Source organism: Methanothermobacter sp. KEPCO 2 (assembly GCF_041228365.1).
GTDB classification, from domain to species: domain Archaea; phylum Methanobacteriota; class Methanobacteria; order Methanobacteriales; family Methanothermobacteraceae; genus Methanothermobacter; species Methanothermobacter marburgensis.
In genome coordinates this window covers 251302-307652 of record NZ_CP166185.1, presented here as the reverse complement: position 1 = coordinate 307652, position 56351 = coordinate 251302, and the positions used below count along the sequence as shown (strand labels likewise).

Here is a 56351-nt window from a genome sequence, read left to right as displayed (position 1 = left end):
GGCTGTGAGGAAGGAGTTCATCCTCCTGGGGCTTGTCTCACTGGTTGGAACAGATATTGGGGCTGCACTTACAGCACCCCAGATCCTTGTACTCACCCTCGTGGGTATGCTCTACTTCCCCTGCCTTTCAACGATAGCAGTACTTGCACGGGAATTCGGGTGGAAATCCACCTCCATAATAACCATTGCAAACCTTGGAACCGCCCTCTTCCTAGGGGGAATCTTTGCAAGGATACTGCCCTTTATCATGTGATGATCAATACTTAAGGTGCTGAGGACAGAAATAACCCTGTGGTACCATGGCAGAACTCAAGATAATATCCTGGAACGTTAACGGTTTGAGGGCCGTATACCGTAAGGGCTTCCTTGACTGGTTCATGGACGAGAAACCTGATATCCTATGTCTTCAGGAGACCAAGGCGAGTCCTGAACAGCTCCCCAGAAGGCTAAGGCATGTCGAGGGTTACAGGAGTTTCTTCACCCCCGCAGAAAGGAAGGGATACAGTGGAGTCGCCATGTACACAAGGATACCCCCAAAATCCCTCAGGGAGGGCTTTGGTGTGGAGAGATTCGACATTGAGGGCCGCATACAGGTTGCAGATTTTGATGACTTCCTGCTCTACAACATATACTTCCCCAACGGGAAGATGTCAGATGATAGGTTGAAGTACAAACTTGAATTCTATGACGCATTCCTCGAGGACGTCAACAGGGAACGGGACGCTGGCAGGAACACGGTGATATGCGGGGACTTCAACACAGCCCACAGGGAGATAGACCTGGCAAGGCCAAAGGAGAACAGCAACGTATCAGGGTTTTTACCGGTTGAAAGGGCCTGGATAGACAAATTCCTTGAAAACGGGTACGTTGACACATTCAGGATGTTCAACAAGGAGCCGGGGCAGTACACATGGTGGAGTTACAGGACTAGGGCCCGTGAGAGAAACGTGGGATGGAGGCTCGACTACTTCTTTGTGAATGAGGAGTTCGCAAAGAACGTTAAAAGGTCATGGATACTCTCAGAGGTGATGGGTTCAGACCACTGCCCAATAGGACTTGAGATAGAGGTTTAATGATCCTTCAGGTGCTACCCTCCCCGTTTCCAGGCTGAAACAGCTGATATAACCTTATCGAGGTACCTCAGGGAGTCACTGTGACTGCTCAGACCATGGGCGAATTTACTGATAATGTTATCATCCTTTATTTCAATATACATGAGAATATCCTCGAGGATCTCATCCTCAGAGTAACTCTCAGGTGGCTCCATCCCCCATATATTCACGAGGGCCCACTCCCTGCTATGGTCCCTCAGGTTTTCAAGGTCAAGTTCCTCCCTTCTGAAGACCCTCTCCTGTACATACCTGAGGATGTCCCTGTTCTTCAGTGCCCATATCCTGAAATCAGAATACCTATCCCTCAGAGCAGGTAACAGGTCCTTCTTATGATTTCTGATCCTTATGAACTCCTCCTCTTCAGGGCTGGAATAAAGACCACCCCCTGATTTAAGATTCATGTTATTGGAGTTCTGGATCATCTCCCTTCCAGCCTCAAGGTGGAGGATTTCATCGTCACTGAGCCCCCTCCTCTCCATACGTTCCTTCTGGGATTCAACCTCCCTCTTCCATTCCTCATACTTCAGGGACTCAAGTTCCCTGATCTTAATCCTGAAGAGTTCCCCTATAACCTCAAGGGCCAGGAAGACCTGCCATGGCCTTCCCCTTCTGAGGAGGTTGAGGTACTGGGATATCTCAACTGCACTGGATGGGAGTGGCCTGATGCGTGCTGCAAGCCTTCCCACCTCCCTGGGAAACAATGAGGGTAGGAGCTCAAGTACCGTCCAGACACCAAGGGATACAGCTGCAGCCACCAGCACAACAACGAGGAGTGCCTCCATAAATATCATCCACTGTATTCAAGTATGGCCTTCTTGATTTCACGTTTGGTTTCAGCCACCACCTCAACCCTTCCCACAGAAATCCCCTCATCCTGCAGATGGGCCAGAAGCTGAGATGGGCTTATTGAGTCCTCAAAGTCTGCTAGAACACCCCCATCCTCCAGTGCAACCGTGAGGGCGCCGTAGAGTTTAAGCACCCTCTCGGCACTCTCAGGTTCAGGGGTCACAACACGGAATGTCCTTACACTGTGATGCACCTGACTGATATCGATATCCATCCTCTGGAGTGCTATGAGGACATGTTTATCAAGGGCCCTTTCAATGACCTCAAGGTCGATCCTATCCTTTTCCATGTTTATCCTCACTGCCTGGGCAATCTGTGCAAGGTCACGTGCATGTGCATAGCTTGGCTGCAGGCCCTCGCCGCCATCGGCAACTGGAGTGTAAACCATCTTAATCCTTTCAAGGACCTCTTCATCGTAATCCTCGCCTGTGGCATCAAGGTTGCGCCTGAATACCTCTACAACATTCTCAACAGGGGGGTTTCTGAGGAATATGTGAAGAGGTGCTCTCCTGAGGTGCGCCTCATCCATTATGCTCACATCAAGGTTGGTTGAGAATGCAGGTATGAAGTGGGTATGGAATATAACAGGGACCCCCCTTATGTATATGACGTCCTTCTTGTTCTCAAGGGGCACTATGAGGCGGTTGAGGATCACCTCATGGTCATCCCTCTGCCTTCCAAGGTCGTCAATGAGAAGCACTCCACCGTTGGCCTTTATAAGTGGAGAGGTCTCATATACACCCTTATTCATATTGTAGGTGGTCTCAAGTTCATTGAGGCTCAGTTCAGAACCTGTAAAAACGAATGGGGCGTGTATCTTTATCCACCGGGGATCATCCGGTTCTTCGGGACAGGGCTTGTGGAAGTCAGGGTCATATATCTGTATAACCCTCCCGCTGAACTCTATAAAGCGGGGAATCACCATGGGGGGTAGAAGGTCCGATGCCTTGCTTATAATGAAGGTTTTACCGGTTCCCGGAGCACCATAAACAAAAAGCCCCTTACCGATGGTGCATGACTCAACAAGACATTCCTTTGCATATGATAGTCCGACAACGTCCCTGAAGGCTCTTTCAATAACCTCTGGGGGTATCTTTATTGGGAAACGGTTCCTGAGCTGTTTATCCATCAGCTCAAAGTATCTCTCGTAGGGCACAGGGGCCATTCCAATATAAGGGTTTTCCTCCATTACAAGGCGGGCCTTCTCAACCCCCCTCTTTGTCAGTGTATACTCAACACTGGAGAAGAGGAAGCTTCCGCCCACCTGGGCGCAGAAACCGTCCTTCTCCATCTGGCCAAGGACATCCTCAAGTATATCCAGGTGTATACCTGTAATATCAGTTATTCTCTGGGTTTTAACAGTCCCATATGTTAAAAGAATCTTCAGGACAAGGTCCCTCACAAAAAAATAGGATAAACCCAGTTCCTCAAGTGTCTTTGGCTGTTTCAGCTCCTCAAAGAGTTCAACCATGTTTTCGTCGTGGTAGTAGTCATCACAGTTCATCACTCATCCCCCTATCAATGAAATCATGTCCATCCCCCCAGAAAAATGTGGAGATCCTAACTAGAGAATCTCCTTAAGTTCGCTGATGTCATCGATGACCGTAACATCAAGGCCCCTCTTTTCAATGAGATCCCGTTCTTCATCTGTAAGCTCTGAGTTGACGAGTATGGCTGACATTCCCGCGTTGGTTGCCCCCAGTATGTCCTCATTGAACTTGTTGCCAACCATGATGGACCTTTCAGGTTTGCAGCCCATCCTTCTGAGGGCCTCCTCAAAGATCCTAATGTTTGGTTTCTCAAAGCCAACCTCATCTGAGGTGACGACCTCATCGAAGAAGTGGTGTATCCCGAGCCTTATCAGTTTCTCCCACTGCTTTATTGTTATACCGTTGGATATTACCCCCAGCCTGTATCCCCTGCTCTTTAGGTGTATGAGGGTTGATGTTGTATTGGGAAATGGCCGGAGAAGTGCGAACTTGACGTTGTGGTATGTTATCATTCCAAGGGCAATGAGAAGGGGTTTTTCCTCACCAAAAACCGTCTTTGTAAGCACATTGAAATGTTTATCATAGTTGGAGCCCTTCTCAGCGATTATCTCCCTCAGCAGTTTGTATGCCTCATCCTGTGTCAGGGGTAAACCCGCATCTATCATCACATTCAGGGCAGCCTTTCTTGCAAGTCTGGCAAATCCTGATGTGTCATAGAGGGTGTCATCAATATCAAAGAAAACCGCCTTCAGCATCTTCCCACCTTACTCTCTGTAATGAAACTCTATAGTTAATCAATTATAACAGTGTTGGTTTCTCTGTGGATAATATTATGATGTAAAATAATATGTAAAACTATTCTGCCTATAACCTCTGAGCGGAGGTCCAGAACATGCAATAGAAATCTCAGATGAAAAAATAAAGTTCCTGTTTTCTAGAAAAAGGCATCGAGGCTGCTCTGCCTTTCGCCACATGAGAGAGAATTTATATCCTCTGTGGAGTAGCCAAGGGATGACATTATTCTTGATACCGCGGCCATAACCTGGTTTTCAATGTAATAGTCCGGGTCGTACTCCAGACCCTCAGCATCCTCAAGCGGGAAGGCCCTCTGACTTATGGGGCCCCTTCCCTTAACTATGATGTACCTGACTATGGATCCCCGCTCAATGCGCCGCCCCTTCTCAAGGGATCGTTTTGCGGCGATAACATGTGGGCCTATCTGTTTGTACTCAGAGAGGTCCCTTGTTATCTGGGTGTGGATTGCAAGGTCATCCAGTTCCACCTCGCCGCCCCTTATGCACCTTACAACATCCCTTATTATCTTTCTAGCCTTCTCAGGGGATCCGTCTCTTAGAATGGCCATTAAAACTTTTTGCTGGGTCTTTTTAGCTATCGGTGCCCAGTCACGCCTCACAAGTTCAAGGCCCTTTGCAACAATCGTGTCATCCTCTATTAGGGCGTATCTCTTTTTTGTTACGAAGAAGCCCCTCCTGTAAAAGCCCTCAAATTCCAGCTCCATGCCCTCAGGCAGGTTGCTGTTTATGTGTTTGAGGAACCTTTCCACCTGGGATAGTATCTCGGCCTCAAGGTTATCTGACATATGACACCCCATGGGTCCGGTTGAGGGGCTTTGGTGGGAAATCTATTCCTTTATAAGTACGCCGTTTATTACGCCGTCCTGCCCGGGCCTTGATGTGACCCTCACGTTTCCAAGGCTGGTTTCAACAACAGCACCCTTTGTTATGATGTTCCTCCTCACAAAGTGGGGGTTTGCTGTGTTCTCAACAACATTCCTTATCTCTGCAACCTCAACCTTACCTGTTTCAGGGTCAACAACGTTTATCTTGGTATCTGCAGCGAGCCTGACCTTTGTGTTGCCCCCACGTGTCCTTATCATCCTGACACGCCTGTCACCGATCTTTGTCTCGGCGGGTTCCCTTCCAAGTTCGTATTTCCTCTTTCCGCGGTTCATCTTGGCTCTTCCACCGCTTGGTTTCTTCATTGATTTACCTTGCCAGATTGCCATTATTTCACCTCAATCTAAGTCTCTATCAGAATCAGTAATGCTGAGTTTAAGAAACTCAGTGACTCGGTATAGATAAATTTATCTATAGTATAGGATCCCCCATTTAAAAAGATTGTGCTTCCAGGGTATGCTATGGATCACTGAATCCATCTATCCTAACTCCTTTAAATAAAATATTGTCCTGATGGAGACCTCTGCCCTGAATCAATATGTGATTACACCAATGAAAGGTTTTATACCATCAGCAAGATACCCTATAAGCAAGAGATTGTACAGGTGAATCTATGAAGATCGGCATGTCCCATGGTGCAGGCGGAGAAGTGATGCAGGACCTCATATCAAACATAATACTATCCAATATCCATAATACGAGGGTTAACGGCGGAGTTGGCCTCGAGGACCTTGACGACGGTGCAAGCATACCCCTCGGCGACTATGAGATAGTTATGAGTACCGATGGCCACACAGTCGACCCCCTCTTCTTCCCCGGCGGTGACATAGGTAAGATATCGGTTGCAGGTACAGTCAACGACATATCGGTTATGGGTGCAAGGCCCCTTGCAATTGCAAGTGCAATGATCCTCAGCGAGGGGTTCCCTGGCGAGGATCTTGAGAGGATCGTGCAGTCAATGGACGCTGTCTCCAGGGAGACCGGGGTGTCAATCGTAACCGGGGACACCAAGGTCATGGAGAGGGGTAAACTGGACAGGATGGTCATAACAACCACCGGTATAGGTGTTGTGAAGCGTGGTGAGATAATAAGGGACTCAGGACTGAGACCCGGTGATAAGATCCTACTCACAGGAAGCGTGGGGGACCATGGTATGGCACTCATGGCCTTCCGTGAGGGCTTTGGATTCGACACCGACCTTGAATCGGATGTTGCCCCGGTATGGGGCATGGTTGAGGCTGCCCTTGAGGTTGGTGGTGTTACCGCAATGAAAGACCCAACGAGAGGCGGTATAGCAAATGCACTCAACGAACTCGCAGATAAATCAGGGGTCGGGATGGTTGTTGATGAGGACATGATCCCTGTGAGGGAAGAGGTGAGGGCTGTCTCTGAGATGCTGGGCATCGACCCATATGAGGTTGCCAATGAGGGTAAGGTCATCATGGGTGTCGACCCTGAATACGCTGAGGATGTCCTCAGAGCCGTGAGGAAGGCACCATACGGTGAAAACGCAATGATAATAGGTGAAGCGAATCAGGACAGTCATGTGATCCTTGAAACAAGCCTTGGAGGCAGGAGGATACTTGAGGCCCCTGTTGCTGATCCTGTTCCAAGGGTGTGCTGATCTGATACAGGAGGAGTGTTATGGAACTTAAGAAGAAAAGGCTCTGTGCATTTGCATTGGACTTCCTTGTGGTTACAGGGGTAATGTACCTCTTAACAGTCCTTGTTTATCCATTAGCACTTCTCCTGAACCTTTTCTCAATCTACAGATACTGGCTCCCCCTCCTTGGCATCATAACCATTCTGTATTTCAGCTACCTTGAGTACCATGGAGGAACACCAGGTAAGAGGATGATGGGTCTCGCTGTAATATCAGAGGAGGGTGAACTCAGGTGGCAGCAGATTGTCATGAGGAACCTTTCAAGGATACTCTGGTTCCCCCTCATCCTGGACGTCATCCTAGGACGCCTCAGGAATCGTCTGAGGATACTCGACGACATTGCAGGTACAAGGGTTGTCACTGCAGAGAAGAATGTTGACGAAGATGCTGAACAGGATCTATGATCCATTTGAATCTGTCTGCAGAGAAAAATGATGACGGATAAGGACGTGATCAGGGAGAGGATCTGGAAACTCCTGAAGGATAGGGGTGTAAGCAGCCGCCCCCATGGCCGCATACCAGACTTTCAGGGGTCAGTTGCAGCCGCAGAGAGGCTCTCAAGGACCATCGAGTGGGAAAGAGCAGGTGTTGTATTCTCATCCCCCGATTCTGCCCAGCGCCCAGTGCGAAAACTGGCCCTTGATGATGGAAAGGACCTTGTAATGCCCACACCGAAGATAAAGGATGGTTACCTTTTAATCTCAGGGGATGTTCCGGATGCTGATGCTGCATCAACCATAAGGGGCGCCTACAGGTATGGCTCATTCATCAGCAGATTCCCTGAGGTTGACCTTGTTGTTGAGGGATCCGTGGCCGTTGACCTGGAGGGAAACCGCCTCGGTAAGGGGGGAGGATACGGTGACAGGGAGATATCTGAACTCAGGGATCAGGGGGCCATAGGAGAGGATACCCCCATAGCCACAACGGTACATGAGCTGCAGATCATTGAAAGTGTCCCTGTTGAGGACCACGATGAAAGGATAAACATGATAGTGACACCCATGCGTGTGATAAGACTATTTCTCAATGAAAAAATCCCGCGAGTCATCTGAAACCAGATTACAGATCCTTATAATGAACTAAATCCTGAAAATTAATTCTCACCAAAACCATTAGTTTAAATAGTGTGGAGTTCAACATGGATATGTGCTGATTTTTAATTATCATGTGCCTGGCAGAAATTTTGGGGCTATCATGTTTCAGATCTGCCGGCTGGCAGCTGATAATTGAATAATCGATTTTTAAGAATTGAGGAAAAGATAAAAATGAAAGAATTGAAATTCAGTGAATTTGATATCTCAGGGGAGATTAACAGGGCCCTTGATGATATGGGATTTGAGGGTACAACCCCAATCCAGGCACTTACATTACCTGTTACACTTGATGGTATGGACGTTGTTGGCGAGGCCCAGACCGGGACCGGGAAAACCGCGGCCTTTGCCATACCACTGCTTGAGAACCTTGAACCAGAGAGGGTCCCCCAGGCACTTGTGATCTGCCCGACCCGTGAACTCTGTCTGCAGGTCACCGATGAGATAAGGAGGATAGGCAAGTACCTTAATGTGAGGGTGCTTGCGGTCTATGGTGGCCAGGGTATTGGAGGTCAGATAGCCGAACTCAGGAGGGGCGTCCATGTTATCGTCGCAACACCAGGAAGGCTCATAGACCATATTGAGAGGGGTACTGTGGACCTTGGAGGCATATCCACGGTTGTGCTTGATGAGGCCGATGAAATGCTCAACATGGGCTTCATAGAGGACATAGAGAGGATACTATCCCACGTCCCTGAAAGGAGACAGACCATGCTGTTCTCTGCAACCATCTCAAAGCCGGTGCTAAGGATCGCAGAGAGGTATATGAGGAGCCCCCAGATTCTCCGTGTTGAGAAAAAGCACAGTCCCAGGATAGATGAATTCTATTTCAAAACCAGGGAGGAGGACAAGGTTGAGCTCCTTGACTGGATACTGACATCCAATGACATCAGAATGGGCCTCATATTCTGCAACACCAAAAGGAGGGTTCAGAGGCTCAGAAAGCAGCTTGGACGTATGGGTTACTCTGTGGATGAAATTCACGGGGATCTATCACAGTCAAAGCGTGAGCGTGTCATGGAACGCTTCAGGAAGGGAAGGTTCAACCTCCTCATTGCAACTGATGTTGCTGCACGGGGTATACATGTGCCCGATGTGGAGGTCGTTGTCAACTATGATCTTCCATTCGAGAACGAGTACTATGTTCACAGGATAGGGCGTACCGGGCGTGCCGGTTCAAGTGGAAAATCCTTTACACTGGTTGTTGGAAGGGAGGTCCACAGGTTAAGGCGAATCCAGTCCTTTACAGGTAAAAGGATAAAGAAGAGCAACATGCCATCCCCGCAGGAGATAAGGAGGGGTTACGAGGAGGAACTTGTGGAGGTGCTCCGTAGAAACCTTAAATCCAAGAGTTACGGTGACTCCGAGCTCCTGGGAAACCTTGTGAGTGAGGGTTACAGTTTCAGGGATATCTCACATGCCCTTCTGGATGTTCTGGAGTCCTCAAAATAGAAGAGGCTTATTTTTATTTTATGGATAGAGGCTGATCTATCAGCCCACTTAGATCCTCTTAATTTTCTAAATCACAGAGAGCATTTACCTTTGATTTCATAGATCTCCTCATCAAGGAGTTCCGCGACCATCTCCATTCTGGTATTACTTTTAGATTCCTATCAGTATCTTCAGTAATAAAAGATTTTATATATTGAAGATGTTTTAACTAATCTGTGGTGATACAATGAGAAGGTTCCTTATCATTTTAGCGACTGTTACACTGATTGCGGGTCTCTCGCATCATGCATGGGCCCACCCGGGCCATGGTTACTACATTGAGGAGCCATCGGATTCAGGTGACAGTAAATCAGATTCATCCACCACATCAGATTCATCCAGCACTTCCAATAAGCCTTCAGGTCAGAGCAGCAGCAAAACAAGCACATCAGGTGGCCATGAAACCGCCCATAAAAGTAAATTGGACTCATCAGATTCATCAGGAAAGTCCGGTGCTGAAAGCAGTGTCCGGCCTGAAGGGAACATTACAGATGAACGGGAGAATACCACAGAAACAGCAGATGTTAATGTGAATAAACCAGATTACGGATTCATACCTGCACTGGCAGGACTGTGCCTGGTTTTTGGTTTAACCGCATTCAGGTTCCCACGCAGCTGAATACAAAAAGTGCATATATTCAATAACGCTTAACGGAGGTTCAACAGTGCATATACCCGATGGAATCATACCACTTTGGCAGTCTGCAGTCTACTGGGCTGTTGCACTCGTGAACATTGGCATATTCTTCTACATATTCTCAAAGAAACCCGGAAAGGAAAAAAGGATAGCTGGAACAGGACTTTTTGCAGCGGCAGCGGCGGTTGCATCCTCCATATCTGTACCATCACCCTTCGGCGTCCCGGTGCATTTCTTCCTGATACCCCTCGCGGCCATAATACTCGGCCCCCTCACGGCGGTTATGGTTGCTGTGCTCTGCCTCCTCGTCCAGTTCTTCATACTTGGAATGGGGGGGATAACCAGCATGGGGGCCAATATACTGACAATGGGTATCGGCCTTGGAATCGGAACCTATGGGGTTTACAGGGTTCTAAGTGAACTGGACAGGGGCCTTGCTGTATTCTCAGCCACATTCCTTGGTATAATGATTGCAACCGCGTTCCACATCATGATACTCCTGGCAGCGGGTGTTGCAGGCCCTGAAATGCTCATGTCAACACTCATACCCTTCTACATATTCGTGGGTGTTGTGGAGGGTGCTGCAAGCATGTTCATATTCTCATTCCTTGAGAGGATGAAACCCGAGCTCATTGCAATGGAAAAGGTCTAGGTGGTTCATGTGAAAAAGTTCGCGTTTATATTAATTTTTCTTCTTATCAGCGGTGTTTCAGCCCATGGAATGGAGATAACCCCAGAGTCATTCATTGTAATAGCAGATAACTCCACAGGAAAACTTGCGCGGTCAGTGGCCGATGAGACCGGGGTCAACGTCACCGTGTACCGTTTCCAGAGTCCATCGGATGTGGAGCATGAACTGGAACATGCCCTTGGAAACCCCAACAAGAAGATACTGGCGGTTGCCTACCAGGACACCGTGCGGGCCTTCCTCCAGAGGCATCCTGAACTTGCAACCAGGGTGACGTACTGCAGTGCCGATGAGGCATCAATCAGGGAGAAACTCCTTGAACTCAGCTCAGTGAATACAGAAAACATGGGTAGCGGCTTTATGACGCCCTTCCTTTCAGGGGCACTGATAGGGGTCATAGTTGGTCTTTTAATAGGGGCGCTCTGGATGAAAAGGAAAATGGGGTAGAAATTTCTAAATTTCTCATTTCTTCTTATTTTCTGGTAAACTACTCAATACCCCACTTCCTCTTAAATTCAAGCTTCTCCTCAAAAAAACTACTCAATACCCCACTTCCTCTTAAATTCAAGCTTCTCCTCAAAAAAACTACTCAATACCCCACTTCCTCTTAAATTCAAGCTTCTCCTCAAAAAAACTACTCAATACCCCACTTCCTCTTAAATTCAAGCTTCTCCTCAAAAAAACTACTCAATACCCCACTTCCTCTTAAATTCAAGCTTCTCCTCAAAAAAACTACTCAATACCCCACTTCCTCTTAAATTCAAGCTTCTCCTCTGCAGTCATCCAGTGGCTACCATCACAGAATGGTTTGTTCTCAGATAAACCGCACCGGCAGAGGGTGACCCTGTTTCTGGTCTCATACTCCCTCCCATCTGCGGATTCTATTTTTATACCTCCCCTGACCCAGAGGGGCCCCTCACACTTCTTCTGTTTATCATGGATAACCACTATTGATTTTTCATAGTCCCTTTCATAGGGTTTCCCGGTCCTCCTGTCCCAGAGGACTAGTCTCCCTGATGGGCAGATCATCGCCTCCTCAATGGCGATCTGTATGCTCTCGGTGTCACCCCTCCTGAGGAGTTCCCTTATACCCCCCGCCCTTAGGCAGAACCTTGAGTGGTCGCACAGTTCAGGGACATCGGTGAGTTCAAGGTCCCCCGCCCTGAACACAGTCGCCCTTTCAATGTAGGGCTTTCTTGATGCTGTTTCGGTACCATCAAAGCCCACCTCAGTGTGTGTTCCATCACAGTAGGGTTTGTTCTTTGATGCACCACAGCGGCAGAGGAGGTACCTCTCCTTCAGTGGAAACTCCCTTCTCTCAACAAATTCCCTTGTGTGTCCATCCTCATCGGTTACAATCACCTCCTCATAGAGTGGTACCGAGCCCTCCACAAGGTATGGTCCGTCCTTAAGAACCCTTATCCTCATCTTTAACACCCATAAGCTGAGCAGGTATCCCCATCATGCATAGCAAGGCAGATATGATGAAGCAGATCCCTGTTCCCCTAATCAATATATTTATCCTTGAGGGTAAAATATGTGACTCCCCCATAAAAATCGAAAGATGGTGTTAACCGTTTAGAATCTGCCTATAAGCCTCATCGAACTCACGGTTGATGCGGCTACCCCAGATCATCCCTTTAACTCTCAAACAATATAAGATCATTTAATAACTGTTTCTGTGGATTGCTGTGGCAAAAAGACCTATGAAACATATAATACCAAATAAAAGGAAGCATATCCTTGTGCTTTCCATGAGGAGGCCATAATTTGCAGGGGATACTGAAACACTCCCTATCAGGAAGGCAAAGATGAGTGTCACTGTACCCATGCTAAGGCCTGGCCGATGAGGCGCATGGAGGTCACGGTAGCAGACGCCACCCCAGCATGATCCCTTTTAACTGAACACATAATCTTTGTTGTGTTCGGGGATGAGAAAAGTCCCATACCTGTTCCAAGTAGCATGAGTCCCATTATTACTGCTGTTTCAGGTGTATCAGGGCCCAGTGTTGCAAATCCCATGAGTGCCATGAAGATCAGCACCATACCCGCTGATGTCAGAATATGGGGCTTCACCATATCGGCCATCCTCCCTGCAAGGGGGGCGATCAGGGCCATCATGAGGGGTTGAACCTATGAGTATAAGTCCGCTGGCAGGGGCTGAGTCCCCTGACGTACTGGAGGTGGTAGCTGAGAAGCAGGGAAACCGCAAATGTTGATGTGAATACCACGAGGGCTTCAAGGGATGAAAAGGAAAATCTTCTGTTCTTGAATAACTCAACATTAAAGAGTGGGTTCCTTGCCTGCGTTTCCGTCTTGATGAAGAGAGAAAACGCCAGGAAACTTAGAACAAGCAGAAGAAGCCCCTTCACACTTGCAAGTGTTGAGAACCTGAATGAAGAGAAAAAGTGATGTGCAGTAGGTGAGTGACCCCTCCAGATCAAATTTTCTGCTTCCACCAGCCATCCACTCGTCATCAATTCTGGATAGCGAGATGAGTATAACAAGGATTCCCACCGGAACCATGAATAGGAATATGGACTCCCATCCCATGATCTCCGCCAGAAAACCTCCCCGGATGGGACCGGCGAACAGTCCCATATCTATTGCCGCTGTATTCACACCTATGGCCCTGCCACGCTCAGAAGCAGGGAACACCATTGATATAAGGGAAAGCCTTGTTACCAGTACCATGGAGGCCCCGATTCCCTGAAATGCCCTGAAAAGGATGATTGAAGCTGCATCAGGTGCCAGTGCACAGAGAACTGACGCTGTAATGAATATGATATTACCTGAAATGAAGAGCCTCTTTATCCCGTATATCTCGGATAACCTTCCAAATGGCAGTAGAAAGACGTTTGCAGTTAAAAGAAATGCCATTATAACCCATGTCTGCTGGGAGGGTCCCATATTAAGGCTCTCGCCCATAAGGGGGAGGGCCACATTGATTGATGAACCCATGAATGGTGCAAGGAATGATGAGAGGGTCACTGCGCATAGCACATAAACCTTCATATAATCATCTTTCAAAAATTTCCCCCCTCAATAAAAATTAAATAAAAAATAGTTTAAATAATTTTCCAAAAAAATGAGAAAAGTGTAGATTAAATCACTTTTTGTGAAAAGTTTAGGGGTCTGCTCATCAACCATCATTCCTGTGGGCTGTTGCAGCAAAAACCCCTATGAAACATAGGACCCCGAACACCAGGAAGCATATCCTTGTGCTCTCTATGAGGAGGTCATAATTTGCAGGGGATATTGGAACCCTCCCTATCAGGAATGCAAAGATGAGTGTCACTATACCTATACTGAAAGCCTGGCCGATGAGGCGCATGGAACTCACCGTGGCAGATGCAATACCATAGTCCCTCCTCTCAACGGAACCCATGATTGCATTGGTGTTGGGGGATGAGAAAAACCCGAAACCAAGGCCAAGGACGAGAAGTGATACCACTATCATAAAGAGCTGCGTGCCCCTATCAAGGATGCTGAGGCTCAGAAGCGCAGCCGCGTTTACTGCCATCCCTATACCTGCAAGTATCTGAGGGTTGAACCTGTCAGAGGCCCTCCCTGCCAGGGGGGCCACAAAGGCCATGACAATGGGCTGCGTGACGAGTATGAGTCCGCTGGAGCCAGGGTCCAGTCCCTTAATGTACTGAAGGTGGTAACTCAGAAGCAGGGAAACCGCGAAGGTTGCGCTGTAGTTTATCAGGGCTGCAAGACTTGAGAAACTGAATCTGAGATTTTTGAAGAGCCTCACATTGAACACCGGACTCTCTGATGATAGTTCAATTTTAAGGAATATCCCGAACGCCAGGATACTCAGAACTATCATAAGCGCCCCTGCAACCTCAGGAAGGGCGGAAAATCCATACATTAAAAGAAACAGGAAAATACAGTAGGAGATTGAACCGGGAACATCGAAACTTTCCCCTGAGGCATCAGCCCATTCCCCCTCAACCTTAAGGAGGCACACAGCAAGAACAATGAGTGTTACCGGGACCGTGACAAGGAATATGCTCTGCCAGCCCAGGAAATGTGTGAGAAAACCCCCAAGAACCGGGCCCATCGAAAGGCCAATGTAAACTGCTGCCGTGTTTATACCTATGGCCTTACCCCTCTCCATTGGAGGAAATACGCGGGTGAGCATTGCAAGGCCTGTGACGAATATCATCGCCGATCCCACACCCTGGATAGCCCTGAATACTATGAGGGCAAGGGCAGATGGTGAGAATGCTGATAGGACTGATGAAACAGTGAATATCAGGTTTCCATAGATAAAAATCCTCTTCATACCGTATATCTCAGAAATCCTCCCAAATGGTACGGCAAAGATTGCCGCTGCAAGGAGAAATGCCGTTGGAATCCATGTCTGCAGTATTGCGTCTATCCCGAAGTGAAGTGCTATCACAGGGAGTGCAACGTTGATGGATGACCCCATGAATGGCGTTAAAAAGGATGATAGTGTTGCAGCTATGAGAACATAGACCCTGAGTGACCTGTTGGTGTACTCATTCAAGTTATTCCCTCCAGAAAAAATCTGTTATTACTCTATGGGTTGCCAGGTTTAAATAGGTTTCATAAAAGAAAAAATGGAAAAATTTAAAAAATGAAAATCAGGGAAGTTAAATGTTCTGGCGGCTAAAACCGGGCCGGCGCCTCCATTCCAGCCATCTTAACTCCCGTAAGTGCCGAGGCCTCCACGGTGAGCGCCCTGAGGTCATCCTTCTCAAGTTTGCTCACGTCAGTGTTACCAGCCTGCTGTGTGAGCATGCACACTTCCTCTGTCATGGCCTCTATGTACCTTGCAACGTTTTTACCTGCCTCAACATAGTCAAGGCGCTTCCTGAGGCGTGGGTCCTGGGTTGCAATACCCTTTCTGCAGGTGCCTGTGTAGCACATCTGGCAGACACGGCAGCCAATTGAGACAAGGGCCGCTGTACCGATGTAGACTGCATCCGCGCCAAGTGCTATGGCCTTTGCAACGTCGGCCCCGCTCCTTATACCACCTGCTGCAACAAGGCTCACCTCATCACGGAGGTTGACCTCCTTGAGAGCCTCATCAGCCTCCACTATGGCTGCTATTGTGGGTATACCTGAGTGCTCGGTTACAACGTCAGGCCCTGCACCTGTACCTCCCTGCATACCATCAACCACGACTATATCGGCCCCTGCCTTTGCAGCTATCTTCACATCATCGGCAACACGGCCTGATGTGAACTTGACCATTATCGGGACCTTCCAGTCGGTTATCTCACGGAGCTGGGATATCTTCATGCTGAGATCCTCGGGCCCGACGATGTCCATGTGCCTTGCCGGGCTCAGTGCATCGGTACCCTCAGGTATCATCCTTATCCTTGAGACCTCCGCTGTTACCTTCTCTGCAAGCAGATGTCCGCCCATACCTGACTTGGCACCCTGACCTATCTTGATCTCGATGGCCTCTGAATTGTTGAGGTACTCTGCAGAGACACCGAAGCGTCCTGATGCATACTGTGCAATGAGTTTTGAGGCGTATTTTCGCTCCTCAGGGAGCATTCCCCCCTCACCTGTGTTTGTGGCTGTGCCTGCGAGGGTTGCACCCATTGCAAGGGCTATCTTGGCCTCCTTGCTGAGGGCTCCGAAGGACATGGCCGCTATCATGATGGGTGTGTCAAGTTCAAGTGGGTTCTCGGCGAACCTGTCACCCAGCACCACCCTGGTATTGCAGGGCTCCCTGTACTTGTCTATGGGTGGCCTTGAGACCTGGGCCGGTATGATCACAAGGTCGTCAAAGGTGGGTATCCTCCTAACTGCACCGCAGCCCCTGACCTTGTAGGAACCCTCTCTGGATTTCCTCTGTATCTCAAGCAGGTCAGTGAATGACCATACATTCCTCCGGTCCTCGGGTACGGCGTTAACCTCTATTGCATTGTTGGGGCACATCTCCTCACATATACGGCACCCCACACAGTTTTCATGCCTCAGGGGTACTGGTTCCCCGTTTATTATCTCGTAAACATCATGTGGACAGTTGTTATAGCATGAGTAACAGTTTGCACAGAGTGACTCGTCCCGGTTATCACACATGTACCAGCAGCAGCCGGGACGGTCAAAGTTCCTCTTACACACGTCTTCCTTTCTCTCAACCTTAAAAGGCATCTTTAACCCCTCTTACTCCTTTAATACCTTCAATATCGGGCATACTGAGTACTTGGTACCTGCAGCCCTCACAACATCCTCTGGATCCTCTGCCAGTACAGGTACGGGTTTCCATGGCATTGCAGGGTCCCTGTCAACCACCAGCGCCCCGTCCACGATTCCCTCCCTGATGGCGTAGGTCAGGAGTGCGGTTACAACACCACCATCCTGGCCCCTGAACATTGGGGCCCTTGCAGATAGTATCTCAGTGTACTCCCCCAGGGGTTCGGCCGCGGACTCGTGACTTATTATGCTGTCGGGTACGTAGGTCCTTGGACATGCCACGTAGCATGCGTTGCAGCCCTCAGGACATTCTCCCTTAACCTCGGGTTTTCTGTCTTCTATCCTCACAATACCCTCCGGGCATGACGCCTCGCAGGCCCCGCAGAGCACACATGCGCCAACATCGATGACGTCAGACTTAAGGTCATCGAACTGGTAGTCCTTAATTTCCTCAGGGTAGAGGTCCGCGGGCATCACCCGCCAGTATAGGACGGGCCTTGCAACTGATTCCCTTCTCTGTATCTCCTCAAGGTTTTCCTCCTTTTTACCTGATGCAAGTTTTTCAAGAAGTTTGAGGCCCTTCCCGGTTATGGGTGCTGTCTCAATGTATCCTGCCTTTGCGGCCCCATCAACCAGATCTCTGCCCCTCTCTGTCCTTATTATAAGTGTTGACCATCCCTCCGGTGAGCCCACGGATCCCACCGAAACGTCTGACTGTTCTGATGTGAAGTCCATGCACACAGAGCAGTTCTTTCTCATTGCAGACCTGGCCCTTTCAAGTGGTATTGATACAGTACTTCCATCGTTGAGGTGGAACCAGAGCCTGCCCTTCTCTATCCTGCACTCTGAAACATCCCTGAGGTCAACACCCTCCGCCTCTGCAAGTTCCTTCAGGTAGGTGTAGGAGAAGTTCTCCATGCAGAAGAGTCCAATTCTGAGTTCAACAGAGAATTCCCCGTTATATTCCTTCATCAGTGTGGCTGCTGTTATCTGGCAGGGTGTTCCGACCATTGCATATCTGCTCATTATCCTTCCTCCGATTCTTCGCCATAGAATGGCCTTTTGCTTCTTGGGACAATCTTTCTGAAGGAATGGTATTCCTCATCCTCAAGTTCAAATCCGTATGCTGAGAGGACTCCTCTGAGTTCCTCTTCCTCCTCGGGGGTTATGTCCTCAACCTTTGCGTTCTTTCCAAGGCTTTTTATTTCTCCACCAACGTATATCGTTCCCCTTATGATGGACTCCCCGGCGTCCTCTGCAAGGTCCCCCAGGACTATTATGCGGCCGCCCATCATGAATAGGCCTGTCATGAAACCTGAGTTTCCACCTATGATGATGGTCCCGTTCTTCATTATCTCTCCTGTTCTTGACCCTGCGCCCTTCCTTACAACGACTGTTCCGCCGTAGATTCCCTGTCCGACTCCGTCTCCAGCGGATCCCTCTATTATGACCTCACCTTCTGTCATGTTGTCTGCAGGGAACCATCCTGCGTTACCATTTATCTTAACCCTTGGGCCATGTATCATTGTCGCGGCGAAGTATCCTGCTGAACCATCTATTATTAGCTCCACGTCCTCTGTGAGTCCAGCGCCGATGTAGTGCATGGCGTTGGGGTTTTTAACCACTATCCTGTCGTGGTCCTTTGCCAGGCTCTTTATGGCCCTGTTAACCTCCCTGGGGGTTTTTGATTCTGCATCAACTACTGCTTCCCTCATCATATCACCCTATATCTCGTATACCCTGACCTCGCCGGGGGATATCTGTTCAACCTCGGTTGTATCCATGACCTCCCTCAGGGAGACCTCCTCTGATGCAACAGCGAATACCTCATCGTTCTCTGCCATCACCCCTGGCCTGAGGCCGAGCTGGTCCTTTGCTATTCCCACGCCGGTGGGTGTTCCGACTATGTATGAGAAAGGTCCGTCCATGTCCTTCACTGACTGTTCAAGTGCCTCCTCAAGGCTGTAGCCTGATGCCAGTTTATCTGCAACGTAGTGGACTATGCATTCTGTGTCATTGTTTGTTTCGAATATGTGTCCCTTCCTCTCAAGGGGTTCCCTTATCTTCCAGTAGTTGGTTATCTGGCCGTTGTGTACCACGGTTATGTCAGGGATGATGTAGCTCTGGAAGGGGTGTGCATGGTACCTGTCAACTATGCTCTCTGTTGAGAACCTTGTGTGGCCTATGGCATGTGTGCCCTTCTTTGACCAGGTGTCATAGCGGTCTGCTATTTCAAGTACAGATCCCACATCCTTTATCATTTCAAAGGAGTGGCTTCCATTGAGCACTATGACATCCTCTATCCTGTCTATCTCCATTATGAGCGGTTTGAGCTGTGAGAATGATTCGAGGGTGATCCTGCAGCGGTATATTATGTAGTTCTCAACTGATGGGATGACCTCATCCTTCCTTATGGGGCTCACCGTTTCTACTGTTTCCTTGACCCTCTCAAGAAGCCCCTTCTTTTCTTTAACCTCAATGTTAAGGAGGTACTCGTTCTCCTCAAGACCAAGACCTCCATAGATTGAGAATCCCGCTGAGTCGGGGCCCCTGTGCTGCAGCGCATGGAGCATCCTCGTCATGTCTGCCCCGACATTGTGAAGTTTACCGTCCTTGTAGACCACTCCTGCTATTCCACACAATTCAATACCTCCTTTATAAAGTATTCGTGAAGTCCGGTGTCCTCTCCCAGTTCAGGGTGGAAGGCAAGTGCAAGGTTGCAGCCCTCCTTCACCGCGATGATCCCTTCATCGATTCTGGATAGTACCTCAGCCCCTTCACCCACCTCAAGGGCGGCGGGCGCCCTTATGAATATTCCATGGAATTTTCTTCCAAGTATCTCTATGTCCTCCTCAAAGGAATCCTTCTGCCTTCCAAAGGCGTTTCTCTTAACCTTCATGTCTATGAGTCCCAGGAGGGGCTGTTCATAGTCTGTTTCCCTTGCAAGAAGAACCATCCCGGCACAGGTCCCCATGACCGCTTTGTTCTCGGTGAGGATAACATCCTTTATCCCTGTCTCCTCCATGAGTTTACCTATGACGGTGCTCTCACCGCCGGAGATTATTATTGCATCTACAGCTGATGCATCCTCCGCTGTTCTCACCTTCACTACCTCTGCATCCACATCCATCCTCTCAACTGCCCTCCGGGTCATCTCGAGGTGCTCGGAAACATCGCCCTGAAGATCAAGAATACCTATCCTTATCATGGTGTCTCCTTTCAGTTTTTTTGATTAGGTTTTTGGCACATGACCATATAAATATACCGGAAAAGTATTGCCGGTTATCTCTGAACCCTGACCCGGCAGAATCTCAGTGTACAATGTTCAGAAACCAGGTCTTGAATTAACTTATAATTGAACAGTTATATAAATATTTCCATGGTAACTCTGAAAGGGTTCCATAACATCAGGGTCCCTGACCTGAAAGATAACCGGCGCCATTGGGCCCTGCTGCCAGTGCAGGTCCAGCCTTAGGGTGTCCTGACCTGAAAGATAATCAGCACACAACGGGACCCACTGAAATGAAAATGGGTGGCTGAAAGAACCTTCACTCTGAAAGCCCGTGATCAAGCAAAAGCCAGCAAGACTAAAGTGGGAATTCCTCATCCAGAAACTCCATAACCTTCATTGTGGAGTTTCTGACATGGTTTGCAGCCTCCCTGAAGGCTTCCCTCTCATCCCTGTCCATTAGGACTGGCACAACACCCTCTATACCATTCTTACCGAGCTTCACCGGCACACCCAGGCACACGTCCCTGATACCATCAATCTCGCCCTCCATGAGGGTTGAAACAGTGAGTATCCTCCGCTCATCATTCAGTATCGTTGTCACTATGTTGGAAATGGCGAAGGCCGGACCATACTCGGTGGCCCCCTTCCTGCTTATGATGTTGCTACCTGCATTGATAACCTTCTCTATGGTCTTCTTGAGGTCGAACCTCCGGTAACCAGAGAAGTAGTCCCTCCTTGCATAGTGCTCAATGGGTATACCCCCTATTGATGTGGAGCTGATAAGGGGGACCATGTAGGGGCCGTGCTGCCCGATAACCCGGGTGTGAACCTCGCTAACATGGACATTGAAATGCCTTGCCATGTAATTCTTGAGCCTAAGGGAGTCGAGGTGGTTTCCAAGGCCAAAGACCCTGCTGGGATGAAAACCCGAATACTTGAGTGCAACGTAGGTCATCACATCAACAGGATTGGTCACAACAAGTATAATTGAATCAGGGGCGAATCTGGCAATCTGTCTTGCATACTCGGCAACGATAACCCCATTCTGGAATGCAAGGTCATCCCTGTCCATATCAGCGGTTCTGGGAACACCTGCTGTTATAACAACTATCCTTGAGCCATGGACATTTTCTATGTCAGCAGAGTTCTCCAGTTTAACCGACACACCCTTGGCTGCAAGGGCATCGCTCATATCAAGGACCTCTCCAATGTTCTGCTCAAGGCTCTCCCTCCTTGATATGAGGTGCAGTGTCTTCACAGCCTCCTCCTCTGCAAGGCACAGTGCCGTTGCCCTTCCAACACGCCCTGTTGACCCAATTATACTTACCTTCAAAAATCACTCCTCCTGGTGCGTTTCAAGGTAGCTGAGGGCGACCTTTCTTGCAAATCCTGTCCCGGTCTCTGCCAGTTTCTCCATCGCTTCTCTCACCCGTTCACCACCTATCTGCTCAAGTGACCTTGCAGCACCACTTCTCACAAAGCCACTGTCATCCTCCAGGAGTTCAATGAGTGGTTCAACAGCCCTCTCATCCCTGAAGTTCCCTATGACCCATGCGGCAGCACCCCTTATCTTCCAGTCGTCGCTTGAGAGGCTCTCAAGGAGGGGCTCCACTGCCTCTTCACCCATCTTTGCAAGGGCAGTTGATGCGTCCCTTCGAACCCATTTATTCTCATCGGCCAGAGCCTCTATGAGGGGTTCTATGGAGCGGGGATCCCCAATCTTACCAAGCGCCGCTGCGGCCCCCCTCCTCACAAACTTGTTATCATCGTCGAGGGCCTCAATGAGCTGTTCAACCGCTGGTTCACCTATCTCACTGAGGAGTTCAATAACCTGAACCCTCATGAGTTCATCGTCTTCCCTTAACTGCTCAATGAGCCTCGCAACGTTTTCTCTCCTCTGCATGTTATCACCTGTTATATTCGTTATGTCCACATGGATACATAATACTTATCCTGGAAAACTGGTGGGCTGAAGCCCATGGATTTTCATGAATTGTATTTTACAGTGATCAAACAAAGAAATACGGCTAAAATGTCATGAGGTGCAGTAAAGGTATAAGGAAGAAATGAGGTGCAAGTCCCACTGAGGGTATTTATGATTTGGTAAGGAAGAAATGGGATTCAGGTCCTGGTGAGGGTATTTATGATATTCATTGTAACCTTCTCAGCATTTTCAAGTTCAAGTGACCTGAACATCTCAAGAGCCTCCTTAAATACATCGTAGAGGTTTTCACGCTCATCAATAAGGAATAAGAGAACCCCGAGGATCACAAGGGATACTGCAAGCCCTGCAGAATCTCCACTCTCCCTGAATATCCTGTTGGACCTTTTGATGAACTTCAGGGCATCATAGAGCTCGCCCTCCTCCATCCGGTAGCGACCTATCAGAAGATTGAGAAGGGCCTCCGTTGGGCGGTCACGTATAATTGTGGCAGACTCCAGATTGGAATAGAGGGTGTCTATGTCACGGTCCTCCCAGCACTTCCCGTATGATTCAAAGGAGTCAATGATACCCATGAGGTCATCTGCAAGTCTGAAGATTTTCTGAGTCTCAGATTGGATTTCTGTGGACTGTGAATCCTTCTGGGCGGGTTCAGGTTCAGTATCATCTGAACTCACCGCCTCCCTTATCTTACCCGCCTCATATATCTTATCCCTCAGTTCATCTGCGACCTTGCCGTTGATCTCAGAGTATATCGAGAGGGCCTCTGAGTAGCATTTCATGGCCCTGTCAAATTCCCGCTGAGCCATCAGGGAGTCCCCCATGAGTTCAGAGGCATATGCGATGCCTTCAGGGAATTTGAGTTTCCTGTAGGTTTCAAGGGCCTCCTCAAAGCTTCCCACTGCCCTCTCTGTTTCACCCCTGTCAAGGTAGATGACCCCTATATCTATGAGAACCTCGGCCTCATGTTCCTGGTACTCATGAAGCTTCTTCTTGTAGTGTCTGAGTGCGCTTCTATCATCCCTCAGGGAATCAAAGATACTGAGAACGGTAAGGTAAAACACGAAAATTCCCCCAATTAACTACATTTTTATCATAGGATCCTTAAATAGTATACCATCTCCCATGGAATCATCATGCAACGAATAATGCATGCGAAAAGGTGTTCAGATGTACAGAATAACGGTTATACCCGGTGACGGTATCGGCAAGGAGGTTATGGAGGCCGCCCTCCACGTTCTTGGGGGACTGGACCTTGAACTGGAATTTGTGTATGCAGAGGCAGGTAATGAGTGCTTCATGAGGTGCGGTGAAACCATACCAGAGGAAACAGTGAAACTCGTCAGAAGGTCTGATGCAACACTCTTTGGTGCAGTTACAACCGTGCCCGGCCAGAAGAGTGCCATTATTACATTGAGGCGTGAGCTTGATCTTTTTGCGAATTTGAGGCCTGTGAAGTCCCTTCCTGGTGTTCCGTGCCTCTACCCTGACCTTGACTTTGTCATAGTGAGGGAGAACACTGAGGACCTCTATGTGGGTGATGAGGAGTTCACCGCTGATGGTGCGGTTGCAAGGAGGGTCATAACACGTTCTGCGTCCAGGAGGATAAGTCGATTTGCCTTTGAGTATGCTAAGAGGGAGGGGTGGAGTCGTGTGACCGCGGTGCACAAGGCCAATGTCCTTAAAAAAACCGATGGGGTGTTCAGGGAGGAATTCTACCGGGTGGCATCAGAGTACCCTGGGATGGAGGCGGAGGACTACTACGTGGACGCCACAGCCATGTACCTCATAACACAGCCCCAGGAATTCCAGGTCCTGGTCACAACCAACCTATTCGGGGACATACTCTCAGACGAAGCAGCAGGACTCATCGGAGGACTCGGACTCGCACCATCAGCAAACATAGGAGAAAAAAACGCAATATTCGAACCAGTCCACGGATCAGCACCCCAGATAGCCGGAAAAAACATAGCAAACCCCACAGCCATGATACTAACAACAACACTCATGCTAAAACACCTCAACAAAACACAGGAAGCACAGAAAATACAGAAAGCACTGGAAACGACACTGCTGAAGGGTATAATGACACCGGATCTTGGGGGGAATGCCAGTACCATGGAAATGGCCCATGCCATAAAAAAGGAATTAGCTGAGTAAATTAAGAGAGACCATGAAGCAATCACTTGGTTATCATGGTCCCGATTCCCTTCTTTGTGAATATTTCAAGTAGAAGTGAGTGCTCAACCCTTCCATCTATTATATGGGCTGAGGAGACACCATCATTTATGGCCTGTATGCATGTGAGTGTCTTGGGGAGCATCCCCCCCTCCACTATACCGCTCTTTACAAGGTCGCTGAGTTCATCAACAGTCACCTTCCTTATGAGGGTGTCGGGATCTGAGGGGTCCTCGAGTATTCCAGGCACATCTGTTAAGACTATAAGCTTCTCTGCCCCTATACCCGCTGCAACCTCACCTGCAACCGTATCTGCATTGAGGTTGAGTGTGTTGGCGTTCCTGTCAACACCGATGGGTGATATCACAGGGATGTAGTTGTTATCTGTGAGCATGTTGATTATGCTTGGGTCCACTGATTCAATTTCACCCACAAGTCCAAGGTCTATCTCCCTTCTCTCACCTGTTTCACTATCCTTAACAACATGTGGAGCCCTCTTTTTTGCAAGGAGAAGGTTGCTGTCCTTACCTGACAGTCCTATGGCCCTTCCTCCATGGTAGCATATCTTTGAGACGATGCTCGTGTTTATCTTACCCACAAGAACCATCTTGACGATCTCCATGGTCTCCTCATCTGTAACCCTGAGGCCCTCTATGAACCTTGGCTCCTTGCCCATCTTGTTCATGGCCCTTGAAATCTCAGGGCCGCCTCCATGGACAACCACCGGCTCCATACCCACATACTTCAACAGCACAGTATCCCGTGCGGTCGAGTCCATTGCAGCCTCATCTATCATGGCGTGGCCGCCATACTTTATCATTATCTTCTTCTTGTGAAACTTCTTGATGTAGGGGAGTGCCTCCACCAGAATGTTAACGGTCTTCATTCAAACACCCTTCACCACAATAAATACATCAATTTAAGTAGTATACTCAGCATTTATCCTCACATAGTCATAGGTGAGATCACAGCCGTATGCAGTTGCCGATTCACTGCCGGCGTTGAGGTCAACTGTTATCCTTATCTCATCATCACCCATTATCCTTTCTGCAAGTTCAAGTTCAGGTGTGCCCTCGAAGGCCAGGACATTCCCCTCCTCGACTATTCCCACAGATCCTCTCTCAGATTCGAGTGTCACACTTATCCTGTCGGGGTCAAACTCTGCACCTGAATATCCTGCAGCTGCAACTATACGTCCCCAGTTGGGGTCGGCCCCGAATATTGCCGTCTTAACGAGGGATGAACCTGCGATTGCCCTGGCGGCCCTTCTTGCATCCTCCCGTGTCCTGGCATTCACAACATCGACCTGGAATGATTTGGTGGCCCCCTCACCGTCACGGGCCATCATACGGGCAAGTTCCCTGCAGACGACTCCAAGGGCCTCAGTGAAGTTCTCATCTATCCTCCCTGATTTGCAGGTTGATGCCATTATAACCATGTCATTGGTGCTTTCATCACCGTCCACTATGAGCATGTTGAAGGTGTCGTCAACAGCCCTCCTGAGGGCCTCCCTGAGCTCTGAAGGTGATGCATCAACATCAGTTGTTATGAAGGAGAGCATTGTGGCCATGTTTGGGGCTATCATACCTGAACCCTTGGCAACAGCACCTATACGGGCGGTCTCACCGCCTTCAAGCTGGAACTCCACCGCAACCTCCTTGGGGAATGTGTCTGTGGTCATTATTGCAGATGCAAGGTTCCCTGAGGCTTCCGGGGAGTTTTCAAGTTGATCTGCAGCCATTCTTATGAGGGACTCGATCTTCCTGATGGGCATCCTCCTTCCTATAACGCCAGTTGATGCAACCGCAACCTCACCGGCATCCACCTGCAGGGATTCTGCTGTTACCCTGGCCATCCTGAGGGCATCATCCATCCCGTCTCTTCCTGTAAAACAGTTGGCGTTTCCACTGTTTGCAACTATGGCTGAAATTCTGCCGCCCTCAAGGACCTTCTCTGTCAATTTAACAGGTTCTGCCCGGACCCTGTTGGATGTTAAAACACCCGCTGCAGTTGCTTTTCTGGTGACGATAAGCCCAACGCCATATTTACCTTCGCGGCAACCTGCAGCGAGCACTCCATCAACAGCGCAGACCCCGCCTTCAATAAACCTGATTTTCACAGTATCCACTCCTACCAAAAAAAGTTCAGTGGGATCCCCTCAGAAGGTTGTATTGTTGGAGGACCCCTGGTTGCTGTTAACAACATTGACTTCCCCGTAACTGTTCTGGGCTTCCTCCCTGCCGCGCTCCTTTATCCCGTTGAGGGGCAGGTGGTTGGTGCTGCTGGGGGAGAGCTGGACATCACTGGATGGAGTATCGTTAATATCCACTGCAGTAATATTATCGTTGGAAAGACCTATAACAATGCCCAGACCTGACCCGCAGCCAAATGCTATGAGGGAAATCAGGAAGCTAACAATAATTTTAGCCTCGGTTTCAGGTCTCATTTCAATTCCCCTTATTATTATCTTGAAGTACCCTTAAATAACTTTCCTTTTCATGCCGTGGCCGCATAGATAACGGCAAGGAGGATTGCGATAAGACCAAACTCCCAGTGCCCCATATTCCAGCCAAGGAAGGTGGCCACGAACACGAACACAAATACCAGGAGCGCCACAGACTTCTTATGCATCAGAAAGTCAATAACAGACCTTGTGAAGGGTGAGGGGATGAAGTAGCCGTATATTCCATCTGCAACATCAAATATCATGATTGATGTGGGGTTCCAGAGCTTTATGCTGTCGGCAATCTGGGCCCTTTCACCGGCCTCCCGCCTGGTCTTCCCGATACCCACCCTTATGTTGGCTCCGTTGTCCATTGCATGCCATGCGGAATCTATCCCCGCCCTCAGAGCCATGTCCTTTGTGGGAAAGTTTGCTATGAGGTCGTCCCCGCCCTCACGGTAACCCTCGATCTTTCCCCTGCAGTCATTCTCCATGTAGGCCTTTATATCGTTCATTATCTCAACAAGGCTGTCACGTCCGAACCTCTCTATGAAGCCTGTTGAGTCGATCATGTCAATGAAGAGGTAGTTGTCACGGTATGAGGGGGTGCCCGAGACTGGTTCAAATTCACTGGTGAATATTATGGCAAATTCACCTCCCAGCTTTGTGAAACCAACACCCGGGACCTCACCTATCTCCCTGTTGAGGTTTATGGCCCTCTCAATTGCCGCTGCCCCCGTCATCCCGGCGGCGGCCCTGACATTTATCCCCCTCTTGCTTCCTGCGCCTATCAGTTTTATGGCGACCCTTATGGCGTCGTTCTTGGAGAGGAACCTTGCGAGTATCTCGCTTGAACTCTTCTCTATGATCCTCCCCTTCTCCTTCTCTATTATGGACACGAATTCATCCATTATGCGTCCGCCGTTGAAGACCTCAATGTAGAGGTAGCGGTCGCTTCCCATTATTATGTTGCTGAGGAGCGCATACTCGTCAACCCTGTTCTCTGCAGGTTTGAGTTCGATGAACTTTCTGTTCTTGGGGATGTTGTCGGTTCCAAGTTCCCTTGTGAGGTTATCGAAGATGTTGCTGGTGTTTATATGGGCCCTTTCTATCTCTATGAGCATCGTCTTTGTGTAGTTGAGCATTTCCACGTATTCCCTTTCTGTACTGTTGGTGGGCATGTACTTGGTCCCGATACTCAGAACCCTGTGTCCTATGAAAAATCCCAGTATCTTCCTTAGCAGATAATCCATGACCATCAATCATTGCCTCCCTTTTCAAGAACCACGTCGAATTCCCCTGGCTTCTCAAGCAGCATGCTGGGTTTAACAGATACTATGGGGAACCTCCATGATCCTATCCTGGCTGCGATTGTACTTGCTATGTTCCTTGAGTTCTTCTTAACAAAACTGTAATCGTGATCATTTATGGTTATGTTAACGTTGTAGGGGGCCTCCTCCATGACGTCCTCAGAGTACATTATGTTCAGCTCAAATGTGCCTGGTTTCAGGAAGAGGTCGTTCCTTACAGCCACCAGGGGGGCGTGCTCCAGTTTGAGCCTGTCACCAACCGTTACAGCAATGTTACCTGCGTACTTCACCGCCTCCCTGTAGTCCCTGGGGTGCACCAGCACGAATATTATGTAGTTGCTGGTCCGCTCCACCTCCTCCACCATGCTCATGAACTTCTCAAAGAGGGGGAGCTTCATGAATATACCCTCAAGTTTGGGTTCAAGGCCCTCCTCCTGACTCCTGCTTATCCTGTCAATGGCCTCCTTGGCTATGGCTATCCCGCTGAGTTTCTTGCCCCTTTTGGCCTTATATGAGTCTATCCTCTTTTTCTCGAATTCCTTGAGGGTCTCGTTGCAGATTTTCTGGAGGATGTTCTTAACCTTCTTTGGCTTTCCAGAGGTCCCTATGAGGATCCTGTCATCCCTGAATGTGTAGGGTATCCTCCTGCTGTTTATGTCCTGAAACTCGTCCTTGTACTCCCTGAATACGTCATTTGAGAGTATCTTGGCATCTTCCTCCTCGGCCATCTTGAGTATGAAGTGATCAGCCGTGGTACCTGAGGGAACCTGCTGGAATTTCCCCTCATCAAGGAGTTTCCTGAACTTCTCCTTATCATCTATCTCATGGCGCAGGGATGCGTCGGCAATTATAACAGGTTCATAGCCGAGTTTTTCAAGCTCCTCTGCCGCTGACAGTATATTCTCTATGCATGGCCTATCATCGTCGTTTTTCCTTGAATGGGCGACGTTCGATGCATCTATAATTACCCTCAAGTAACCACCTGAATGAGATTATTCCCGCAGGCTATGGGATGCCAGTTCAATCCTTTCTCCCTGAACCTGGTTGAGAACTATTCTTATAGAATCCTCAGTAATGTAATATGTATTATATGAATTAATATCTTTACCCCTCAGTTTAAGGGATGAAACCGTCCCGGCGGTTACAAAGAAAGTGTCCTCAACCCTCCAGACATGGGGGACATGCTTGTGGCCCGATATCACCAGGTCAGCGCCCTTCCTGATTATTGAATAGAGTATGTCCCCTGCATCTGCAAGTACGTTCCTCTCACGGCCTGTCTTGGGAACAGGTATTATGTGGTGGTGGAGGGCTATAACCCTGAAATGTCCCCTCTCTGAGGCCCTCTCAAGTTCCTCCTCCATCCAGATCTGCTGGGACCTCCCTATCTTGCCGTAGTCGAGGTCAGGCTCACTGCTGTCAAGTCCTATTATTGTGAGGTTATCCAACACAAAGGTCCCCTTCCTGTACCTGAAGACATCCTCAAAGGTCTCGTTTCCCACATGTCTTGCATCATGGTTCCCTGGAACAAATATGTGGGGCCCCTTGAGGTCGCTGAGGTACTCGGCGGCCTGCAGGAATTCAAGGTAGTAGCCGTTATCTGTAAGGTCACCGGTTATAACGGTTGCGTCAGGTTTAAGCTCATTTATCTGTCTTATGGCCTCGAGGAGTATGTCCTCCTTGAAGTTGGGTGCGCCCACATGGAGATCCGAGATATGGGCTATTAAGACCATCAGCTCAACCTCATAATGGCCTCTGCCAGGTCACCCCCGGTTTCCTGAAGGGCCCTGGTGGCTTCTTCCCGGCTTACACCGGTCTGGTTCATGACAAGTTCAATGTCATCCTCGGGTATCTTAACCTCAGCTTCAAGGTCACGTTCACGGGCCTTGCCGGTCACCTGATAGGTCTTCTGGCCCATGAAGTCCATGACATTCACGCGGGGATTTTTTATTATGATCTCCTTCTTCTTGAGTTTGATCACAACCTCCTCAACGCCACGGAGGTCCTTCATATCCATTCCCATCTGCTTCATGGCCCTCTGCATCTGTTTCAGCTGCTTCGGGTTCATTCCCATGCCCGGTATCATTTAAAATCCTCCTTTCCTGGTTTTCACTGCCTGGCCATGGTTGAGGTCCATCATCTCCTCGGCACAGAGAAGTGCCCTGCCTGTGGCCAGAAGTTCATCATGAGCATTAACAATTAAAACTTCATCGCCGGCCCTTATATTATTGTCGCAGTCAATTATAAACTTTGCAAATACACTCCTGCCCTCCCTTGCAAATGGTTCAGACTCCTCATTCACGGCCACCCTGCAGCGGGGGTAGGCTGTGCCATCATGAAGTCTCCTGGCACCCTCGGCTGAGAGCACAAAGAGGCCGTCAGATGCCCTCATGGTGCATATCAGTTTTTCTCCTGAGTATATGTGCCTTATCTTCCCTGTGTTACGGCTCCTCTCAATCCTCACATCATCAGGGAAAAGGGCATCGCCGGCCCCCTCGCCGAACTGGTACTCTGCAATCATCCTTATGCGGTCAAGGTCATCAACATAGGTCTCCACCTCCCCTGAATAGATGTGTGGAAGCTGAAGTCCGAGTTCACTGCAGAGGTCCTCACTGATGATCACATCCCCCTCAAGGTCGAGTATCAGTTCCCTCAGGAAGTGCCTGGCCTCCAGGTCCATGATACCCGGCGCATCGCTCTGGGCAAGTGGGTAGACCTGGTCAAGTTCAAGGGGTATGAGGCCAAAGGGCACGTCCGCAACCACAACACTCCATTCTCCATCAGCCTGGGGTTTCATTGAGCGAAAACCACTGATACTGGAGGGTAAACTGGATGAGTAGGGTTTCCTTGATGGGCCTGCGATTGCCATCCTTCCCTTCAGGTTTTTCTTAACCCACTGAAGATACCTGTGAACCTCAACACGCCCCAGTGACTCTGGTCCAGTGTAGAAGAATGCTGAGCGTTTGGACCTTGGCTCGAATCTCTCAGAGAGTTCAACGTAAGATGACATCCTCCTGTATCCCTCAAGGAGCCTTGGATGTGCCCTGCATCTCTCCTCAACAAGTTCCATGAGGCTCCCATCATAAATTGCCTGGCGGACCTTCCTTATCTCTGCAAAGCTCACATGGAGGTTGTGTTCAGCTATGAGGTTCCTTCTATCCTCAGCCTCCATCCCGCGAAGCTCAGATGGGGTATAATCCGTGCATACCCGGCATGAGCACGGCATTTCCTGGAGGTTCTCAAGTTTATATGTCCCCTCTGTGCTCAGAAGACGATCATCCTCTGCATAGAGTATGTAGGCCGCCGAATCAAAGAGGTCGCATCCCATGGAGGCAGCGAGGGCAAATATCATTGGATGCCCAGCCCCCATGAGGTGCCTTGGCCTTGATGGTGGAAGTTCTGAAACAGAGGATAGTACAGCGTCAACCAGCTCCCTGTACCTGTAGGACTCCATGAGAGGTACGACGGCACCTATGGGGTGGAGCTCCACCGGGAGCTCTGCAAGCTGTGAGGCGCAGTACCTTCTGAGGTCAGGGTGGGTTGATCCCTGTACAACGGCATTGAGCATCATCCTCTCCCTGTACTCAAGGGACTCCCTGGCCCTTTGAAGTGTGATCTCAACCTCCTCAAGGGCCCTCCTGTGGCTCACACCAGGCGGAGTCGGTATATCCAGGGACGTCCCTATGTCTGTGCCTATCTCATCCTGGAAGCGGACTATTTCATGGTTTTCAACCTCAACGTCGCCGTACTCTGAGAGCTGAAATGAACCCGAATCCGTCATTACAGGCCCATCAAAGTTTATGAGTCCATGGACACCCTTTCTCAGTGCCTCGTCCCTGAGTTCAGGGTTCCTGTAGATTATGTATGCATTGGTTATCACAATCTCAGCGCCGAACCTCTTAACGTCGATTGTCTGCTTACCTGGGTGTATAACAGGCATCAGCGCCGGTGTCTTGACATCTCCATGTTCTGTCTTGAGTACACCTGTTCTTCCCAGGTTGTCCTTTGATCTTATCTCAAACATGAAATCCTCCCGATATTAAACCATTAAACTCATCGAATCCGCTCTGAAAATATGAAATACCTTAAATGTTAAACCTTAAACTCAGTGAATCCGCTGTGAATAAATATACAATCAGTTATCTTATATTAACGCATTGAATCCTTTAATAATTACAGTAGAACTCTACAAAACCCGATGAAACTATCAGATTGAATTCTCCTGTATCACCCTCTGAAACTGGCCACTTCCAGCAGTCTCCTCCTCATTGAGAGTATCCTTTCCCTTGAGGTTGTCACCCTTTCCTCTCCACAGCCACATACACATTCATCCATCTGTGGGCATATTATGTAGAGTGCCTCCCCTCCCTTCGTATCGGATATGCCCATCCTCTCAAGGTTCCGCCTGACTCTGCGCCCGATCCTGTCCCCTTCAACGGATACTCCAAGGTATATGGGGGTTTTGACTGCGGATGATATCCTTGTAACACCACGAACCACCATGCGCTCAAGTCTACGTCTATCAATTATGGTTTCACCATCTGAAGAAAGTGTGGGATCCCTGTAGGGTACCCCTGCATCACTGAGGGCCACCATTCTCTCATCCCTCCAGTCCAGGGGCTCTTTAACCTTTGAGGGATCCCCTGAGGCCAGTGTACCTGCTGACTTCCTTCCAAATACCGGACCGGCACCAATATGGAACCCCACATCTATAAGGGCGGATCTCAGGGGAGCCGCGGAGGTGTAGGTTGCAAGGACTCCATCTGGCTTTATAACCCTGGCTATCTGTGATAGAAACTCCACCGTGTAGAGTTCAGGTGAAACCCCGGGACTGAATGCGTCAAGGAAGATGGCGTCATAGTATTCAGCCTCAAGTTTCTGGAGCGTCTCCCTTGCATCCCCGCAGTGAACCCGCAGGGTGACCTCAGGGGGTGGTGGGGGAGATGCCCTCATGCCGATGATTCCCATATCCATAAGGCGGTCCTCATAGGCAGCCCTGACAAGTTCATGGGATTTTACTGGTGATGGGACTATGAGGGCCGCTGCCATTGTCTCAGGGGAGACCTCCACCATGTCCACTGTAACCTCACCGGCAGATGTGAATTCAAGGAGAGCCGCTGTATTATATCCGAGGCCAGAACAGAGGTCAAGAACCCGGATTTCCTCTGCATCAAGTGGTATCGAGGGCCTTACAAATTTTTCAAAGGACTCTGTTATGGCGCCACTCCTTGTGTGCATGGCCTCCCCCCCGGAATCTGACTCCATGGTGTATGAGCCATCAGAGGTTCTTATGAAACTATCTGAAAGTGAACGCCATGCTTCAGTTCGCCTGTTTATCCCATCCTGGCGCTCACTTTCAAAGTAATTTCTAACAGCCCTCAGAACATCATCCCTTGGTGTGAGTACCATGTTAAATGATCCAGTGCATTTTAACTTAAAGTTTGCCCTTCCTATATTCTGGGCCTGTAGGGCACAACCGAGAATCTTACCCTGAATTGGGTTCCATCCTCCATATCCATTTCAAGGTCCCCGTCCAGCTGATCCACAAGGCCACCTACAAGTTTCAGGCCCAGTGAATCAGACTCCTCAAGTACAAAGTCGGGTGGAAAACCCACACCATTATCTGAGATGGTGAGTGTGAAGTCATTACCCTCTGATTCCAGTTCCACTGTGATCTCTCCCCCCTCACTGAATGCATATTTCACGGAATTTGTGATGAGCTCATTTATTATGAGCCCGAGGGGCACGGCTGTCTCGATGGGGAGAGTCACATCCTTCGCCGAAATCCTGAGTTCTATTCCCGCTGCATGGTAGCTGTCCAGGATGGATGATGTGAGCCTCTCAATGTAGCGCCTCATGTCGATGCTGGTTATATCCTCAGATTCATAGAGGAGTTCATGTACAAGGGCCATGGATTGAACCCTGCTCTGAAGGTCCAGGAGGGGTGCTGGATCCTGGATCTCAGATAACTGGAGGTTTATGAGGCTTGAGATTATCTGGAAGTTGTTCTTGACCCTGTGGTGCACCTCCCTCAGCAGCGCCTCCTTCTCCCTTAGGGAGGATCTCAGCCTCTCCTCATACTCCTTTCTGAGGGTTATATCCCCGCATATTATGACAACCTCACCGGTTGAGAGCCTGTATATGTACACTTCAAGCCATCTCTCACCACGTTTAACCTCAGGGAGGTGCAGTGGCTCATCCTTCTCAGTCACCATTTCAAGGGCTTCTCTGATACTGGATTCTGCGATTCCTGGAAGCGCCCTCTCAAGTTCCATTCCCTTCACGTCCCCGCAGACGACACCCTCCATCTCCTCAGCGGCAGGATTCATGGATAAAACCCTGAAACCTCCTTTAACAGGAGCTAAAGCGATTACCCCTGCATTCATGTTCCTGAAAAGCTCCCTGAACTTCTCCCGGCTCACCCTGAGGGCCTCCTCTGCGAGTTTATGCTCATGTATATCCCTCAGGCCGAAGACGTAGCCACTGATAACACCATCTCTGCGGATGGGCCTGTCAACGTACTCCACCCACCTGTAGCTTCCATCTGGCCTTTTTATCCTGAATGTTGCCCTGTGCATTTCCTCATCGCTCATGATAAGTTCCCTGACATTTTCCCTGTCATCCGGGTGCACGTAATCCAGAAAATCGATGGCGGACCTGTTGATGAGGTGGCTATGTCCGTAACCGGTTATGTTCTTCACTGATGGGCTGAGGTATCTGAATTTGAAGTCCCTGTCAAATTCTCCGAGGCCATCAGCCATGTGCTCTGTGAGCAGCACAAGGCGTTCCTCCCTCCTTTTAAGTTTTTGTTCCATCTCCTTTATCGGCCTTATATCTGAGCCTGTGAAGAGGAGGCCGACGTGTTCACCCCCACTTCCATGGATGTGCCCGGCGGATACAACAACGGGTACCACCCCATCCCTTGATTTGAGGGCTGACTCCACCATGGATCCCATCATCTCAGATAGTTTACCCTCAAATTCCATTACCTCATCTATCCTCCTCCCCAGAAGTTCCGCTGCACTGAAACCCGTTAACCTCTCGGCTGCCGGGTTAACATAGGATATCCTGAATTCAAGGTCTGTTATGATGAGAAAACTGTTCATGCTCCTTACAATATCCATTGCTGCATTTATTGGACTGAGTACTGGTATGTGAAACCTCAGCACACCGTAGGCTATGATGGAGACTCCAGCTGCAGCAGAAGGGTTTGTGAGTGATGGAACCTCAATGCCCATAAATGGAAGCACCAGATCAGTGAGGAACCCGGTTACAATGGGAAGTATAAGGCCAGTGAAAAGGTAGAGTCCCTGGGTCCTCCCTTCACGTGAGGAGGACCTGAGGTGAATCACAACAAGTATAAGTGCAATTATCCCAACAGCGAGTCCCCAGATGTTTGAAAGGTCATATGCTGCTGATCTGGATGATAGGAAGGTCCAGCCCCATGTTGTAAGCAGTGGGCCGGCTGTTATGAGGCCGGTTGTCAGTTCAAGGGCTGAAAATATAAATGCAGGTACGTAGAGTGCTGCGAGAGTGTACCATCTCCTCATTCTTCCTGTGAATATCATTACCATGTGAAGGATCACAGGAACCACGAATGGCCAGAGGAACCCCATCCTAACCCAGAAGGCTGCCATCCCATAGGATTCAGAGATGTAAAGGCCGAAATCTGTGAGTGAAAGGTATGCGACGAGTGCCGAAAAAGCAAGAAGTGTCCTGTTGAAACGGCTCTCAGGGTTCTTCACAAAGATGTATATTCCAGAGACGGTTGCAGTCACAAAAGCAGTGATTGAAATCAGGGCCAGTGGATTCATAGGATCCCCCTCAATTACATGTATAGTGATATATGTATGTATCTAGTATTAAATCAATATTCACATTTATGTGATATCGTAACTTTAAGATCATGAAAATTAAAAGTAATATGGATACAGTGGAGTAATAATTAATAATATGAAAGTTATCCCCGCTTTCACAGATTGAATTTTCAAAATTTGAGATAGAAACGATTCAACCTCTTAAATCTCCTTTAAATCAGATCATCTGACCCTTTTTAATTCTTCATAGATTCTTGGTACTATTTTATCCCACGTATATTCATCTACAAGTTTTCTATATGATTTTTCCGCGATCTGTGACAGCGATGAAGTATCCATCTCTAGTATTCTGCTGAGCTTTTTTTTCAAATCAGCTGAACTTCCGCCTTTAAATAAAAATCCATTTTCTCCGTCCTCTATGACATATGGTAAATCCCCAACATCTGAAACAAGAACTGGTAGTTTTGCAGCCCATGCCTCTAAAACTGTAAGTGGAAAACCCTCATAGAGCGACGGTAAAATAAAAAGATCAGCATTAACATATTCTTCTATAAGATCACTCCCACGTTTTTCACCCCTGAACTCAAAAATATCCTCAAGTCCATATTCACAAACCATAGAACAAAGTTCACTGCGTTGAGGCCCGTCACCAACAATAATTATCCTTACATTTTTCTTTTCAAAAAGATTTTTAAGATCTCTGGAAGCATCTATAAGGATCTTAAGTCCCTTTTGAGGATGTAATCTACCGACAAAGAGTATATTGAAAGTTTTCTTATTCTTTTTACTTTTAGCTTTAAAATTTAAGTGATCAACCCCATTAGGGATGTATACGGGCTCATTAACATTTTCAAAGTTTAGAAAATCCCTATCAACAGTTATTTCAAGATCATATTTTATTTTCGTCTGGAGGATGTCTTCAAGAAAATAAATAATCTTTCCTGCAAGAGTTTCATTATACATTTCATTGATTACCCTAACACCACTCCCATGGACATGATAGACAGAAGGGACTTTCAGTATAAATGATGTCAATTTGGCAATAATACCCGGTAAATTTGAATGAGCATATATTATCTCATAATCACTCTTTTTATTTTCCTTTAATAAGGTAAAAAAAACTTCAATCAGCCAGATTAATCTATCTTTAAATTTCCATTTCTTTTTTTTACCAACATGGATTATCCTGAAATTTTCATTTCTTTTTTCAACCTCTGGACCTGTGTAGCCCTCGAGATTCATTACAAAAAGGTCTATCTTACAATCGTAATTTTTAGATAATCTTTTACAGACTTCATAGGCAACTACTTGTCCCCCTCCACATATAGGCTTCCAGGCCTCTATTACCATCGCAATTCTCATTTGGTCCCCTCAAATATGTTTTAAGAATCGGTTTTATAATACCTTGTTAATATGGGATAGTATACATAATTCAACGAATCATATTTGTAATTTTGAATCAATAAAACTAGAATCAAATAAACATTTCGATACTAAAGACCTTGAATTGACCTGGAATTCCTGAATTCATTAAAAATACAATTTTTGATAAAAGTGATCCTATGACAGAAACATATATAATAACCCCGAATTTAAATGGGTGCAGATTTCTCCATGGATATTTCACATCAATCCTCAAACAGACTTATAATAACTTCAGAATAATTTTCATCGATAATGGATCATCAGATGGGTCCGTTGATTTTATAAAGAAGAATTTTGGTGATCTAATCAATCAGAAGATCCTCTTAATTGAAAATGATAAAAATCTCGGATTTGCGGCATCAAACAATCAGGGGATAAGGGTCGCGATGGCTGACCCCCAGTGCAGGTACATAGTCTGCCTCAACAATGACACCGTGGTTCTCCCGGATTTTATAGAAAACCTCATCAAAGAAGCCGAAAGAAGTGAGAATACAGGTAGCGTTCAGGCAAAGATGATATGGGGTCAGAAGAAGGATCTGATGGATTCAGCGGGCCTTGAATACTCAAAGAACGGTCTTGGGTTCAACAGGGGCGCCTATGAACCCGTGGAAAATTTTGATGAACACAGCAGAATCCTTGGGTGCTGTGCCGGCGCCTGTTTATACCGGAAGGAGGCCCTTGAGGATATCGAAGTTGATGGCGAGTATTTCGATGAGGATTTCTTTGCCTACTATGAGGACTTTGATCTTGCACTCAGACTCAGGAATGCAGGGTGGGACTCCTGTTACACTCCAGAGGCCATAGTATACCACTACAAGGGTGGTACCAACCCATTCATAAGTGATTTCACAGTCTATCATAACTGGAGAAATTACACATGGACCTTCATCAAAAATATGCCCCTCAAACTTCTCTTGAAGTATTTCCCCCTTTTCATTTTCACGGAGATCCTGCAGGTTTTCCTGAATCTGAAGAGAAGAAAGTTCGTCATCCTCAGAGCAAAGTATGATGCCTACAGAAACCTAGGCCAGATTATACGTAAAAGAAAAAAAGTGAAGATGGTTCCAGATAGCGACCTTGAAGAGTATCTTATAATGAGGTGGAATGTCAGGGTCCCCAAAATTGAAGAATAACTGTTACTTAAAGGCTGTTTACCATCCTATTCTCCATCTCCAACCAGATAGTAAACAATTCCAGTGAATACCGGCATCACCACAAGTAAAATCGTGGCAGGGAGTGCAACTGCAGGTGAAAAGTAGGTGAGGGCCACACCAACAGGGATCACACCATCACGCATACCCGCCGTGTAAACATATGCGGCCCCATCATCCCCTCTCAGCCTCCCGAGAATGAAGCCGTAGGTGAAACCTGCAAGTAGCATCACAGACACCGTAATGACAATCTCCATGACCCCACCATTTCTCACTGAACCTGACATGTGGGCAACCGCGACAACGATTATAACAAGCCCGAGTATCGCCGAGAGGAAGTTAAGGGTCTTCCTTGCAGGTATGAACCTCTCCTCCTCAAGCCTCAGAATGAGGGCAGCCACAGCGGGCAGGAACACTGTGAAGACAAGGAGTTCAAATACCCTGAACGCCACCGAAGGTGAGGCCACACCCATTAGGTAGAGGACAGCGGGGTAAACTGCAACAGATAGGAGCATGGATGTAAGGGCAGCTGAAAGGGCGGGGGTGCCGTCACCACCGGATAGTTCGGTCCAGAGGGCCGCGACAACCGGGGATGGTGCAAACGAGAGGAGTATTATTCCAGCAACCATATCACCGCTGAAGTTGAATATCTTAATAAAAAGGAACCCCAGAATTGGGTATAACAGAAAATTGGACACAGAGACCAGTCCAAGGAACTGGGGGTGGTGTATGATCCTCCCAAAGTCCTCCAGGCTGTGTTCAATGACAAGGGAGAACACCAGCAATGCAAGAAGCAGGGGCGTGTAACCTGAGAAAACTGAAAACTGGGGGAACAATAGACCTGTGAGGACGCATAGGAGCGTCAGGGCCCCATAGTACTTCTTTATGGTTCCTGTCATCTCCATCATTCAACGGTTACACACTTTGCAAGGTTCTTTGGCTTATCAGGGTCAAGTCCCCGCTCAACACTCACATAGTATGAGAGCAGCTGCAGGGGAACGATGTACACAAGGGGTGATAGTACCTCATCGACCTCAGGGCTCAGACCTATGAAGTCATCGGCCTCCTTCCTTAGGGCCTCATCAAGGGTGCTCCCAACACCTATAACCCTCGCACCCCTCGCCCTGACCTCCTCAACGTTGCTCAGGGTCTTGTCATGGCATGGCCCTGGGGGTGATATGGCAACAACAGGCACCCCATCATCGATGAGTGCCAGGGGCCCATGTTTCAGTTCCCCTGCAGCATAACCTTCCCCATGGATGTATGTTATCTCCTTGAGTTTAAGTGCGCCCTCAAGGGCTGTTGGATATGAGAATCCGCGCCCTATGAAGAAGAAGTCGCTCACGTTGCTATAGCGGGATGCAAGCCCCCTTATATTATCCTCATCCCCAAGGGCCTCCTCCATGATAGCAGGGACCCTTTCAAGTTTCTCAATGAGCTCAGGGGCCCCCATGGCAGCCACAAGCATGTATATAATGGTAAGCTGGCTCACATAGGTCTTTGTGGCTGCAACACCTATCTCAGGACCCGCCCTCGTGTAGAGGACATGCTGGGCCTCCCTTGTTGCTGAGCTTCCAAGGACATTGACTATCGCCAGGGTCTTGGCCCTTGAATTTGCGGATCTCAGGGCATTGAGGGTGTCGGCTGTTTCACCTGACTGGCTTATGAATACTGCAAGGGTCCTGTCTGTAAGGGCACGTGCAGAGTACCTGAACTCACTTGCAAGGATGACATCAGTGGGTATGCCCAGGATGCTCTCAAAGAGGTACTTGCCCACCAGTGATGCGTGGTAGGAGGTTCCGCAGGCAACAAAACATACCCTTTCAACCTCACCTATCTCCTTCACCACCCGCATAACATCCTCCATCTCTGTGAGGGTGTCCCTGACGGCCCCTGGCTCCTCATGTATCTCCTTGATCATGAAGTGATCGTATCCTGCCTTTTCAGCCATATCAGCTGTCCAGTCAATTAAATGGACCTCCTTACTCACCGTGTTACCATCAAGGTCCCTTACCCTCACATCACCGTCAATTATGACCATCTCACCGTCATCCAGGTATATGATGTTCTTGGTGTGGTTCAGGATGGCCGGGACATCCGAGGCCAGGAAGAACTCGCCATCACCAACACCGACTATGAGGGGGCTCTCCTTCCTTGCGCCCACCACCCTGCCGGGTTCCCTGGAGGATATGGCTGCAATGGCATATGCGCCCTTAAGTTTTCTGAGTGCTGTGGCTGTTGCGGCTTCAAGGTCCATACCCTCATCCATGTACTTCTCTATGAGGTGTGGTATCACCTCTGTGTCTGTCTCGGACCTGAAGACATGGCCCTCTGATTCAAGCTCCTCCTTAACCTCCAGGTAGTTCTCTATTATACCGTTGTGAACGACCGCTATCTCCCCAGTGCAGTCTGTGTGGGGATGGGCGTTCTCAGCGGTTGGAAGGCCATGTGTGGCCCACCTGACATGGGCTATCCCCATGCTGCCTGGTAGATCAGCGAGATCCAGTTCTGAGTCCACCTCGTCGATTTTACCCCTGTCCTTCTTGATATTTATCATTGGGTCTGCCGTTGCAATACCTACAGAGTCATAGCCCCTGTACTCAAGTCTTCTGACGCATTCTAGGAGTACCGGCGCCGCCCTGTTATCTTTGAGTATACAAGCCACAATGCCACACATTCAATCACCCTTAGAAGCATGATAAGGTTCACAAGATTATATAAACTGAATCGTAATATAACTCTAATAAGATTTACACATATATAAGTCTTAGAGGAGAGATTTAATCTCAAGGCTTTAAAAGTGATAGTATGAACGTGAAAATAGACGGCCCACTCTACAGTGGTAAGGCAAAGGATGTTCTCATGACAGATGACCCTGAAATCGTTGCCGTGAGGTTCAGGGACGATATAACCGCAGGTGACGGTGAAAAGAAGGACACCCTTGAAATGAAGGGCTACTATAACTCTGTTATTTCAGCCAAAATATTTGAGGTCCTTGAGGAGGCCGGTGTACCAACCCAGTACCTGGAACTCCCGGAACCCGGCTGCATGCTCGCAAGGAAACTTGACATGATACCCATAGAGGTTATACTGAGGAACATTGCAGCGGGAAGTATTGTTAGAAGGTTCCCCTTCACTGAGGGGCAGGAATTCAGGCCCCCCATCATACAGATGGACTACAAGAGCGATGAGCACGGCGACCCAATGCTCAATGAGGACATAATCCTCGCCCTTGGTATAGCAACCAGTGATGAGATCTCAGAGATAAGGAGCATGACACTTAAGATAAACGACGTCCTTGTGGAGTTCTTCAGAGAAAAGGGCATAATTCTGCCTGACTTCAAACTGGAATTTGGAAGGGATTCCTCTGGAAGGATACGTCTGGGGGATGAGGTGAGCCCTGACACCTGCCGCCTCTGGGACATGGAGACCGGTAAACCCCTGGACAAGGACATATTCCGCCGGGGAGAGGAGGGCGTTGTGAGCGCCTACAGAAGGGTTGCTGAGATGATACTTGAGAGGGAAGACATTGAAAGATGGAACGTTAAGATCTGAGGTGATGGGATGAAATTTATGGTTGAGGTCAGAATAAGGCTCAAGAAGGGTATGCTCAACCCGGAGGCGTCCACCATTGAGAGGGCCCTGGCACTCCTTGGATATGAGGTTGAAAATACCGATACAAGTGACATAATAACATTCACCATGGATGAGGAGAGCCCCGAGGATGTCAGGCGGGAGGTGGAGGATATGTGCCAGCGCCTCCTCTGCAACCCTGTTATCCACGACTACGAATTCAGTATAACGGAAATGGAAGGCTGAAACATGAGGGTGGGAGTTATAAGGTTTCCTGGATCCAACTGTGACCGTGACGTTTACCATGTCCTGGAACTTGCCGGGGCAGAGCCCGAATATGTATGGTGGAATCAGCGGGACCTGGGACACCTGGACGCGGTTATAATCCCCGGGGGATTCTCATACGGGGACTACCTGCGTGCAGGTGCAATTGCAGCCATAACCCCCGTTATGGACGCTGTTAAGGAGCTTGTGAAGGAGGAAAAACCGGTTCTTGGAATATGTAATGGTGCACAGATCCTGGCGGAGGTCGGACTTGTCCCGGGGGTCTTCACCGTCAATGAGCACCCAAAATTCAACTGCCAGTGGACCAGCCTCCAGGTTAAGACCACGAGAACCCCCTTCACACGGCTATTCAGACGGGATGAGATTATAAGGATGCCTGTTGCCCATGCAGAGGGGAGATACTACCATGAAAACGTCAGCGAGGTCTGGGATAACGACCAGGTCGTGCTGCAGTTCCACGGTGAAAACCCCAACGGCTCCCTTGATGGGATAACAGGGGTCTGCGATGAATCAGGACTGGTATGTGCTGTGATGCCCCACCCTGAAAGGGCCTCAGAGATGATACTCGGATCAGAGGACGGCTTCAAATTTTTCAGGGGCATAATGAAGATCTGATTCAGAGCAAAAAGGTGATTATCATGGTGGTTTATCTTGTTGGGGCTGGTCCAGGGGACCCTGAACTCATCACACTGAAGGCCATAAGGGTTCTTGAGAGGGCTGACGTGGTAGTGTATGACAGACTGGCAGGTGAGGAGATACTCGGATACGCCCCTGAAGATGCAAAACTGATATACGTGGGTAAGAAGGCCGGTGAACACCACAAAACACAGGATGAGATAAACAGAATACTTGTTGAGGAAGGTAAGAAGCATGAAACAGTGGTGAGGCTCAAGGGCGGCGACCCATTCGTTTTCGGGAGGGGTGGCGAGGAACTCCTTGCGCTCAGGGAGGCCGGCGTTGAGGCAAAGGTCATTCCAGGCGTGACCTCCGCTGTGGGCGTCCCCACATCTGCAGGGCTTCCCGTGACCCACAGGGGCGTTGCAACATCCTTCACTGTTGTCACAGGACACGAGGACCCCACAAAACCTGAAAAACAGGTTCACTGGGATTACAGGGCAGACACCCTCATAATACTCATGGGTGTGGGTAACGTGAGGGAGAACATGCGGGAGATCATGAAGCACCGGCCCCCTGAAACCCCTGTATGTGTGATTGAGAGGGGGACAACAGAGGATGAGAGGGTTATCCTCGGCACCCTTGAGGACATAGCAGAAAAGGATCTGAGGCCGCCTGGAATCATAGTGGTGGGTGAGGTTGTTAATGTCTACCGGGAAATTAGATGGTCTCAGGGGTAAAACCATCGCCCTCACAAGGCCCGCCGAGCGGGTATCTGCTGCTGTTAAACTGATCGAGGGTGCCGGTGGAAGGGCCCTTGTCGCCCCAACCCTCGAGCTGAGGATCCTGAAAACAGATTCCCTAAGGGAGGTGTGCCGGAGGGCCCCTGAATGGGACCTGGTTATATTCACCTCCCCGGCGGCTGTTGAATCCCTCTTCTGCACATGCAGGGACTTTCATGAAAAACTCAGGGATGACTGTATTGTCGCGGTCATAGGGCCCAAGACCGCCCGTGCAGCATCTGAGATGGGTCTCAGGGTGGATCTGGTGCCTGAAGATTACACCGCAGAGGGTCTCCTTGAGGCCCTCAGAAAATATGACCTCAGGGGGATGCAGGTGGCCCTTCCAAGGACACTCTCTGCAAGGAGGGTCCTCCCTATGGGACTTGAGGAAATGGGTGCAGAGGTCCTTGTTGCAGAGGCCTACCACTCAGGGATACCGGAAGACACGGCACCTGCAGAGGAAATGATAGAGGGTATACTCAAGGGGGAGGTGGATGCTGTTACATTCACAAGTCCCCTCACAGTGGAAAACCTCTTTAAAATTGCAGGTGATAAGGAGGGGGATCTTATCCATGCCCTCAGGGGGATACAAGTGGCTGCAATAGGCCCCATAACCCTCAGGAAACTTGAGGAGTATGGTCTTGATGCAGTCATCCCAGAGAGGTACACGGTCAGGGACATGCTAGCCGAACTTTCAGAGAGGATGATGGAGGGTGAACAATGATAATATGGCCAGCCTATCTCGATTCACGGAAGTCAAGGAGCCAGGGGCGAAGGGTGCCCCTTGAATACGCGGTTGAATCCCCAAGTGCCAGTGAAATACTCAGGGCCGCAAAAAAACTCCAGCTTGAAGCCCGTATGGAATCTGATAAGTCATACCCTTCCTCCTGGTGGGAATCATCAGGGAGGGTTATTGTTGAATATGAGGGGAGCAAGAGGGAACTCCTCATAAAACTTGCAAGGCTTGTGAGGTCCTCAAAGAAGAACTGAGGGTATGAATAATGAACATGGACGAACTTGAAGGTGCGCTCAGAAGGGCCCGTAAGCTGATTGATGAGGCTGAGACGGTTACAGTCTACAGCCACACAGACTGTGACGGTATAACAGCGGCAACCATCCTCAGCAAACTCCTTGAGGGCCTCGGGAAGGACCATGAAATCAGCATAATAAACATCAATGAGGTCCCTGAGGTTGAACATGGTACGGATCTCACAGTGTTCAGTGACCTTGGATCCGGACAGATGGTCCATGAAAACATGAAAAGGAGCTCCCGTGTTCTAATACTCGACCACCACCCCCCGGTGCGGAAGAGGAACTTTGAACCTCCACGGGGTGAGCTCCTTGAAATAAATCCCATCTTCTATGGAATGGATGGTTCAACCAGCATCTCAGGTGGGGGCCTGTCATATCTACTTGCAAGGCAGTTTGGATACACTGATCTCAGCTGGATGGGTCTCCTTGCCGCAGTGGGTGACATGCAGAACATCAGGACCGGTAAGATGGTTGGGGCCAACCGGGTGATCCTGGAGGACAGCATAAGGGAGGGTGCAGTTGAGTGCTGCAGTGACCTTACAATCTACGGCAGACACACCAGGTCCATCGTAAGTGCCCTCTCATACTTCGGGGATGTCACCCTCCCAACAACAAACAACACCAACGAGTGCATAGCAAGGCTTAAGAACCTGGGCATACCCCTGAAAAATGATGAAACCCAGAGGAGGCTCTGTGACCTTACAGATGACGAGAAAAGGAAACTCTTCAATGAGATATACCGTATGATGGTCAATGAGGTCCCAAGGAGGTACCATAAATACCTCCCCAGGCTCATACTCGGTGAGGTCTACGAGTTAAAATCAGAGGAGAGGTACACAGTATTCAGGGACCTCTCAGAGTTCTCAACCGCAGTAAACGCGTGTAACCGGAACTCAAGGTGGAAGCTTGCAATGGATATCATCGGGGGTGATCGCCATGAAAAACTGGAGGAACTTGAGGGTGTCCTCAGGGAACACCGGGCCTACCTGGCGGTTACCCTCGACCGGATAATGGACGAGGAACTCATAAGGGATATGGATAACCTCCAGTACTTCCATGCCCCCGAGGTGAAAACCTCGGTGGTGGGTACGGTTGCCGGTATGCTCCTGGGCTACGGTGACTGGAGGAGGCCCATGATAGGGCTTGCTGAAACCGGTGATGGCCTCAAGGTTTCACTGAGGTGCTCCCGCCTCCTTGCATTTGACGGCATACACTTCGGTTCAATCATGCAGAGGGTGGCAGAGAAGGTGGGGGGTAGCGGTGGTGGTCATGCCACTGCCTGCGGAGCATATATACCGGCTGAAAATGAGGGAGAATTCCTCAGACTCCTTAACAGGGCCATAGAAAAGGTGAAGGTGAATGGATGAAGGCTTTCAGAAAGAAGGGTGAACTTACACGTTTCCAGGTGCTGAGTGAGATAGCGAGGCGTCAGCCCTATGTGAGGCAACGGGATATAGCAGATGAACTGGGAATAACTGTCCAGGCAGTGTCTGAGAACATAAAGAGCCTCATAGCAGAGGGCCTTGTGGAGGCGGGGAGCGGAAGGTCCCACTACAAGATAACCCGGAGGGGTGGTGAGAAGCTCAAAATGGCTGCGGTGAGCCTCAGGCAGTATGCCGATGAGGTCCTGGAGTACATGAGTTCCTACAAGTCCATCTGGCCAGCCATCGCCTGGGAGGACCTCAGCGCTGGTGACGAGGTTGAGCTCTTCATGGATGACGGTGTCCTCTACGCCCGAAGAAGGACCAATGGGAAAGCCCACGCCATAGTCATGAAAAGTGCCTCGGAGGGTGAGGATGTGGCCCTCACAGAACTCAGCGGCACCATACCCCTCCAGAGGGGAAAGGTAACCATCGCGGTTCTCCCGGGGATATCCGAGGGCGGTTCAGGGGCAGCGGACCTTGAAAGGATAAGGGAACTCACCCATGGCCAGGACAGGATAGGAATAATGGGGACCGTTTCAAGGGCCGCAGCGACCAGGTTAAACTTAAATGTTGATTTTGAATTTGCAACCCCCTATGCTGCCCTTGCAGCCGCAAAGAGGGGCCTGAATGTCCTCGTACTGGCAGTTGGTAAGATGAGCAGAAGCATAACAAAGAAACTGGAAGAGGAGGGCATAGAGTACTCGGTTGAGGATGTCAGGGTTAAGGGGGAGTAGACCCCAGCCCGATATGGTTGAATATTCCGCTCAGAGAGAGTAAACCTCCTCTGGTGGGACCATCCGGATCCCGGCATCCCTCAGGGCCCCTTCAAGGGCATCCAGGTCCTCTGTACTCATGAAGAGTATCGCTTTATCCTTTTTTTCATGGACAAATGCGTATATGTAGTCAAGGTTCAGGTCATAGTCCTTGAGGACCCCGAGGATTGATGCAAGGCCCCCCGGCCTGTCATCCATCTCAACTGCGACGACGTCCTTCAGCTTAACAACAAAGCCGCTATTCTCAAGCACGTCTGCCGCGCGTTCAGGTTCAGGGACTATGAGCCTGAGTATCCCGAATTCTGATGTATCTGCAAGTGATAGGGCCCTCAGGTTTATATCTGCCTCTGCAAGTGTACTCAGTGCCTTCCAGAGCCTTCCCTTCTTGTTTTCAAGAAATATTGATATCTGCTTAACCCTCATGGTATCACCATAAATTTAAAGGTTCCTCTTATCTATCACCCTTACTGCCTTCCCCTCACTCCTTGGTATCGTGCCTGGTTCAACCAGGGTCACCTTAACCCTGAGGCCTATCTCGTTTTCTATGAACTCCTCGATCCGGTCCCTGGTCTCCACCATCTGCCGGATGTCATCTGAGAAGAGTTCAGGGGAGGTCTCCACCCTCACCTCAAGTTCATCCATGAGGTGGGGCCTTGTCACTATTATCTGGTAGTGTGGCTCAATACCATCTATGCGGAGGAGCGCCTTCTCTATCTGGGATGGGAACACTGAAACTCCCCTGACCTTGAGCATGTCATCGACCCTGCCTGTGATCCTTGAGATCCTTGCAAGGGTCCTGCCACAGGCACAGGGCTCATAGTCTATTGATGTTATATCCTTTGTCCTGAACCTTATAACCGGCATCCCCACCCTTGTTAGGGTTGTGAGTACCAGCTCCCCCCTTTCACCTGGGCCGACCCTTTCACCATTCTTATCTATGATCTCAGGGTAGAAATGGTCCTCTGCAACGTGGAGGCCATTCTTCTCACTGCACTCCATTGCAACCCCTGGGCCCATGATTTCGGTGAGGCCGTATATGTTGAAGGCCGGTGCATTGAATCTCCTCTCTATCTCGGCCCTCATCTCCTCTGTCCACATCTCAGCCCCGAATCCTATTGCCTTTAACTGGGATTCGGCAGGGTCAAAGCCCTCCTCGGCTGCAACCTCAGAGAGGTAGAGGCCATAGGATGGGGTGAATATCATGACCGTTGTCCCGAAGTCCTTCATTATCTCTATCTGCCTTCTTGTCTGTCCTGTTGAGATGGGGATAACGGTTGCCCCTATCTTCTGGGCACCGTAGTGGACCCCGAATCCCCCTGTGAAGAGGCCGTAGCCATGGGTGTTCTGGATGACGTCATCCTCTGTGAGGCCCATCATTGTGAGGCCCCTGGCCATGACCTCACTCCATATCTCTATGTCCTTCCTGGTGTACCCTGAGACCACGGGTTTTCCTGTGGTCCCTGAGGATGTGTGGACCTCCACTATCTCCTTCCTGGGGACAGCGAACATCCCGAAGGGGTAGACCTTGCGGAGGTCGTCCTTGGTGGTGTAGGGTAACCTTGTGATGTCGTCCAGGGACTCTATGTCCTCGGGGTACACGCCCTCCTTCTCGAAGGCCTCATGGTAGTAGGGTACGTTTTCATATGCCCTCCTTACTGTGTCCTGAAGCCTTTTAAGCTGAATTTCCTCCAGTTCCTCCCTGCTTATGCATTCCATTTCCCTGTTCCAGATCATCTGAATCATTCCCGAATCAGTGTAACTCTTAGATGTTTATGGTGATTTAAAAATAAATGTTATGCATCACTGGAATGCTACCTGGGAGTTAGAATAAAAGGTTCTTAAAAAATTAATGGAGTTAGAAGAGGTCGTCGAAGCGTTTTTCAACCTCTTTCCAGTTTACGATGTTCCAGAATGCGTCAACGTAGTCGGGTCTCACGTTCCTGTAGTCAATGTAGTAGGCGTGTTCCCATACATCCAGGACCATGAGGATCCTGAAGTGGGGTATCACGTTGACATTGTGCTTCTCAACCTGCATTATGAAGAGCCTGTCGGTCCTCTGGCAGTAGGTGAGGACAGCCCATCCTGAGCCCTCCGCGCTCACAGCAGCCTGAGAAAACTCCTTTTTAAAGCGTTCAAAGCTTCCAAAGTCCTTCTCTATGTACTCTGCAAGCCGTCCACCTGGTTCCCCACCGCACTCATCTGCGGGTCCCATGTTACCCCAGAAGAATAGGTGCAGGACGTAGCCCCCCACGTGGAATGAGAGTTCCTTGAGGGCCGCCTTGATGTCAACTTCTTCGTCATTCTCCCGGGCATCGTCGAGTTTTCTGAGGATGCCATTGGCCCCATCCACGTAGGCCTGATGGTGCTTCTCATGATGTATCCTCAGCTGCTCCTCTGATATGTATGGTTCAAGGGCATCGTAGGGGTATGGGAGTTCAGGGAGTTCATAGAATTTTTTCTCCATCTAATCACCACCTATGCTGCGGTGGCAGAGCCACCAGTCGTAGCATTCGTATTCCTCTTTCCTTTTCCTGGCGGTTTCAATATCAGATGCCGGTGGGACTATCACATGGTCACCGATGAGCTGGTTATCGGGCCAGTTTGCCGGTGCAGCCACACCCTCGGCATCTATGACCCTGAAGGCGCGTATCATCCTCACGATCTCAGGGATGTTCCTTCCAAGTTCCTGTGGATAGTAGAGTATCGCCCTGATTATCCCCTCAGGGTCAACCACAAATACCGCCCTCACAGTGTTTGTGGGCCTCGCAGGGTGTATGAGGCCAAGGGTATCCGCGACTCTCCCCGTGTCCGCTATCACAGGAAACTCGATCTCGGTATCAAGGTTCTCCTCTATCCATTCGATCCACTTGATGTGTGAGAATACCTGGTCAACACTGAGGCCCACAAGTTCACAGTCAAGTTCCCTCAGTTCAGGGTAGACCTCCTGGAAAGCCACGAACTCTGTTGTGCAGACAGGTGTGAAGTCTGCAGGGTGGCTGAAGAGTATGAACCATTTCCCCTTGAATTCGGCCGGGAGTTTCATCAGCCCGTGGGTTGTCTGGACCTCCATTTCAGGGAATTTATCCCCTATGAGGGGCATGCCGCGCCCCTTCTTCTTCACCTTTCTGACTTCGTATACCTTCTCCCCCAAAATTATTCCCCCTTTTCATTTGCTGGTGGGTTGTAAACCCTCTTTCCGAGTTCCGCATCAAGCATGAGGAGGCCGCTTGGTGAATCCGATGCAAGGCGTACCTTCTGGAGCACCGAGCCGGCGGATTCCTCCTCCTCAACCTGTTCTGCCACGAACCACTGGAGGAAATTGTTGGTTGCATGGTCCCTCTCTGAGATTGCGAGGTCAACAAGGTCATTTATGAGTCCTGTGACCTTCCTCTCATGTTCCAGGACATGCTTGGATACCTCCAGTGGGGACTCCCACTCGAATGGTGGTTTCTCTATCTCCTCAAGCACGACCCTTGCACCCCTCTGGACAAGGTAGTCGTAGAACTTCATTGCGTGTGCAAGTTCCTCCTGGGCCTGGACACGCATCCAGTTTGCAAATCCCGGGAGGTCGGAGGCCTCATAGTAGGCGGCCATTGAAAGATAGAGGTATGCTGAGTAGAGTTCAGCGTTGAGCTGCCTGTTGAGGGCCTCCTGCATCCTTTCACTTACCATTTAATTCACCCCCTATTTCCTTTATCTGAATGGCAAGTTCATCTATCCTCTGAAGGTCCTCCTCACGTGGAAGGCCCTTCACAAGGACTGGTTCAAGGTACTCCACGTTCAGGTTGGATAGCAGACCCTTGACCTCGGATTCAATGAGTGTCCCCCACCCGTAGGATCCCATCAGTGCAATGTGCTTCACCGGGGGTCTCAGTGCATTCACAAGGTAGAGTGCCGATGCAACTGCCGGGTGGGGTCTTGTGAGCACCGTGGGTGATGCAACAACCAGGACCGAGGCATCCGCGAGTTCAGTGAGGAATTCCCCGGTATCGGACTCTGCAACGTTGATGGGTCTTACACTCACATCGAGTTCCATGAGTTTCTCTGTGAGTCTCTCAACCATGATCTCTGTGCTTCTGTGCATGGTGGTGTAGGCGATCACTGTTTTACTGCCCCCTGAGGTCCATCTCCTGTATGCATCGATTATGAGGTCGGGTATGGATACCAGTGGGCCATGGGATGGTGCTATGAGTGATATGTCAAGGTCCGAGATCTTCCTGAGGTTGGATGTGACCATCTGGCTGAAGGGCATCATGATATGGGCGTAGTACCTCTTGGCCTCCCTCAGGAAACCCTCAGGCACCTCCATGATGTCTGATGTTGCAAGGTGTGATCCAAAGAAGTCGCAGGTGAAGAGTATCCGCTCCTCCTCAAGGTAGGTTACCATGGTGTCGGGCCAGTGCACCCATGGTGTTACAATGAATCTCAGCGTCCTGTCACCCAGGGAGAGTGTCTCACCATCCTCAATTGTCCTGAAGTTTCCATCGATCCTTAGAAGTTCCCTGAGGAGTTCAATGCAGGCAGGTGTCCCCAGGACCTCTGCGTCAGGGTACATGTCAAGGAGCTCCGGGATTGTACCTGAGTGGTCCTGTTCTGCGTGCTGGGAGATTATGTAGTCGATGTCAGTTTCCATTTCCCCTATGATCCCCAGGAATTCACTGCTCTTTGAGGGTTCTGCAGAATCAATGAGTGCCGTGGCACTGCTTCCAGAGACGATGTATGAGTTGTAGCTTGTGCCCCTTGGGAGGGCTACAAGCTCATCAAAGGTCCTCCGGTCCCAGTCAAGGATACCGGTGTAGTAAACCCCATCTGCAATTCTTCTGGCTTTCATTTAATCCATCTTCTTGAACTGGTCCTTTCCAACGCCACATACAGGGCATACCCAGTCGTCGGGGAGGTCCTCAAACGCTGTTCCTGGTTCTATCCCTGATGTGGGGTCTCCCTCTTCAGGGTCGTAGATGTATCCGCACATCTGGCAGACGTATTTGTCCATTTATTCACCTCTCAGTCAAGTGGTTTGAACATCTTCTTCTTTGCACCGCATGACGGACACCTCCATGTCTCAGGGAGGTCCTCAAACGGTGTTCCTGGTGGTGTGTCTGTCCTTGGTTCGCCCTTCTCAGGGTCGTAGATGTATCCACAAACCCTGCATTTGTATCTTTTCAAGTTTAACACCTTTCTCTTCAATTTTAGGGACACTATATTATTATTACTCTTTAAAAATTTAAAATTATCTATGGAGTTTCCATGAAAACCTTTAATTGCCTTCTTAAGGGGAGACCCATCAAGAGGTCAGAGAAACTAAAAATAAATTGCTGAACAGTAACATGGTTTAAAAATTCAGCTAAAAAATCCTTCTAATATTTTGGCTAAATTTAAAGGTTTCTAAAAAACTTTAATAGTTCCCAAAACGATATTATACATTGTACCAAAGGTACGGGCAAGACTTAGAGTTGATTTAATGAAAAGATATCTTCCTTTAATTTTAGTGGGTCTTATTGCGATAGCCTTTTCTGGCACGGCCAGTGCAGTGGATATCTATGTTAATGCCACTGGGGGGGATGACAACAATGACGGACTCTCATGGGCAGCAGCAAAGGCCACCATAAAGAATGCAACTGGATCGGCCGCAGACAATGATGTTATATGGCTTGCAGACGGCGAATACACCGGTCCAGATAACAGGAACGTGAACATCGACAAGAAACTGACAATTACTGGCCAGTCAAAGAGGGTACCGTCATAAAACTGGAGGGAACTCCAAGATTATTCACAATCACAAAGGACTCCAAATTATCAAATTTAACAATCAGGGATGCTTACTCAAACGATAAATCTGCAATAGTAATAGAAAACCCAACCCTAACAATCGAAAACTGCCTATTTTTTAACAACACAGCAAAAAATGGGGGGGCAATATTAGCAGAGTTCTGCACAGTAACGATAATTAACAGCACACTAACCAACAACACAGCAACCAATGTAGCGGGAGCAATATACGCAGGTTGTGCAAATGTAAATATAGTAAACAGCACATTCACCAACAACACAGCAAACTATGGAGGAGCAATAGAAATAGCTTATTCCTCCACACTAACAATAACAAACAGCACATTCACCAACAACACAGCAAACTATGGAGGAGCAATAATCACATATTCATACTCCACACTAACAATAACAAACACCACACTCACCAACAACACAGCAACCAATGTAGCGGGAGCAATAGAAGTAGTTACTTATTCCACACTAACAATAACAAACACCACACTCACCAACAACACAGCAACCAATGTAGCGGGAGCAATATACGCAGATAATTTCTCAAACGTAAACATAACAAACACCACACTCACCAACAACACAGCAAACTAGGGGGAGCAATAGAAGCAGCTTATTCCTCCACACTAACAATAACAAACACCACACTCACCAACAACACAGCAAATAGACAAGGAGGAGCAATAATCACATATTCATCCTCCACACTAACAATAACAAACACCACACTCACCAACAACACAGCAACCAATGTAGCGGGAGCAATAGAAGTAGTTACTTATTCCACACTAACAATAACAAACACCACACTCACCAACAACACAGCAACCAATGTAGCGGGAGCAATATACGCAGATAATTTCTCAAACGTAAACATAACAAACACCACACTCACCAACAACACAGCAACCAATGTAGCGGGAGCAATATACGCAGATAATTTCTCAAACGTAAACATAACAAACACCACACTCACCAACAACACAGCAAATAGACAAGGAGGAGCAATAATCACATATTCATCCTCCACACTAACAATAACAAACACCACACTCACCAACAACACAGCAAATAGACAAGGAGGAGCAATAGAAGTAGTTACTAATTCCACACTAACAATAACAAACACCACACTCACCAACAACACAGCACCCCTTGCTGGAGCAATAATTGTGCGTGATTGCCCAGAACCCGCCAGAATCATGTTCTGCCGGATATTCAACAACCCGGACCAGACCGGGATAAACGTCTACGCAAATAATAGTGCTGTGGATGCCCGATTCAACTGGTGGGGCTCCAACACTCCAGACTTCTCAATCCTTGTCTCAGGAAGTGTAACATACAACCCATGGATCGTCCTGAGAATCAATGCCAACCCTGGCACAGTCCTAATAGGTGGAAACTCACAGATAACCGCGGACCTCCAGCACGACAGTAACGGAGCACTGCATGATCCATCTGAAGGATTAATCCCGTACACAGGTCCCGCAAACTTCTCCACAACCCTCGGTTCGATAGAAGACACAAACTTCACAGATGGCACCGCCACCTCAACACTAACCGGCCTAAACACGAGGGGTGTTGCCACGGTATGTGCCGAAGTTGACAACGAAACAGTAAACACCACAGTCACAGTCCTGAAACCAGCCACATTCGCACTAGGCAACTTAACAGTCACACCCACAACCGGAATAACACCACTAAACATCAGAATCAAAGCCATGATCACCAACACAGGAGACTTTGCAGGCGATTATACAGCAATCCTCAAGGTAAACCAGAGATCCATACAAAACCAGACAACCACCCTGAACCCCGGAGAAACAAAAATAATCGAATTCACACTAACAATCACCCAACCTGGCCATTACAATGTAACCATCGGAACACTCCCACCTAAACTGGTAACTGCAGGTATAACAATAAATCAGCTTTCAGGAACTGCAAATTCTGTCATAAAATACTATGCACGCTACAAAAGACTCCCATCCTCAGTGACAATCTCAGGAAAAAAATTCACAATGGCACAGCTCCTGGACCTCCTTGTACGTGCAACCATCCAGATCAACGCAGGCAACCTGAAACCACTCAGCACACGAACCGTAGGCTACACAGGCTCAACAGGAACCACCAGATCAATCAGACTCTCAAAATCACTTTACATATCCACAGCAATCACCATAAGAAACTCAATAAACAGATACGGAACGGCACCCAAATACGCAACAACCAGACATGGGAAAATACCCTTCACAAGACTCGTCTACCTCTACAGCAAAGTCCTGGGATTTTATGGAAGTTACAGGAAACTCCCCAGCTACGTGAGTATCTAAAAAACCCCATTTTACATTTTTTTTATCAGGAAAACAGAATAAAAATGAAATGTTAATTTTTTCAGTCAAAATACTTCATCCTCACCACATTGAAGCCCACAACACACCCAACAAAACCCATCCTCACATAGGGACTTACAGGGGCATAAACCGCAACTGCAAGTATAAGCACACCCACAACGGTATGGGTTAACAGGTTCTTCCAGTCCGTAAGGTACTCCCTGATTCCTCTAAACACTCTTCTCAACATAACACCTCATACATCGAAATACTATATATCAAATTTTGATATATCAAATAATGATATACCCTTTATATATACCTTTCGGTGAGCAAAAAAGGAAGGTTTATTTAACAAGTAGTACCGGTACCTCAACCGTCTTGAGGGTGGTCTCGGCCACACTGCCCATCAGAAGCTTTTCAAGACCTGAACGCCCATGGGATGCGATAACCACGAGATCCGCCCCTGTCTTCTCAGAGATCTTCTTCATATCATGCGCCGGGCTCCCAAATACCAGGACCTCATCCACCTGGACACCGGCCTCCCTGCCCTTTCTCTGCACAGCCGCCAGGATCTCCTTTCCCTCATCCTCAAGGACATCAAAGGGGTAGATCAGCTTCTCATCAATAACATGCACAGCAACAACCACGGACCCCAGACGCCCTGCAAGTTCAATGGCAAGGTCCTCTGCCTTTGCTGCATACTCTGAACCATCGGTTGGAACCATGATCCTCTCAAACATCACAGATCACCTATTCAATCCGCCTCACATGATCCCCCACAACAAACACTGTGCCACCCACATGGAGGACTGGCTTAACCGATTCAACGTCAAGGAGCCCATCCCTTATGCACCCAGAGCAGACCGATGCATTCACAACTGAGCCCACTATGAGGTTGTGGTCGCCAACCTCACACATCCGTAGGAGTTCACATTCAAGGTGCGCAACCGCCTCGGCTATCCTAGGGGGCTTAACCCTCTCTGAGGGAATCCAGTTAAGACCCGCGGCCTCAAGTTCATTCTCACCCGCCGGGAGATCCCTGGCGGTTATCCACATCTCATCAATTATATCCACCGGCGTTATGTTAAGTACAAACTCATGTGTGTCCTCAACATTCACTGCAGTGTGGTGGTTAGGTGCAGATGCAAACGCCACGATTGGGGGGTCAATTGACACCGGCATGGTGAAGGAAAATGGGGCCGCATTTATATTCCCATCCCCATCCACCGTTGTTACAATGACCGTTGGCCTTGGAGTAAGTATTCTGTGTGCATTCTCAACGGGAAAATTCTCAAATTCCACTATATCACCCCTTAACCCTCTGAAGGTATTTTGCATGGCTCCTTTCAACAAA

Annotated in this window: 64 protein-coding genes (2 of these 64 only partly in view); 22 read left to right on the top strand and 42 right to left on the bottom strand. The window is 48.9% G+C overall.

Features of this window, described 5'->3' with window-relative positions; all coding sequences use genetic code 11:
* On the top strand, window positions 1-253 hold the 3' portion of the coding sequence (gene feoB / locus AB9H23_RS01845) for a ferrous iron transport protein B (RefSeq protein ID WP_370005197.1). Its footprint begins 1658 nt before the window's first position; only the last 253 of its 1911 coding nucleotides appear in the window; its start codon lies off the left edge, out of view; it ends in the stop codon at window positions 251-253.
* A 46-nt stretch (window positions 254-299) separates the two neighbouring features.
* Window positions 300-1073 carry an exodeoxyribonuclease III gene (xth, locus tag AB9H23_RS01840; RefSeq protein WP_370005195.1) on the top strand — a complete coding sequence of 258 codons (774 nt, stop codon included), beginning with the start codon at window positions 300-302 and terminating at the stop codon, window positions 1071-1073.
* Between the two features lie 14 nt (window positions 1074-1087).
* Here xth and AB9H23_RS01835 read toward each other — a convergent pair whose 3' ends face one another.
* From AB9H23_RS01835 to AB9H23_RS01815, 5 genes are all read right to left on the bottom strand, one after another.
* Window positions 1088-1894 carry a hypothetical protein gene (locus tag AB9H23_RS01835; RefSeq protein ID WP_370005193.1) on the bottom strand — a complete coding sequence of 269 codons (807 nt, stop codon included), beginning with the start codon at window positions 1892-1894 and terminating at the stop codon, window positions 1088-1090.
* 5 nt (window positions 1895-1899) lie between these two features.
* Window positions 1900-3462, bottom strand: coding sequence for an ATP-binding protein (locus tag AB9H23_RS01830; protein WP_370005192.1), 1563 nt, complete (start codon window positions 3460-3462; stop codon window positions 1900-1902).
* 60 nt (window positions 3463-3522) lie between these two features.
* Window positions 3523-4203 carry a TIGR02253 family HAD-type hydrolase gene (locus tag AB9H23_RS01825; protein WP_160323361.1) on the bottom strand — a complete coding sequence of 227 codons (681 nt, stop codon included), beginning with the start codon at window positions 4201-4203 and terminating at the stop codon, window positions 3523-3525.
* 179 nt (window positions 4204-4382) lie between these two features.
* The gene (gene polB2 / locus AB9H23_RS01820; RefSeq protein WP_370005191.1) at window positions 4383-5048 is read right to left on the bottom strand and encodes a DNA polymerase PolB subunit 2; all 666 of its coding nucleotides are present in this window, start codon (window positions 5046-5048) and stop codon (window positions 4383-4385) included.
* A 42-nt stretch (window positions 5049-5090) separates the two neighbouring features.
* The gene (locus AB9H23_RS01815) at window positions 5091-5474 is read right to left on the bottom strand and encodes a 30S ribosomal protein S8e (RefSeq protein WP_013295475.1); all 384 of its coding nucleotides are present in this window, start codon (window positions 5472-5474) and stop codon (window positions 5091-5093) included.
* Window positions 5475-5758: 284 nt separating this feature from the next.
* Here AB9H23_RS01815 and hypE point away from each other — a divergent pair, with 284 nt between their 5' ends.
* The 7 genes from hypE (at window position 5759) to AB9H23_RS01780 (ending at window position 11162) form a co-directional block, all read left to right on the top strand.
* Window positions 5759-6769 (top strand): hydrogenase expression/formation protein HypE, encoded by a 1011-nt coding sequence (gene hypE, locus AB9H23_RS01810; RefSeq protein WP_370005189.1) that lies wholly within the window; start codon window positions 5759-5761, stop codon window positions 6767-6769.
* A gap of 20 nt (window positions 6770-6789) precedes the next feature.
* Window positions 6790-7212 carry an RDD family protein gene (locus AB9H23_RS01805; protein ID WP_370005187.1) on the top strand — a complete coding sequence of 141 codons (423 nt, stop codon included), beginning with the start codon at window positions 6790-6792 and terminating at the stop codon, window positions 7210-7212.
* Between the two features lie 27 nt (window positions 7213-7239).
* Window positions 7240-7860, top strand: a complete 621-nt coding sequence (locus AB9H23_RS01800; protein ID WP_370005185.1) for a 5-formyltetrahydrofolate cyclo-ligase — start codon at window positions 7240-7242, stop codon at window positions 7858-7860.
* A gap of 213 nt (window positions 7861-8073) precedes the next feature.
* On the top strand, window positions 8074-9351 hold the full coding sequence (locus AB9H23_RS01795; RefSeq protein ID WP_370005183.1) for a DEAD/DEAH box helicase: 1278 nt from the start codon (window positions 8074-8076) through the stop codon (window positions 9349-9351).
* A gap of 226 nt (window positions 9352-9577) precedes the next feature.
* Entirely contained in the window at window positions 9578-10009 is a 432-nt protein-coding gene (locus AB9H23_RS01790; RefSeq protein ID WP_370005181.1) for a hypothetical protein, read from the top strand.
* A 46-nt stretch (window positions 10010-10055) separates the two neighbouring features.
* Window positions 10056-10679: an energy-coupling factor ABC transporter permease gene (locus AB9H23_RS01785; RefSeq protein ID WP_160323356.1), complete on the top strand. Its 624-nt coding sequence runs from the start codon at window positions 10056-10058 to the stop codon at window positions 10677-10679.
* A gap of 69 nt (window positions 10680-10748) precedes the next feature.
* Window positions 10749-11162 (top strand): hypothetical protein, encoded by a 414-nt coding sequence (locus tag AB9H23_RS01780; RefSeq protein WP_370005179.1) that lies wholly within the window; start codon window positions 10749-10751, stop codon window positions 11160-11162.
* A 285-nt stretch (window positions 11163-11447) separates the two neighbouring features.
* Here the strand turns inward: AB9H23_RS01780 and AB9H23_RS01775 are convergent, their stop codons facing one another.
* The 12 genes from AB9H23_RS01775 to AB9H23_RS01720 form a co-directional block, all read right to left on the bottom strand.
* Window positions 11448-12143: a CDGSH iron-sulfur domain-containing protein gene (locus AB9H23_RS01775; RefSeq protein ID WP_370005177.1), complete on the bottom strand. Its 696-nt coding sequence runs from the start codon at window positions 12141-12143 to the stop codon at window positions 11448-11450.
* Window positions 12144-12533: 390 nt separating this feature from the next.
* Entirely contained in the window at window positions 12534-12836 is a 303-nt protein-coding gene (locus AB9H23_RS01770) for an MFS transporter (protein WP_370005175.1), read from the bottom strand.
* 162 nt (window positions 12837-12998) lie between these two features.
* Window positions 12999-13730, bottom strand: coding sequence for an MFS transporter (locus AB9H23_RS01765; protein WP_370005173.1), 732 nt, complete (start codon window positions 13728-13730; stop codon window positions 12999-13001).
* A gap of 127 nt (window positions 13731-13857) precedes the next feature.
* On the bottom strand, window positions 13858-15234 hold the full coding sequence (locus AB9H23_RS01760; protein ID WP_370005171.1) for an MFS transporter: 1377 nt from the start codon (window positions 15232-15234) through the stop codon (window positions 13858-13860).
* A gap of 122 nt (window positions 15235-15356) precedes the next feature.
* Window positions 15357-16856 carry a glutamate synthase-related protein gene (locus tag AB9H23_RS01755; RefSeq protein WP_048175055.1) on the bottom strand — a complete coding sequence of 500 codons (1500 nt, stop codon included), beginning with the start codon at window positions 16854-16856 and terminating at the stop codon, window positions 15357-15359.
* Between the two features lie 12 nt (window positions 16857-16868).
* A complete protein-coding gene (locus AB9H23_RS01750; RefSeq protein WP_370005169.1) occupies window positions 16869-17924 on the bottom strand; it encodes a Coenzyme F420 hydrogenase/dehydrogenase, beta subunit C-terminal domain in 1056 nt (351 codons plus the stop codon).
* Window positions 17924-18613, bottom strand: coding sequence for a GXGXG domain-containing protein (locus AB9H23_RS01745; protein ID WP_013295462.1), 690 nt, complete (start codon window positions 18611-18613; stop codon window positions 17924-17926). Before AB9H23_RS01745 ends, AB9H23_RS01750 begins: the two co-directional genes overlap by 1 nt.
* A 9-nt stretch (window positions 18614-18622) precedes the next feature.
* Window positions 18623-19540: a glutamine amidotransferase family protein gene (locus AB9H23_RS01740; RefSeq protein ID WP_013295461.1), complete on the bottom strand. Its 918-nt coding sequence runs from the start codon at window positions 19538-19540 to the stop codon at window positions 18623-18625.
* Window positions 19528-20106 carry a pyridoxal 5'-phosphate synthase glutaminase subunit PdxT gene (pdxT, locus tag AB9H23_RS01735; protein ID WP_370005166.1) on the bottom strand — a complete coding sequence of 193 codons (579 nt, stop codon included), beginning with the start codon at window positions 20104-20106 and terminating at the stop codon, window positions 19528-19530. The genes AB9H23_RS01740 and pdxT overlap by 13 nt, the downstream gene beginning before the upstream one ends.
* A 379-nt stretch (window positions 20107-20485) precedes the next feature.
* A complete protein-coding gene (locus AB9H23_RS01730) occupies window positions 20486-21463 on the bottom strand; it encodes a malate dehydrogenase (protein WP_048175039.1) in 978 nt (325 codons plus the stop codon).
* A 3-nt stretch (window positions 21464-21466) separates the two neighbouring features.
* Entirely contained in the window at window positions 21467-22033 is a 567-nt protein-coding gene (locus AB9H23_RS01725; protein WP_013295458.1) for a HEAT repeat domain-containing protein, read from the bottom strand.
* Window positions 22034-22251: 218 nt separating this feature from the next.
* Entirely contained in the window at window positions 22252-23136 is an 885-nt protein-coding gene (locus tag AB9H23_RS01720) for a tetratricopeptide repeat protein (RefSeq protein ID WP_370005164.1), read from the bottom strand.
* Between the two features lie 106 nt (window positions 23137-23242).
* Here AB9H23_RS01720 and aksF point away from each other — a divergent pair, with 106 nt between their 5' ends.
* The gene (gene aksF / locus AB9H23_RS01715; RefSeq protein WP_370005162.1) at window positions 23243-24232 is read left to right on the top strand and encodes a homoisocitrate dehydrogenase; all 990 of its coding nucleotides are present in this window, start codon (window positions 23243-23245) and stop codon (window positions 24230-24232) included.
* Between the two features lie 22 nt (window positions 24233-24254).
* Here aksF and argB read toward each other — a convergent pair whose 3' ends face one another.
* The 11 genes from argB to AB9H23_RS01660 all read right to left on the bottom strand — a co-directional run bounded on the left by argB (window position 24255) and on the right by AB9H23_RS01660 (window position 37179).
* Window positions 24255-25136 carry an acetylglutamate kinase gene (gene argB / locus AB9H23_RS01710; protein WP_013295455.1) on the bottom strand — a complete coding sequence of 294 codons (882 nt, stop codon included), beginning with the start codon at window positions 25134-25136 and terminating at the stop codon, window positions 24255-24257.
* Between the two features lie 33 nt (window positions 25137-25169).
* Window positions 25170-26363 carry a bifunctional ornithine acetyltransferase/N-acetylglutamate synthase gene (gene argJ, locus AB9H23_RS01705; RefSeq protein WP_370005901.1) on the bottom strand — a complete coding sequence of 398 codons (1194 nt, stop codon included), beginning with the start codon at window positions 26361-26363 and terminating at the stop codon, window positions 25170-25172.
* Window positions 26364-26408: 45 nt separating this feature from the next.
* Window positions 26409-26696, bottom strand: a complete 288-nt coding sequence (locus AB9H23_RS01700; RefSeq protein ID WP_013295453.1) for a hypothetical protein — start codon at window positions 26694-26696, stop codon at window positions 26409-26411.
* Window positions 26697-26746: 50 nt separating this feature from the next.
* Entirely contained in the window at window positions 26747-27952 is a 1206-nt protein-coding gene (locus AB9H23_RS01695; RefSeq protein ID WP_370005899.1) for a hypothetical protein, read from the bottom strand.
* On the bottom strand, window positions 27952-28977 hold the full coding sequence (locus tag AB9H23_RS01690; RefSeq protein WP_370005160.1) for a Zc3h12a-like ribonuclease: 1026 nt from the start codon (window positions 28975-28977) through the stop codon (window positions 27952-27954). The genes AB9H23_RS01695 and AB9H23_RS01690 overlap by 1 nt, the downstream gene beginning before the upstream one ends.
* Before the next feature lie 18 nt (window positions 28978-28995).
* Window positions 28996-29733, bottom strand: a complete 738-nt coding sequence (locus AB9H23_RS01685; protein WP_370005158.1) for a metallophosphoesterase — start codon at window positions 29731-29733, stop codon at window positions 28996-28998.
* Window positions 29733-30086: a nascent polypeptide-associated complex protein gene (locus AB9H23_RS01680; protein ID WP_237780173.1), complete on the bottom strand. Its 354-nt coding sequence runs from the start codon at window positions 30084-30086 to the stop codon at window positions 29733-29735. The genes AB9H23_RS01685 and AB9H23_RS01680 overlap by 1 nt, the downstream gene beginning before the upstream one ends.
* Window positions 30087-32024, bottom strand: a complete 1938-nt coding sequence (gene tgtA / locus AB9H23_RS01675; RefSeq protein ID WP_370005156.1) for a tRNA guanosine(15) transglycosylase TgtA — start codon at window positions 32022-32024, stop codon at window positions 30087-30089.
* 203 nt (window positions 32025-32227) lie between these two features.
* Window positions 32228-33409 carry a tRNA (5-methylaminomethyl-2-thiouridine)(34)-methyltransferase MnmD gene (locus AB9H23_RS01670; protein ID WP_370005154.1) on the bottom strand — a complete coding sequence of 394 codons (1182 nt, stop codon included), beginning with the start codon at window positions 33407-33409 and terminating at the stop codon, window positions 32228-32230.
* Window positions 33410-33450: 41 nt separating this feature from the next.
* Window positions 33451-35814 carry a PAS domain S-box protein gene (locus tag AB9H23_RS01665; protein ID WP_370005152.1) on the bottom strand — a complete coding sequence of 788 codons (2364 nt, stop codon included), beginning with the start codon at window positions 35812-35814 and terminating at the stop codon, window positions 33451-33453.
* A 225-nt stretch (window positions 35815-36039) separates the two neighbouring features.
* Window positions 36040-37179: a glycosyltransferase family 4 protein gene (locus AB9H23_RS01660; protein WP_370005151.1), complete on the bottom strand. Its 1140-nt coding sequence runs from the start codon at window positions 37177-37179 to the stop codon at window positions 36040-36042.
* Between the two features lie 200 nt (window positions 37180-37379).
* Between AB9H23_RS01660 and AB9H23_RS01655 the strand changes: the two genes are divergently transcribed.
* Window positions 37380-38375 (top strand): glycosyltransferase family 2 protein, encoded by a 996-nt coding sequence (locus AB9H23_RS01655; RefSeq protein ID WP_048175007.1) that lies wholly within the window; start codon window positions 37380-37382, stop codon window positions 38373-38375.
* 26 nt (window positions 38376-38401) lie between these two features.
* On the opposite strand, the gene AB9H23_RS01650 is transcribed toward AB9H23_RS01655, so the two are convergent.
* Complete coding sequence (locus AB9H23_RS01650; protein ID WP_160323344.1) at window positions 38402-39292, bottom strand: bile acid:sodium symporter family protein; 891 nt, start codon at window positions 39290-39292, stop codon at window positions 38402-38404.
* A 5-nt stretch (window positions 39293-39297) separates the two neighbouring features.
* Window positions 39298-41070 (bottom strand): glutamine--fructose-6-phosphate transaminase (isomerizing), encoded by a 1773-nt coding sequence (gene glmS, locus AB9H23_RS01645; protein ID WP_321211762.1) that lies wholly within the window; start codon window positions 41068-41070, stop codon window positions 39298-39300.
* A gap of 131 nt (window positions 41071-41201) precedes the next feature.
* Between glmS and purC the strand changes: the two genes are divergently transcribed.
* Genes purC through AB9H23_RS01605 form a run of 8 tightly spaced genes read left to right on the top strand, consistent with a single transcriptional unit; the run spans window position 41202 to window position 46838 of the window.
* Window positions 41202-41948, top strand: a complete 747-nt coding sequence (gene purC / locus AB9H23_RS01640) for a phosphoribosylaminoimidazolesuccinocarboxamide synthase (protein WP_321211761.1) — start codon at window positions 41202-41204, stop codon at window positions 41946-41948.
* A 9-nt stretch (window positions 41949-41957) separates the two neighbouring features.
* Entirely contained in the window at window positions 41958-42212 is a 255-nt protein-coding gene (gene purS / locus AB9H23_RS01635; RefSeq protein ID WP_237780164.1) for a phosphoribosylformylglycinamidine synthase subunit PurS, read from the top strand.
* A gap of 3 nt (window positions 42213-42215) precedes the next feature.
* Window positions 42216-42866, top strand: coding sequence for a phosphoribosylformylglycinamidine synthase subunit PurQ (gene purQ / locus AB9H23_RS01630; RefSeq protein ID WP_321211760.1), 651 nt, complete (start codon window positions 42216-42218; stop codon window positions 42864-42866).
* 23 nt (window positions 42867-42889) lie between these two features.
* A complete protein-coding gene (gene cobA, locus AB9H23_RS01625; protein ID WP_370005148.1) occupies window positions 42890-43606 on the top strand; it encodes a uroporphyrinogen-III C-methyltransferase in 717 nt (238 codons plus the stop codon).
* Complete coding sequence (locus AB9H23_RS01620) at window positions 43572-44372, top strand: uroporphyrinogen-III synthase (protein WP_048174997.1); 801 nt, start codon at window positions 43572-43574, stop codon at window positions 44370-44372. The genes cobA and AB9H23_RS01620 overlap by 35 nt, the downstream gene beginning before the upstream one ends.
* Window positions 44369-44638 carry a signal recognition particle subunit SRP19/SEC65 family protein gene (locus AB9H23_RS01615; protein WP_048174995.1) on the top strand — a complete coding sequence of 90 codons (270 nt, stop codon included), beginning with the start codon at window positions 44369-44371 and terminating at the stop codon, window positions 44636-44638. The genes AB9H23_RS01620 and AB9H23_RS01615 overlap by 4 nt, the downstream gene beginning before the upstream one ends.
* Window positions 44639-44649: 11 nt before the next feature.
* A complete protein-coding gene (gene recJ / locus AB9H23_RS01610; RefSeq protein WP_370005146.1) occupies window positions 44650-46047 on the top strand; it encodes a single-stranded-DNA-specific exonuclease RecJ in 1398 nt (465 codons plus the stop codon).
* Window positions 46044-46838 carry a MarR family transcriptional regulator gene (locus AB9H23_RS01605; protein WP_370005144.1) on the top strand — a complete coding sequence of 265 codons (795 nt, stop codon included), beginning with the start codon at window positions 46044-46046 and terminating at the stop codon, window positions 46836-46838. Before recJ ends, AB9H23_RS01605 begins: the two co-directional genes overlap by 4 nt.
* Window positions 46839-46868: 30 nt before the next feature.
* Here AB9H23_RS01605 and AB9H23_RS01600 read toward each other — a convergent pair whose 3' ends face one another.
* From AB9H23_RS01600 to AB9H23_RS01565, 8 genes are all read right to left on the bottom strand, one after another.
* Window positions 46869-47300 carry an ACT domain-containing protein gene (locus AB9H23_RS01600; protein WP_013295432.1) on the bottom strand — a complete coding sequence of 144 codons (432 nt, stop codon included), beginning with the start codon at window positions 47298-47300 and terminating at the stop codon, window positions 46869-46871.
* A 15-nt stretch (window positions 47301-47315) separates the two neighbouring features.
* On the bottom strand, window positions 47316-48611 hold the full coding sequence (locus AB9H23_RS01595) for a phenylacetate--CoA ligase family protein (protein ID WP_370005142.1): 1296 nt from the start codon (window positions 48609-48611) through the stop codon (window positions 47316-47318).
* 121 nt (window positions 48612-48732) lie between these two features.
* Window positions 48733-49341, bottom strand: a complete 609-nt coding sequence (locus tag AB9H23_RS01590) for a superoxide dismutase (RefSeq protein ID WP_370005140.1) — start codon at window positions 49339-49341, stop codon at window positions 48733-48735.
* Entirely contained in the window at window positions 49342-50028 is a 687-nt protein-coding gene (locus AB9H23_RS01585) for a peroxiredoxin (protein WP_048174982.1), read from the bottom strand. It abuts the gene before it with no gap.
* Window positions 50029-50030: 2 nt separating this feature from the next.
* Window positions 50031-50549: a ferritin gene (locus AB9H23_RS01580; RefSeq protein ID WP_048174980.1), complete on the bottom strand. Its 519-nt coding sequence runs from the start codon at window positions 50547-50549 to the stop codon at window positions 50031-50033.
* Window positions 50539-51708 (bottom strand): FprA family A-type flavoprotein, encoded by a 1170-nt coding sequence (locus AB9H23_RS01575; protein WP_147671020.1) that lies wholly within the window; start codon window positions 51706-51708, stop codon window positions 50539-50541. The genes AB9H23_RS01580 and AB9H23_RS01575 overlap by 11 nt, the downstream gene beginning before the upstream one ends.
* On the bottom strand, window positions 51709-51870 hold the full coding sequence (gene rd, locus AB9H23_RS01570; RefSeq protein WP_013295426.1) for a rubredoxin: 162 nt from the start codon (window positions 51868-51870) through the stop codon (window positions 51709-51711). It lies immediately after the preceding gene.
* Window positions 51871-51881: 11 nt separating this feature from the next.
* Window positions 51882-52043 carry a rubredoxin gene (locus AB9H23_RS01565; protein WP_013295425.1) on the bottom strand — a complete coding sequence of 54 codons (162 nt, stop codon included), beginning with the start codon at window positions 52041-52043 and terminating at the stop codon, window positions 51882-51884.
* Window positions 52044-52338: 295 nt separating this feature from the next.
* Between AB9H23_RS01565 and AB9H23_RS01560 the strand changes: the two genes are divergently transcribed.
* From AB9H23_RS01560 to AB9H23_RS01550, 3 genes are read left to right on the top strand one after another with little or no spacing between them, the layout of a single operon-like run.
* Window positions 52339-52623 (top strand): hypothetical protein, encoded by a 285-nt coding sequence (locus tag AB9H23_RS01560; protein WP_370005137.1) that lies wholly within the window; start codon window positions 52339-52341, stop codon window positions 52621-52623.
* Window positions 52620-53255, top strand: a complete 636-nt coding sequence (locus AB9H23_RS01555; RefSeq protein ID WP_370005896.1) for a right-handed parallel beta-helix repeat-containing protein — start codon at window positions 52620-52622, stop codon at window positions 53253-53255. The genes AB9H23_RS01560 and AB9H23_RS01555 overlap by 4 nt, the downstream gene beginning before the upstream one ends.
* A gap of 8 nt (window positions 53256-53263) precedes the next feature.
* Window positions 53264-54994: a right-handed parallel beta-helix repeat-containing protein gene (locus AB9H23_RS01550; protein WP_370005893.1), complete on the top strand. Its 1731-nt coding sequence runs from the start codon at window positions 53264-53266 to the stop codon at window positions 54992-54994.
* A 61-nt stretch (window positions 54995-55055) separates the two neighbouring features.
* On the opposite strand, the gene AB9H23_RS01545 is transcribed toward AB9H23_RS01550, so the two are convergent.
* The 4 genes from AB9H23_RS01545 to AB9H23_RS01530 all read right to left on the bottom strand — a co-directional run.
* On the bottom strand, window positions 55056-55244 hold the full coding sequence (locus AB9H23_RS01545) for a hypothetical protein (protein WP_370005135.1): 189 nt from the start codon (window positions 55242-55244) through the stop codon (window positions 55056-55058).
* Window positions 55245-55341: 97 nt separating this feature from the next.
* A complete protein-coding gene (locus AB9H23_RS01540) occupies window positions 55342-55737 on the bottom strand; it encodes a universal stress protein (RefSeq protein WP_147671023.1) in 396 nt (131 codons plus the stop codon).
* A 10-nt stretch (window positions 55738-55747) separates the two neighbouring features.
* Window positions 55748-56299 carry a flavin reductase family protein gene (locus tag AB9H23_RS01535; RefSeq protein ID WP_321211750.1) on the bottom strand — a complete coding sequence of 184 codons (552 nt, stop codon included), beginning with the start codon at window positions 56297-56299 and terminating at the stop codon, window positions 55748-55750.
* Window positions 56300-56303: 4 nt separating this feature from the next.
* A protein-coding gene (locus tag AB9H23_RS01530) for an ATP-binding cassette domain-containing protein (RefSeq protein WP_370005133.1) crosses the window boundary here: on the bottom strand, window positions 56304-56351 show its 3' portion. 1659 nt of this gene lie beyond the right edge of the window; the window shows 48 of its 1707 coding nt (coding positions 1660-1707); its start codon lies off the right edge, out of view; its stop codon occupies window positions 56304-56306.

Excerpts from the sequence above, each read along its gene's own strand:
- AB9H23_RS01725 (WP_013295458.1), bottom strand. The coding sequence starts at position 22,033 with ATGCAGAGGAGAGAAAACGTTGCGAGGCTCATTGAGCAGTTAAGGGAA.
- glmS (WP_321211762.1), bottom strand. The coding sequence starts at position 41,070 with ATGTGTGGCATTGTGGCTTGTATACTCAAAGATAACAGGGCGGCGCCG.
- purQ (WP_321211760.1), top strand. The coding sequence starts at position 42,216 with ATGAGGGTGGGAGTTATAAGGTTTCCTGGATCCAACTGTGACCGTGAC.
- purC (WP_321211761.1), top strand. The coding sequence starts at position 41,202 with ATGAACGTGAAAATAGACGGCCCACTCTACAGTGGTAAGGCAAAGGAT.
- AB9H23_RS01620 (WP_048174997.1), top strand. The coding sequence starts at position 43,572 with ATGTCTACCGGGAAATTAGATGGTCTCAGGGGTAAAACCATCGCCCTC.
- AB9H23_RS01750 (WP_370005169.1), bottom strand. The coding sequence starts at position 17,924 with ATGAGCAGATATGCAATGGTCGGAACACCCTGCCAGATAACAGCAGCC.
- AB9H23_RS01605 (WP_370005144.1), top strand. The coding sequence starts at position 46,044 with ATGAAGGCTTTCAGAAAGAAGGGTGAACTTACACGTTTCCAGGTGCTG.
- AB9H23_RS01745 (WP_013295462.1), bottom strand. The coding sequence starts at position 18,613 with ATGAGGGAAGCAGTAGTTGATGCAGAATCAAAAACCCCCAGGGAGGTT.
- AB9H23_RS01795 (WP_370005183.1), top strand. The coding sequence starts at position 8,074 with ATGAAAGAATTGAAATTCAGTGAATTTGATATCTCAGGGGAGATTAAC.
- AB9H23_RS01805 (WP_370005187.1), top strand. The coding sequence starts at position 6,790 with ATGGAACTTAAGAAGAAAAGGCTCTGTGCATTTGCATTGGACTTCCTT.
- AB9H23_RS01755 (WP_048175055.1), bottom strand. The coding sequence starts at position 16,856 with ATGCCTTTTAAGGTTGAGAGAAAGGAAGACGTGTGTAAGAGGAACTTT.
- AB9H23_RS01545 (WP_370005135.1), bottom strand. The coding sequence starts at position 55,244 with ATGTTGAGAAGAGTGTTTAGAGGAATCAGGGAGTACCTTACGGACTGG.
- purS (WP_237780164.1), top strand. The coding sequence starts at position 41,958 with ATGAAATTTATGGTTGAGGTCAGAATAAGGCTCAAGAAGGGTATGCTC.
- xth (WP_370005195.1), top strand. The coding sequence starts at position 300 with ATGGCAGAACTCAAGATAATATCCTGGAACGTTAACGGTTTGAGGGCC.
- AB9H23_RS01580 (WP_048174980.1), bottom strand. The coding sequence starts at position 50,549 with ATGGTAAGTGAAAGGATGCAGGAGGCCCTCAACAGGCAGCTCAACGCT.
- pdxT (WP_370005166.1), bottom strand. The coding sequence starts at position 20,106 with ATGATAAGGATAGGTATTCTTGATCTTCAGGGCGATGTTTCCGAGCAC.
- AB9H23_RS01835 (WP_370005193.1), bottom strand. The coding sequence starts at position 1,894 with ATGGAGGCACTCCTCGTTGTTGTGCTGGTGGCTGCAGCTGTATCCCTT.
- AB9H23_RS01700 (WP_013295453.1), bottom strand. The coding sequence starts at position 26,696 with ATGAGACCTGAAACCGAGGCTAAAATTATTGTTAGCTTCCTGATTTCC.
- tgtA (WP_370005156.1), bottom strand. The coding sequence starts at position 32,024 with ATGTTTGAGATAAGATCAAAGGACAACCTGGGAAGAACAGGTGTACTC.
- AB9H23_RS01765 (WP_370005173.1), bottom strand. The coding sequence starts at position 13,730 with ATGAAGGTTTATGTGCTATGCGCAGTGACCCTCTCATCATTCCTTGCA.
- AB9H23_RS01595 (WP_370005142.1), bottom strand. The coding sequence starts at position 48,611 with ATGATCTGGAACAGGGAAATGGAATGCATAAGCAGGGAGGAACTGGAG.
- AB9H23_RS01775 (WP_370005177.1), bottom strand. The coding sequence starts at position 12,143 with ATGAGGATAAGGGTTCTTAAGGACGGACCATACCTTGTGGAGGGCTCG.
- AB9H23_RS01770 (WP_370005175.1), bottom strand. The coding sequence starts at position 12,836 with ATGATGGCCCTGATCGCCCCCCTTGCAGGGAGGATGGCCGATATGGTG.
- aksF (WP_370005162.1), top strand. The coding sequence starts at position 23,243 with ATGTACAGAATAACGGTTATACCCGGTGACGGTATCGGCAAGGAGGTT.
- AB9H23_RS01680 (WP_237780173.1), bottom strand. The coding sequence starts at position 30,086 with ATGATACCGGGCATGGGAATGAACCCGAAGCAGCTGAAACAGATGCAG.
- AB9H23_RS01600 (WP_013295432.1), bottom strand. The coding sequence starts at position 47,300 with ATGAGGGTTAAGCAGATATCAATATTTCTTGAAAACAAGAAGGGAAGG.
- AB9H23_RS01670 (WP_370005154.1), bottom strand. The coding sequence starts at position 33,409 with ATGGTACTCACACCAAGGGATGATGTTCTGAGGGCTGTTAGAAATTAC.
- AB9H23_RS01660 (WP_370005151.1), bottom strand. The coding sequence starts at position 37,179 with ATGAGAATTGCGATGGTAATAGAGGCCTGGAAGCCTATATGTGGAGGG.
- AB9H23_RS01540 (WP_147671023.1), bottom strand. The coding sequence starts at position 55,737 with ATGTTTGAGAGGATCATGGTTCCAACCGATGGTTCAGAGTATGCAGCA.
- AB9H23_RS01815 (WP_013295475.1), bottom strand. The coding sequence starts at position 5,474 with ATGGCAATCTGGCAAGGTAAATCAATGAAGAAACCAAGCGGTGGAAGA.
- AB9H23_RS01790 (WP_370005181.1), top strand. The coding sequence starts at position 9,578 with ATGAGAAGGTTCCTTATCATTTTAGCGACTGTTACACTGATTGCGGGT.
- AB9H23_RS01780 (WP_370005179.1), top strand. The coding sequence starts at position 10,749 with ATGGAGATAACCCCAGAGTCATTCATTGTAATAGCAGATAACTCCACA.
- AB9H23_RS01665 (WP_370005152.1), bottom strand. The coding sequence starts at position 35,814 with ATGAATCCACTGGCCCTGATTTCAATCACTGCTTTTGTGACTGCAACC.
- AB9H23_RS01655 (WP_048175007.1), top strand. The coding sequence starts at position 37,380 with ATGACAGAAACATATATAATAACCCCGAATTTAAATGGGTGCAGATTT.
- rd (WP_013295426.1), bottom strand. The coding sequence starts at position 51,870 with ATGGACAAATACGTCTGCCAGATGTGCGGATACATCTACGACCCTGAA.
- cobA (WP_370005148.1), top strand. The coding sequence starts at position 42,890 with ATGGTGGTTTATCTTGTTGGGGCTGGTCCAGGGGACCCTGAACTCATC.
- AB9H23_RS01825 (WP_160323361.1), bottom strand. The coding sequence starts at position 4,203 with ATGCTGAAGGCGGTTTTCTTTGATATTGATGACACCCTCTATGACACA.
- hypE (WP_370005189.1), top strand. The coding sequence starts at position 5,759 with ATGAAGATCGGCATGTCCCATGGTGCAGGCGGAGAAGTGATGCAGGAC.
- AB9H23_RS01575 (WP_147671020.1), bottom strand. The coding sequence starts at position 51,708 with ATGAAAGCCAGAAGAATTGCAGATGGGGTTTACTACACCGGTATCCTT.
- AB9H23_RS01615 (WP_048174995.1), top strand. The coding sequence starts at position 44,369 with ATGATAATATGGCCAGCCTATCTCGATTCACGGAAGTCAAGGAGCCAG.
- AB9H23_RS01560 (WP_370005137.1), top strand. The coding sequence starts at position 52,339 with ATGAAAAGATATCTTCCTTTAATTTTAGTGGGTCTTATTGCGATAGCC.
- AB9H23_RS01650 (WP_160323344.1), bottom strand. The coding sequence starts at position 39,292 with ATGACAGGAACCATAAAGAAGTACTATGGGGCCCTGACGCTCCTATGC.
- recJ (WP_370005146.1), top strand. The coding sequence starts at position 44,650 with ATGAACATGGACGAACTTGAAGGTGCGCTCAGAAGGGCCCGTAAGCTG.
- AB9H23_RS01800 (WP_370005185.1), top strand. The coding sequence starts at position 7,240 with ATGATGACGGATAAGGACGTGATCAGGGAGAGGATCTGGAAACTCCTG.
- AB9H23_RS01685 (WP_370005158.1), bottom strand. The coding sequence starts at position 29,733 with ATGGTCTTAATAGCCCATATCTCGGATCTCCATGTGGGCGCACCCAAC.
- AB9H23_RS01695 (WP_370005899.1), bottom strand. The coding sequence starts at position 27,952 with ATGGTCATGGATTATCTGCTAAGGAAGATACTGGGATTTTTCATAGGA.
- AB9H23_RS01830 (WP_370005192.1), bottom strand. The coding sequence starts at position 3,462 with ATGAACTGTGATGACTACTACCACGACGAAAACATGGTTGAACTCTTT.
- argB (WP_013295455.1), bottom strand. The coding sequence starts at position 25,136 with ATGAAGACCGTTAACATTCTGGTGGAGGCACTCCCCTACATCAAGAAG.
- AB9H23_RS01590 (WP_370005140.1), bottom strand. The coding sequence starts at position 49,341 with ATGGAGAAAAAATTCTATGAACTCCCTGAACTCCCATACCCCTACGAT.
- polB2 (WP_370005191.1), bottom strand. The coding sequence starts at position 5,048 with ATGTCAGATAACCTTGAGGCCGAGATACTATCCCAGGTGGAAAGGTTC.